This is a genomic window from Nonomuraea sp. NPDC059023, assembly GCF_042740095.1.
Lineage (GTDB): Bacteria > Actinomycetota > Actinomycetes > Streptosporangiales > Streptosporangiaceae > Nonomuraea.
In genome coordinates, this window is record NZ_JBHYIO010000053.1 from 1 (window position 1) to 55,644 (window position 55,644).

Annotated in this window: 50 protein-coding genes and 1 pseudogene (1 of these 51 only partly in view); 26 read left to right on the forward strand and 25 right to left on the reverse strand. The window is 72.2% G+C overall.

Translation table 11 applies throughout. From position 1 onward, the window contains the following. Window positions 1-71 precede the first annotated feature (71 nt). A complete protein-coding gene (locus ACFWYW_RS51845) occupies window positions 72-2,729 on the reverse strand; it encodes a DUF6493 family protein (RefSeq protein ID WP_379619867.1) in 2,658 nt (885 codons plus the stop codon). Window positions 2,730-2,832: 103 nt separating this feature from the next. Next, window positions 2,833-3,294: a pyridoxamine 5'-phosphate oxidase family protein gene (locus ACFWYW_RS51850; RefSeq protein ID WP_379619865.1), complete on the reverse strand. Its 462-nt coding sequence runs from the start codon at window positions 3,292-3,294 to the stop codon at window positions 2,833-2,835. 164 nt (window positions 3,295-3,458) lie between these two features. Between ACFWYW_RS51850 and ACFWYW_RS51855 the strand changes: the two genes are divergently transcribed. The 4 genes and pseudogenes from ACFWYW_RS51855 to ACFWYW_RS51870 all read left to right on the forward strand — a co-directional run bounded on the left by ACFWYW_RS51855 (window position 3,459) and on the right by ACFWYW_RS51870 (window position 7,582). Then, window positions 3,459-4,322 carry an alpha/beta fold hydrolase gene (locus ACFWYW_RS51855; RefSeq protein ID WP_379619863.1) on the forward strand — a complete coding sequence of 288 codons (864 nt, stop codon included), beginning with the start codon at window positions 3,459-3,461 and terminating at the stop codon, window positions 4,320-4,322. 368 nt (window positions 4,323-4,690) lie between these two features. After that, a pseudogene (locus tag ACFWYW_RS51860) lies at window positions 4,691-5,470 on the forward strand (dipeptidase). 47 nt (window positions 5,471-5,517) lie between these two features. After that, entirely contained in the window at window positions 5,518-6,372 is an 855-nt protein-coding gene (gene sigJ, locus ACFWYW_RS51865; RefSeq protein WP_379619861.1) for an RNA polymerase sigma factor SigJ, read from the forward strand. 67 nt (window positions 6,373-6,439) lie between these two features. Next, on the forward strand, window positions 6,440-7,582 hold the full coding sequence (locus tag ACFWYW_RS51870) for an NAD(P)/FAD-dependent oxidoreductase (protein WP_379619859.1): 1,143 nt from the start codon (window positions 6,440-6,442) through the stop codon (window positions 7,580-7,582). 36 nt (window positions 7,583-7,618) lie between these two features. Here the strand turns inward: ACFWYW_RS51870 and ACFWYW_RS51875 are convergent, their stop codons facing one another. Beyond that, window positions 7,619-8,023, reverse strand: a complete 405-nt coding sequence (locus ACFWYW_RS51875; RefSeq protein WP_379619857.1) for a hypothetical protein — start codon at window positions 8,021-8,023, stop codon at window positions 7,619-7,621. 270 nt (window positions 8,024-8,293) lie between these two features. On the opposite strand from ACFWYW_RS51875, the gene ACFWYW_RS51880 reads away from it, so the two are divergent. Continuing rightward, window positions 8,294-8,449, forward strand: coding sequence for a hypothetical protein (locus ACFWYW_RS51880; protein WP_379619855.1), 156 nt, complete (start codon window positions 8,294-8,296; stop codon window positions 8,447-8,449). A 90-nt stretch (window positions 8,450-8,539) separates the two neighbouring features. Then, window positions 8,540-10,114, forward strand: coding sequence for an ABC transporter substrate-binding protein (locus tag ACFWYW_RS51885; RefSeq protein WP_379619853.1), 1,575 nt, complete (start codon window positions 8,540-8,542; stop codon window positions 10,112-10,114). Here ACFWYW_RS51885 and ACFWYW_RS51890 read toward each other — a convergent pair. The 6 genes from ACFWYW_RS51890 to ACFWYW_RS51915 are packed head-to-tail and all read right to left on the reverse strand — an operon-like array spanning window position 10,098 to window position 16,882. Beyond that, window positions 10,098-10,904 carry an SDR family NAD(P)-dependent oxidoreductase gene (locus tag ACFWYW_RS51890; protein WP_379619851.1) on the reverse strand — a complete coding sequence of 269 codons (807 nt, stop codon included), beginning with the start codon at window positions 10,902-10,904 and terminating at the stop codon, window positions 10,098-10,100. The two genes, ACFWYW_RS51885 and ACFWYW_RS51890, sit on opposite strands and share 17 nt — an antisense overlap. A gap of 45 nt (window positions 10,905-10,949) precedes the next feature. After that, a complete protein-coding gene (locus ACFWYW_RS51895; protein WP_379619848.1) occupies window positions 10,950-12,479 on the reverse strand; it encodes an alkaline phosphatase D family protein in 1,530 nt (509 codons plus the stop codon). Window positions 12,480-12,487: 8 nt separating this feature from the next. Continuing rightward, a complete protein-coding gene (locus ACFWYW_RS51900; RefSeq protein WP_379619846.1) occupies window positions 12,488-13,804 on the reverse strand; it encodes an ABC transporter substrate-binding protein in 1,317 nt (438 codons plus the stop codon). 17 nt (window positions 13,805-13,821) lie between these two features. After that, on the reverse strand, window positions 13,822-14,628 hold the full coding sequence (locus ACFWYW_RS51905; RefSeq protein WP_379619844.1) for a carbohydrate ABC transporter permease: 807 nt from the start codon (window positions 14,626-14,628) through the stop codon (window positions 13,822-13,824). Window positions 14,629-14,636: 8 nt separating this feature from the next. Continuing rightward, on the reverse strand, window positions 14,637-15,572 hold the full coding sequence (locus tag ACFWYW_RS51910) for a carbohydrate ABC transporter permease (protein WP_379619842.1): 936 nt from the start codon (window positions 15,570-15,572) through the stop codon (window positions 14,637-14,639). After that, window positions 15,569-16,882, reverse strand: a complete 1,314-nt coding sequence (locus ACFWYW_RS51915) for a glycoside hydrolase family 36 protein (protein ID WP_379619840.1) — start codon at window positions 16,880-16,882, stop codon at window positions 15,569-15,571. The genes ACFWYW_RS51910 and ACFWYW_RS51915 overlap by 4 nt, the downstream gene beginning before the upstream one ends. A 162-nt stretch (window positions 16,883-17,044) precedes the next feature. Between ACFWYW_RS51915 and ACFWYW_RS51920 the strand changes: the two genes are divergently transcribed. Further along, window positions 17,045-18,247, forward strand: coding sequence for an ROK family protein (locus ACFWYW_RS51920; RefSeq protein WP_379619838.1), 1,203 nt, complete (start codon window positions 17,045-17,047; stop codon window positions 18,245-18,247). Here the strand turns inward: ACFWYW_RS51920 and ACFWYW_RS51925 are convergent. Continuing rightward, entirely contained in the window at window positions 18,187-19,011 is an 825-nt protein-coding gene (locus tag ACFWYW_RS51925; RefSeq protein WP_379619836.1) for a phytanoyl-CoA dioxygenase family protein, read from the reverse strand. The genes ACFWYW_RS51920 and ACFWYW_RS51925 overlap by 61 nt on opposite strands. A 25-nt stretch (window positions 19,012-19,036) precedes the next feature. On the opposite strand from ACFWYW_RS51925, the gene ACFWYW_RS51930 reads away from it, so the two are divergent. Both ACFWYW_RS51930 and ACFWYW_RS51935 read left to right on the forward strand, forming a co-directional pair. Continuing rightward, entirely contained in the window at window positions 19,037-19,915 is an 879-nt protein-coding gene (locus tag ACFWYW_RS51930; protein WP_379619834.1) for a helix-turn-helix domain-containing protein, read from the forward strand. A 9-nt stretch (window positions 19,916-19,924) separates the two neighbouring features. Next, the gene (locus ACFWYW_RS51935) at window positions 19,925-20,371 is read left to right on the forward strand and encodes a peroxiredoxin (protein ID WP_379619831.1); all 447 of its coding nucleotides are present in this window, start codon (window positions 19,925-19,927) and stop codon (window positions 20,369-20,371) included. Here the strand turns inward: ACFWYW_RS51935 and ACFWYW_RS51940 are convergent. The 3 genes from ACFWYW_RS51940 to ACFWYW_RS51950 form a co-directional block, all read right to left on the reverse strand. Then, window positions 20,360-20,995 carry a class I SAM-dependent methyltransferase gene (locus tag ACFWYW_RS51940; protein WP_379619829.1) on the reverse strand — a complete coding sequence of 212 codons (636 nt, stop codon included), beginning with the start codon at window positions 20,993-20,995 and terminating at the stop codon, window positions 20,360-20,362. The two genes, ACFWYW_RS51935 and ACFWYW_RS51940, sit on opposite strands and share 12 nt — an antisense overlap. Window positions 20,996-21,025: 30 nt before the next feature. After that, entirely contained in the window at window positions 21,026-22,657 is a 1,632-nt protein-coding gene (locus ACFWYW_RS51945) for a DUF885 family protein (RefSeq protein WP_379619827.1), read from the reverse strand. A 62-nt stretch (window positions 22,658-22,719) separates the two neighbouring features. Continuing rightward, window positions 22,720-24,225 carry a PucR family transcriptional regulator gene (locus ACFWYW_RS51950; RefSeq protein WP_379619825.1) on the reverse strand — a complete coding sequence of 502 codons (1,506 nt, stop codon included), beginning with the start codon at window positions 24,223-24,225 and terminating at the stop codon, window positions 22,720-22,722. Window positions 24,226-24,356: 131 nt separating this feature from the next. Between ACFWYW_RS51950 and ACFWYW_RS51955 the strand changes: the two genes are divergently transcribed. From ACFWYW_RS51955 to ACFWYW_RS51975, 5 genes are read left to right on the forward strand one after another with little or no spacing between them, the layout of a single operon-like run. Next, the gene (locus ACFWYW_RS51955; protein ID WP_379619823.1) at window positions 24,357-24,914 is read left to right on the forward strand and encodes a nitroreductase family protein; all 558 of its coding nucleotides are present in this window, start codon (window positions 24,357-24,359) and stop codon (window positions 24,912-24,914) included. Continuing rightward, the gene (locus ACFWYW_RS51960; RefSeq protein ID WP_379619821.1) at window positions 24,911-25,219 is read left to right on the forward strand and encodes a DUF6092 family protein; all 309 of its coding nucleotides are present in this window, start codon (window positions 24,911-24,913) and stop codon (window positions 25,217-25,219) included. Before ACFWYW_RS51955 ends, ACFWYW_RS51960 begins: the two co-directional genes overlap by 4 nt. 5 nt (window positions 25,220-25,224) lie before the next feature. Then, on the forward strand, window positions 25,225-25,707 hold the full coding sequence (locus tag ACFWYW_RS51965; RefSeq protein WP_379619819.1) for a RidA family protein: 483 nt from the start codon (window positions 25,225-25,227) through the stop codon (window positions 25,705-25,707). Window positions 25,708-25,726: 19 nt separating this feature from the next. Continuing rightward, window positions 25,727-26,800: a DUF917 domain-containing protein gene (locus ACFWYW_RS51970; RefSeq protein WP_379619817.1), complete on the forward strand. Its 1,074-nt coding sequence runs from the start codon at window positions 25,727-25,729 to the stop codon at window positions 26,798-26,800. Next, on the forward strand, window positions 26,797-28,341 hold the full coding sequence (locus ACFWYW_RS51975; protein WP_379619815.1) for a hydantoinase/oxoprolinase N-terminal domain-containing protein: 1,545 nt from the start codon (window positions 26,797-26,799) through the stop codon (window positions 28,339-28,341). Before ACFWYW_RS51970 ends, ACFWYW_RS51975 begins: the two co-directional genes overlap by 4 nt. A gap of 6 nt (window positions 28,342-28,347) precedes the next feature. Here ACFWYW_RS51975 and ACFWYW_RS51980 read toward each other — a convergent pair whose 3' ends face one another. From ACFWYW_RS51980 to ACFWYW_RS51990, 3 genes are all read right to left on the reverse strand, one after another. Beyond that, window positions 28,348-28,971 carry a maleylpyruvate isomerase family mycothiol-dependent enzyme gene (locus ACFWYW_RS51980; protein ID WP_379619814.1) on the reverse strand — a complete coding sequence of 208 codons (624 nt, stop codon included), beginning with the start codon at window positions 28,969-28,971 and terminating at the stop codon, window positions 28,348-28,350. Between the two features lie 75 nt (window positions 28,972-29,046). Then, the gene (locus ACFWYW_RS51985; RefSeq protein ID WP_379619812.1) at window positions 29,047-29,331 is read right to left on the reverse strand and encodes a hypothetical protein; all 285 of its coding nucleotides are present in this window, start codon (window positions 29,329-29,331) and stop codon (window positions 29,047-29,049) included. Between the two features lie 104 nt (window positions 29,332-29,435). Next, window positions 29,436-30,032: a TetR/AcrR family transcriptional regulator gene (locus tag ACFWYW_RS51990; RefSeq protein WP_379619810.1), complete on the reverse strand. Its 597-nt coding sequence runs from the start codon at window positions 30,030-30,032 to the stop codon at window positions 29,436-29,438. A 97-nt stretch (window positions 30,033-30,129) separates the two neighbouring features. On the opposite strand from ACFWYW_RS51990, the gene rph reads away from it, so the two are divergent. Further along, the gene (gene rph, locus ACFWYW_RS51995) at window positions 30,130-32,835 is read left to right on the forward strand and encodes a rifamycin-inactivating phosphotransferase (protein ID WP_379619808.1); all 2,706 of its coding nucleotides are present in this window, start codon (window positions 30,130-30,132) and stop codon (window positions 32,833-32,835) included. Here rph and ACFWYW_RS52000 read toward each other — a convergent pair. Next, entirely contained in the window at window positions 32,829-34,214 is a 1,386-nt protein-coding gene (locus ACFWYW_RS52000) for an FAD/NAD(P)-binding protein (RefSeq protein ID WP_379619806.1), read from the reverse strand. The genes rph and ACFWYW_RS52000 overlap by 7 nt on opposite strands. Before the next feature lie 89 nt (window positions 34,215-34,303). On the opposite strand from ACFWYW_RS52000, the gene ACFWYW_RS52005 reads away from it, so the two are divergent. After that, window positions 34,304-35,398, forward strand: coding sequence for a response regulator transcription factor (locus ACFWYW_RS52005; RefSeq protein ID WP_379641341.1), 1,095 nt, complete (start codon window positions 34,304-34,306; stop codon window positions 35,396-35,398). On the opposite strand, the gene ACFWYW_RS52010 is transcribed toward ACFWYW_RS52005, so the two are convergent. The 5 genes from ACFWYW_RS52010 to ACFWYW_RS52030 are packed head-to-tail and all read right to left on the reverse strand — an operon-like array spanning window position 35,355 to window position 39,953. Beyond that, a complete protein-coding gene (locus tag ACFWYW_RS52010) occupies window positions 35,355-36,425 on the reverse strand; it encodes a nitrilase-related carbon-nitrogen hydrolase (RefSeq protein WP_379627340.1) in 1,071 nt (356 codons plus the stop codon). The genes ACFWYW_RS52005 and ACFWYW_RS52010 overlap by 44 nt on opposite strands. Beyond that, a complete protein-coding gene (locus tag ACFWYW_RS52015) occupies window positions 36,422-37,444 on the reverse strand; it encodes an ABC transporter substrate-binding protein (protein ID WP_379641342.1) in 1,023 nt (340 codons plus the stop codon). Before ACFWYW_RS52015 ends, ACFWYW_RS52010 begins: the two co-directional genes overlap by 4 nt. Next, window positions 37,441-38,214 carry an ABC transporter permease gene (locus ACFWYW_RS52020; protein ID WP_379627336.1) on the reverse strand — a complete coding sequence of 258 codons (774 nt, stop codon included), beginning with the start codon at window positions 38,212-38,214 and terminating at the stop codon, window positions 37,441-37,443. The genes ACFWYW_RS52015 and ACFWYW_RS52020 overlap by 4 nt, the downstream gene beginning before the upstream one ends. Further along, complete coding sequence (locus tag ACFWYW_RS52025; RefSeq protein WP_379627333.1) at window positions 38,211-38,969, reverse strand: ABC transporter permease; 759 nt, start codon at window positions 38,967-38,969, stop codon at window positions 38,211-38,213. The genes ACFWYW_RS52020 and ACFWYW_RS52025 overlap by 4 nt, the downstream gene beginning before the upstream one ends. 42 nt (window positions 38,970-39,011) lie before the next feature. Beyond that, window positions 39,012-39,953 (reverse strand): helix-turn-helix transcriptional regulator, encoded by a 942-nt coding sequence (locus ACFWYW_RS52030; protein WP_379627331.1) that lies wholly within the window; start codon window positions 39,951-39,953, stop codon window positions 39,012-39,014. Between the two features lie 62 nt (window positions 39,954-40,015). Between ACFWYW_RS52030 and ACFWYW_RS52035 the strand changes: the two genes are divergently transcribed. Continuing rightward, window positions 40,016-41,107: a winged helix DNA-binding domain-containing protein gene (locus tag ACFWYW_RS52035; RefSeq protein ID WP_379627329.1), complete on the forward strand. Its 1,092-nt coding sequence runs from the start codon at window positions 40,016-40,018 to the stop codon at window positions 41,105-41,107. A gap of 75 nt (window positions 41,108-41,182) precedes the next feature. After that, entirely contained in the window at window positions 41,183-42,331 is a 1,149-nt protein-coding gene (locus tag ACFWYW_RS52040; RefSeq protein ID WP_379627327.1) for an AI-2E family transporter, read from the forward strand. 172 nt (window positions 42,332-42,503) lie between these two features. Here the strand turns inward: ACFWYW_RS52040 and ACFWYW_RS52045 are convergent, their stop codons facing one another. Beyond that, window positions 42,504-44,402, reverse strand: coding sequence for an ABC transporter ATP-binding protein (locus ACFWYW_RS52045; RefSeq protein ID WP_379627325.1), 1,899 nt, complete (start codon window positions 44,400-44,402; stop codon window positions 42,504-42,506). A 506-nt stretch (window positions 44,403-44,908) separates the two neighbouring features. Next, the gene (locus tag ACFWYW_RS52050; RefSeq protein ID WP_379627322.1) at window positions 44,909-47,146 is read right to left on the reverse strand and encodes a helix-turn-helix domain-containing protein; all 2,238 of its coding nucleotides are present in this window, start codon (window positions 47,144-47,146) and stop codon (window positions 44,909-44,911) included. A gap of 201 nt (window positions 47,147-47,347) precedes the next feature. On the opposite strand from ACFWYW_RS52050, the gene ACFWYW_RS52055 reads away from it, so the two are divergent. The 8 genes from ACFWYW_RS52055 to ACFWYW_RS52090 all read left to right on the forward strand — a co-directional run bounded on the left by ACFWYW_RS52055 (window position 47,348) and on the right by ACFWYW_RS52090 (window position 54,656). Beyond that, window positions 47,348-47,908, forward strand: coding sequence for a MauE/DoxX family redox-associated membrane protein (locus tag ACFWYW_RS52055; RefSeq protein WP_379627320.1), 561 nt, complete (start codon window positions 47,348-47,350; stop codon window positions 47,906-47,908). Further along, the gene (locus ACFWYW_RS52060; protein ID WP_379627318.1) at window positions 47,905-48,087 is read left to right on the forward strand and encodes a hypothetical protein; all 183 of its coding nucleotides are present in this window, start codon (window positions 47,905-47,907) and stop codon (window positions 48,085-48,087) included. The genes ACFWYW_RS52055 and ACFWYW_RS52060 overlap by 4 nt, the downstream gene beginning before the upstream one ends. Window positions 48,088-48,401: 314 nt before the next feature. After that, complete coding sequence (locus tag ACFWYW_RS52065) at window positions 48,402-50,201, forward strand: asparagine synthase-related protein (RefSeq protein ID WP_379627316.1); 1,800 nt, start codon at window positions 48,402-48,404, stop codon at window positions 50,199-50,201. After that, window positions 50,182-50,445 (forward strand): lasso peptide biosynthesis PqqD family chaperone, encoded by a 264-nt coding sequence (locus ACFWYW_RS52070; protein ID WP_379627314.1) that lies wholly within the window; start codon window positions 50,182-50,184, stop codon window positions 50,443-50,445. Before ACFWYW_RS52065 ends, ACFWYW_RS52070 begins: the two co-directional genes overlap by 20 nt. After that, window positions 50,442-50,873: a lasso peptide biosynthesis B2 protein gene (locus tag ACFWYW_RS52075; RefSeq protein ID WP_379627312.1), complete on the forward strand. Its 432-nt coding sequence runs from the start codon at window positions 50,442-50,444 to the stop codon at window positions 50,871-50,873. The genes ACFWYW_RS52070 and ACFWYW_RS52075 overlap by 4 nt, the downstream gene beginning before the upstream one ends. Further along, the gene (locus ACFWYW_RS52080) at window positions 50,870-52,066 is read left to right on the forward strand and encodes a cytochrome P450 (protein WP_379627309.1); all 1,197 of its coding nucleotides are present in this window, start codon (window positions 50,870-50,872) and stop codon (window positions 52,064-52,066) included. Before ACFWYW_RS52075 ends, ACFWYW_RS52080 begins: the two co-directional genes overlap by 4 nt. Then, window positions 52,066-53,778 carry an ABC transporter ATP-binding protein gene (locus ACFWYW_RS52085; RefSeq protein ID WP_379627307.1) on the forward strand — a complete coding sequence of 571 codons (1,713 nt, stop codon included), beginning with the start codon at window positions 52,066-52,068 and terminating at the stop codon, window positions 53,776-53,778. The genes ACFWYW_RS52080 and ACFWYW_RS52085 overlap by 1 nt, the downstream gene beginning before the upstream one ends. Continuing rightward, window positions 53,775-54,656 (forward strand): PQQ-binding-like beta-propeller repeat protein, encoded by an 882-nt coding sequence (locus ACFWYW_RS52090; RefSeq protein WP_379641344.1) that lies wholly within the window; start codon window positions 53,775-53,777, stop codon window positions 54,654-54,656. Before ACFWYW_RS52085 ends, ACFWYW_RS52090 begins: the two co-directional genes overlap by 4 nt. Window positions 54,657-55,301: 645 nt before the next feature. On the opposite strand, the gene ACFWYW_RS52095 is transcribed toward ACFWYW_RS52090, so the two are convergent. After that, window positions 55,302-55,644, reverse strand: the 3' end of a protein-coding gene (locus ACFWYW_RS52095) for a hypothetical protein (RefSeq protein WP_379627872.1). The gene runs 974 nt beyond the window's last position; only the last 343 of its 1,317 coding nucleotides appear in the window; the start codon falls outside the window, past its right edge; it ends in the stop codon at window positions 55,302-55,304.

Here is a 55,644-nt window from a genome sequence, read left to right on the forward strand (position 1 = left end):
TTTTTTTTATAAGCCACTGTTATCTGACCGGGGGGGGCGGGGGCCCGCTGGCCCGCGGCCCCCGGCACGGGTCACGCGGAGATGGTCTCGTGCAGGCGGCGGGCCTCGTACAGGACGAGGCTCGAGCCCTTGCGCGCGGCCATCTCGGCCAGTCCGGTGATCTCGGCCCGCGTGCCCGCGAGCGCGGCCGCCCGTACGCCGACGCCCAGCAGTTCGCCCAGCCCGGCGCGCGGTCGTTCGCCGGGGCCGGGCAGCAGCGGCGGGAGGGCCACGGCGAGCGTGTGCCACACCTCGGTGTGCGCGCCGGTCTCGGTCAGTTCGCCGAGCGAGCCGGTGATCCGCTTGAGCGGGACGAGCCGGTGCCGGAGCAGCTTCGCCAGAGCCCAGCCCAGGTCGCGGGCGGGGAGCTGCCCGCGGGCGGCCAGCGTGCGGGCCGCGCCGAGCGCCGCCGCGCGTCCCGTGTCGCGCCGGTGCCCGAGACCGGCGGCGATCGCGAGGGCGGTGGCCTGGCCCACCGGGCCTTCGCCATGGGCCAGGGTCGCCAGGGCGTCCATCCTGACGTCGTTGGCCTCGGAGAGAAGGGGCATGCAGCGCACGAGGGCGGTGGCCACGATCTCGCGGTGCGACGGCATGATCATCGGCCACCACGCGGCGTCGGGCGGGTAGGAGAGGTAGACGTGGCCGGGCTTGAGCAGCCACAACTCCGCCAGCCATCCGGGCAGGCGCGCGGGCGGTGTGATCGTGGGGCGTAGCCGGCCGGTCCAGGTGTGATCCTCGTGCAGTTGCCAGGTCACGGCGGGGTCCGGCCACCCGCCCGCACGCAGCCAGGTGGCGAGTGTCCGCCCCGCCTCCGTCGGCAGCCTCTCCGCTCGCGTCAGCGACTCGGGGCCGGTGTGGCGGGGCAGCCGCAGCAGCGCCTGCTCGAAGTCGGCGGGCAACGGCTCGCCGTTCCCGAGCGCCTCCATTCGCTCCACCAGGGTCGCGGCGGCGACGTGGCCGGTGGGTTCGGTCGGGGTGGCGAGCAGCGCGGGAACGCTCCGCCCGCGTTCGAAGAGCGCGATCACCTCCTCCAGGCGGCGGCGCAGGAGGATCTGGGGCGGCCAGGCGTGGTCGGCGTGGTAGCCGCCCGGCTCGGCCGCCGCCGCGCTCACCTTCCGGCTCCGCTCCGGATCGACCAGCGCCAGCGCGCATCGGGTCAGCAGCGTGTGCACCCCGCGGTGGTGAGTGAGGAAGTGGTCGAACACATCGGGGCCGGAGCCGGACACCACCGGCAGATGCCGCCACCACGCCGGCCGCAGCGCCGCCGCCAGCGCGTCGCGGTCACGGTGGGCCAGCTCGACCAGCCCGGCCAGCACCCGCTCGCACGCGTGCGGCTCCTCCGGCCGGGCGAGCTCCCGCAACGCCACGACCACCTCGCCCGGCGCGTCGATCGGCGGCGCGAGGGCGGGCAGCTCACTCTCGCGCGGGACGGCGGCGACGGGCGGCGACTCGCTCGTGCGCGGCTCGGAGGCGAGTCGTGGCTCGGGCTCCGCGCCGGGGCTCGTGCCATAGGCGGCGCTCACCTGCTCGCGCAGGGCGGGGGGCAGCAGGGCGGCGGCCGCGCGGATCGCCTCCCCGGCGTTATCGTCGGCGTGCGGGGCCAGCGTGAGCGCGAGCCGTACCGCGCGCTCACGCAGCGCTGGGGTGTTCACCTCGAACACCGGAGCCAGCGCCCGCACCGCGCAGCCGCCCCTCGGCGCGGGCGCGCGCGCCAGCCACCGCACGGCGGCCAGCACGAACTTCTTCTCCTGCCGGTACGCCAGCGCCCCCACGGCCTCGGCGAACAGGTCGTCGTCCAGCAGCCCCGCGTCCTCCGCCCGCCCGAGCTCCTCCAGCGCGAGCTGCGCCAGCGGCGGCGACGCCCGCGGCAGCAGGCGGACGAAGTCGACAACGGGCAGCTCGTCCGGCTCCGGTGCCAGCAACCGCCAGAGCCGGACGAACGGGGCGATCTCCTCGGCCGGCCCATCGGCCAGGAACCGTCCCGCGCAGCCGCCGACCAGCGCCGCACGCGCCACCTTGCCCTCGTCGGCCAGTACGGCCAGCTCGGCCAGAATGCTCAGCCCCGAGTTCCACCGCTCGTCCAGCGCCAGCGGACCGGCCACGCCCTGCGCCGTGAACAGGCGCGGCACCATGGAAACGAGCAGCGGATCGCCGTCGAGTCCGCCACGGTTCCAGCGCCGCCGCAGCACCAGCCGCCACACCCAGCCGGCCACGAAGGCGTCGCCGTCCGGCGGCTCGATGCCCGTGTCGGCCACCAGGGCGGCGGTCAGATCCCAGCCGGGCATTCCGTCGTCGTCCCGCCGTGACCTGCCGGTCTGCGGGCGCAGCCCGTCCGCCAGCCGTAAGGCCAGCTCACGACGCCACTCCACGCCACGGCCGCGTAGCACGGACATGATGCGGCGCGCGTCGCGCTCGGCGTTGACGGGGCGGCGCAGTTCCCTGCGGTTCAGCCAGGCGGCGACCTGCCGGGCGCCGGTGAAGCAGGCCGCGCCCGCCAGCCGGTACCCGGGCGCCAGGCCCTCGATCTCCCAGCGCGCCTCCACCCCGCCGCGCAGCTCCTCGGCCAGGTGGGCGGGCAGCTGCACGGCGACCGCGCGCCGCCCCAGGTCGTTCAGCCCGTCCAGGAACCTCGCCAGCTCCTCGTCCTCGCCCGCCTCGATGCGGTCGAGGACCTCCCGCCAGGGGTTCATGCGGGCGCCCCGTCCGCCGGCGCGTTGCGGGCCGTCACCGCGGCCCGTCCCAAACAAGCGATCATGGCCGGGACCATAACCGCCGTCCCCGACAATCCTCGCTCTACGGCACGTCGATCCAGGCGCCGTCGCGCATGATGTCGCGCTCGGCCAGCTCGTTCACCTCGCGCCAGGCCTGCACCTGGAGCGGGACGATGCGGTAGTAGGGGTAGGAGGCGCCCTGCTTGCGCGGGTCGAAACCGGCCTTGGCGGCGAACGCGTCGCCGACCTCGGCCGGCAGCTCGGCGGACGGGATCACCTCGCGGAGCTCGCCGTGGATCAGGACGACGTCGCGCGTGGTCCCGAGCGCCACCCTGACCCTGCCGGTGGCCTCCATGTACCTGGCCGTCGGGTTCGTCCTGGCCGTGGAGACGAGCATCGCCTCGCCGTCCCACAGGAACGACAGCGGCATCAGGTACGGCAGGCCGGCCGCATCGGCGGTCGCGAACCAGGCGTCGACGTCGCGGTCGAGCCGGTCCAGGGTGTCGCGGATGCGCCGGCCGGGGTCACGGGCTGGAGGATTCACAGAGGTCAGGGTAGCGCGGGCGCACGTGACCGCGTCCTGCGCGAGCCGGGCGCACGTACCCGCGCACTCCACGACCCGGGCACGTACGCGTGCCCTTCACGAGTTCGTCAGAGTGCCGGAGTAGGGTCCGATGAGTTACCGACGCGGAAGGGGTCTACATCGTCATGACCACGCACACGCTCACGACTCCCGAGGTCGACCTCGTCTACGACGTCCACGGCCCGCTGCCCACTGCCGACGGACGCCCGCCGCTGTTCCTGATCGGCCAGCCCATGGACGCCAGCGGCTTCAGCTCGCTGGCGGAGCACTCGGCCGAGCGCACGGTGATCACCTACGACCCGCGCGGGCTCGGCCGCAGCACCCGCAAGGACGGCCGGGACGACCACACGCCCACCACGCAGGCCGCCGACGTGCACGCCATCATCGAGGCCCTCGGCGCGGGCCCGGTCGACATGTTCGGCAGCAGCGGCGGCGCGGTGACCGCGCTCGCGCTCGTGGCCGCCTACCCCGGCGACGTCGTCACGCTGGTGGCGCACGAGCCGCCGCTCATCCCGGTGCTGCCCGACGCCGAGGCGGCCGAGCGCGCCAGGGCCGGCGTGCGCGAGGCGTACGAGAAGAACGGCTGGGGCGCCGGGATGGCGGCCTTCATGGTGATGACCGGGTGGAAGGGCGAGTTCACCGACGACTACTTCGCCCAGCCCGCGCCGGATCCGGCCGCGTTCGGGATGCCGGCCGGGGACGACGGCACGCGCGACGACCCGCTGCTGTCCGACCGGTCCTGGGCGGTCAGCAGCTACCGGCCCGACACCGGCGCGCTCACCGCGGCCCCTACGCGAATCGTGGTCGCCGTGGGGGAGGAGTCGGCGGACGTCTTCACCGGACGCACCGCGGTGGCGACGGCCGAACTGCTCGGCCAGGAGGTCACGGTCTTCCCCAGCCACCACGGCGGCTTCCTCGGCGGCGAGTTCGGCTACGCCGGGCAGCCGGAGGCCTTCGCCCGCAAGCTGCGCGAGGTCCTCAACGGCTGAGCGTCGAGCCGGTGGGGGCGATTGTCCGACACCTGCTGATATCGGCGCCCGAGGCCGGGCGCCTACAGTCGGCCGGTATGGAGGATCATCCCATGACGCCGCGGGTGAGCTACGGCACGTTCGACTTCGGCCTGACCGCCGAGCAGGAGGAGCGTGCCGCCCGCCTGCACCGCGACAGCATCATCTGCGACCTGCTGTACCAGGGGCCGTACTCGCCGGACGCCTGGACCCGGGAGATGATCGACGACATCGACGCCCGGGGCTCGGACGACCTGTGGCAGGCGTTCCGCTACATCGCCGGCCGCATCACCTCCGGCACGCTGCCCGGCTTCCGTGAGCTGGTCGGACAGTCGGGGATCATCAACAACATGGGCGGCTGCCTGCTGAAGGACAAGGAGTCGCTGCGGGACTACGGCGACTTCCTCGGCCGGCAGCTGGAGACGTTCCCGTGGATACGGCGGGTCATCGACCTGGCCCACGACATGGGCGTGCTGCACATCGCCGACTGCGCGTACAACGTGATGACCTACATCGGGACGGGGTGCACCGAGCGTTACGACGCCGGGCTGAGCCGGTTCGGCCTGGAGTTCGTGCGCCGCTGCAACGAGGTCGGCGTCATCGTCGACACCGCCCACTCCGGCAGGCAGACGACACTGGACGCCTGCGCGGCCTCGGCCGCACCGGTGATCGCCTCGCACACCTCGGCGGCGGCGCTCTTCCCGCACGATCGCGCCAAGAGCGATGAGTAGATCCGGGCGATCGCCGCCTCCGGCGGGGTGATCGGCGTGTACGTCGTGCCGTTCTTCCTCGCGCCGCCCGGCGACACCGGCGCCTCGATCGAGCTGGTGCTCGACCACATGGACTACGTGGCCGAGCTGGTGGGCTGGCAGCACGTGGCGATCGGCACGGACTGGCCGATGGCGCTTCCGCACCACGTCCAGCACCGCGCGTTCTCCGGCAAGCTGGAGGAGTTCGGCTTCCGTGAGGAGCACGCGATCGACGTGACGCAGACCCTGGCCGGGTTCCGCGACTACCGGGACATGGTCAACATCACGCGCGGGCTGGTCTCGCGCGGCTACGGGGACGAGCAGATCCGCGGCATCCTGGGCGAGAACTTCCTGCGGGTGTTCGAAGCGGTGAACGGCTGAGCCCTTGCCTAGAATCGGAGGCCGCTCACCGATTCGAGGAGGCCGGGATGGTGGAGGCGGACTGGCACGAGCATCGCCCCGCGATCTTTGGGGCGGCTTACCGGATCCTCGGCACCGTCGCCGAGGCCGAGGACGTGACGCAGGAGGTCTGGCTGCGCGCCGCCGCCGCGGACCTGTCCGAGGTGCGGGATCTGCGGGCCTGGCTGGTGACCGTGTCCGCCAGGACGTCGTACAACGTGTTGAAGTCGGCGCGGGTCCGGCGCGAGTCCTACGTGGGCCCCTGGCTGCCGGAACCGCTGCTCACCGGCCCCGACGCCGCCGCCCAGGTGCTGGTCGACGAGTCGGTGGGCACCGCGATGCTGGTGGTCATGGAGACGCTCACCCCCGCAGAACGGGTCGCGCTGGTGCTGCACGACGTCTTCGACTTCCCCTTCGACCAGGTCGCCGGCGTGCTCGGGAACACGGCCGCCGCCAGCCGTAAGCTCGCCTCCCGCGCCAGGGCGCGGGTCGCCGCGGCCGAGGAGCCGCCCCGGGCGTCCAAGGCCGAGGTCGAGCGGGTGCTCAAGGCGTTCAAGGCGGCCGCCGACGCGGGGGACATGGCCGGGCTCATCGAACTGCTGGACCCCGAGGCCGTCTACGTCGGCGACGGCGGCGGCAAGGTGACCGCGGCCCGCAGGCCGCTCCAGGGCGCCGAGCTCATCGCCATGCTGGCCGTGCGCACGATCGAGATCCTGCGCCCCGACGCGTACCGGATCATCGAGGTGAACGGCGGGCCGGCCATGGCCACCTACGTGGGCGGGAAACTGGTCTGGGTCGACACCGTGGAGGTCGCCGGCGGGCGGATCACGGCGTTCAGGAGACTGGCCAATCCCGAAAAACTCGCCCACCTCGGTCACATCTGAACCCGCCGTCTTGTCTCCCTGCCGAAACCCCCGTTCCCGGGGGTGAAAGCTGAGAGAGGACGGGACGATGGCTCACGTTGTGATCATCGGAGGTGGCTTCGCGGGCGTGTGGAGCGCGGCGGGAGCGGCGCTGGCCCGCGCGGACGCGGACCTGCGCATCACGCTCATCGCGCCGAACGAGCACCTGGTGCTGCGGCCGCGCCTGTACGAGCCGGAGCCGGACCTGGCCAAGGTGGAGCTGAGCAGGGTTCTCGGGCCGATCGGGGTCGAGCACGTGCGGGCCACGGTGCGCACGATCGACACCGGCCGCCGCGTCGTGGTGGCCGACGGCGTGGAGATCGGCTACGACCGCCTGGTGCTGGCGGCGGGCAGCAAGCTCGTGCGGCCCCGGGACCTACCGGGCGCGGAACGGCTCTTCGACATCGACACCCTGGACGGCGCCCGGCGGCTGACCGATCATCTGCGGGGGATCGAGGACTACTCGGTCGTGGTCGCCGGCGCCGGTTTCGTCGGGCTGGAGGCGGCGACCGCGCTGGCCGCGCGCGGCAGGGTGCTGCTGGTGGACCGGTCGGAGGTGGTCGGGCACCAGCTCGGCCCCGGCCCGCGCGCGCACATCGAGGCGGCGCTGGACGAACTGGGCGTGGAACGCCGGCTCGCGACCACGGTGACGGAGGTCGGCGACGGGTACGCGCTGCTGTCCGACGGGACCAAGGTCGCGGCGGACGCGGTGGTCTGGTCCGTCGGGCTGCGCGCCAGCGAGCTCACCCGGCAGGTCTCCGGCGAACTCGACCACCTCGGCCGGGTGCCGGTGGACCGCGAGCTGCGCGCGCTGCCCGAGGTGTTCGCCGCCGGTGACACGGCCGCGGCGCCGTTCGACGCCGGGCACACGGTCATGCAGGCCTGCCAGCACGCCGTCCCGCTCGGCAAGGTCGCCGGGTACAACGCGGCGGCCGACCTGCTCGGCCGGCCGCCGCGCGACTTCACGCCGGCTCCCTATGTGACGTGCCTGGACCTGGGCGGGGCCGGCGGGGTGTTCACCCGGGGCTGGGACCGCAAGGTGATGGCCTCGGGCGCCGCGGGCGCGGAGGTCAAGCGGCGGATCAACGAGTACATCCACCCGCCGGTCGACGACGCCGGGCTGATCCTCGCCGCCGCCGACCAGGTCTACGAGGCCCTCCCCTTCTTCCCCCGGGAGGAGGAGGCGGCCTGACCTTCCACCCCGGTGCGGCGGCCCGCCGCACCGGGGTTATGGGGTGCCCGAGCGGCAGGTGGGCGTGGTGTGGAACTGGACGGACGCGCCGGAACCGTCGGAGATCACGGCGCGGATGTCGTACCGGAACGTGGGCTGGCAGCCGATGCCCACGAAGGAGCGGTTGTCGAAGGACGGGATGGCGTTGCCGTTGACGAACCAGCGGATGGCGACCGGCGCGACCGCGCCGCTGAAGTGGACCTCGCAGAGGAAGCGCCGGGCGATGGCCTCGCAGCCGGCGCTGTCGAGGGTCAGGGCCATCGCGCTCGCCGACTGAGTCGTCGAGGCGGAAGCGGCGGAGGCGGCGGAGGCGGCGGAGGCGGCGGAGGTGAGCGCGCCCGGTGCCGTGAGCAGGCCGGCCGCCAGCAGGGCCGGTAGTGCGATTTTGTACGACTTACGCATTCCAATCTCCTTTTGGGTGATCGGTTCTCGTGTGGCGACGGGATGGCCCGTCCAACCCCTTGCTTCGCTGGGTCGGGGGTCGCGGATGAAGGGGCGGCCTCAGTGTAGAGATCCAGAGGGGCCGCCGGGTGGATTCCCGCTGCGCGTACGGGACGCCGGCCGTACGCGATCTGAACTGGATGACCAGAGCTTCCCCGAGCAGTCCGGCGCCAATGGACAGCGGCATGGGAGGGCCTCCCGTGGACCACCTACCTGGACGACGAGGAAGCGTTGAGCGGTGAGCTGATCGCGTGGCTGGTGCGGCACGCCCCCGCGCGGCTGCGGGCTTCCGGCGCGCCCGAGCATCTGTCGCACGTGGTGCGTCTGATCGGCCTGCCCTGGCAGGATCGTGCGCTGGACCCGTACTGGGCTGACCGGAAGTTCTGACCGGCGGCTCGGGTGTGTGGCACGAGGGGACGGCGGAGTTTCGTCGGGTGGCACGAAGATGCGGCGGCGGGCAGGTACCACTGTTCGTGCATGAAGAAAGCAGCGGTGCTCGCCGCCCTGGCTCTGGTCACGGCCGCGTGCGGTGGCGGGGGCACGCAGGCCCCCGCCGGTGGTCCGGTCGCGGGCGGCACGTTCACCTACGCCCTGTCCGCCGACCCCGGTGTGCTCGATCCGGCCACCGGCGTGCTCGGCGCCACGAACCTGGTGCTGTCGGTCGCCTACGACACCCTCGTCGCCAGCACCGACGACGGGACCATCGTGCCCGGTCTCGCGGAGAAGTGGGAGGTCAAGCCGGACTCGGTGACCTTCACCCTGCGCAAGGACGTCACCTGCTCCGACGGCTCCAAGCTCACCCCGGCCGACGTCGCGCAGAACGTCAACCACATCGCCGACCCGGCCACCAAGTCGCCCATCTACGGCGTCCTGCTGCCGGTCGGGATGAAGGCCGTGGCCGACGACGCCGCCGGGACGGTGACGCTGTCGACGCCCAAGCCGTTCTCCTTCATCCTGCAGAGCGCCGAGAGCCTGTTCATCGTCTGCGGCAAGGGTGTGAAGGACCGCGCGTCCATCGCCCGTGCCACCTCCGGTACGGGCCCGTACGTGCTGAAGTCGGCCGCGCCCGGCGACTCCTACACCTTCGAGGTCCGCAAGGACTACGCCTGGGGCCCGAACGGGGCCACGTCGAAGGGGCTGCCGGACAAGGTGGTGCTGAAGGTCGTGCCCAACGAGCAGACCGCGGCGAACCTGCTGCTGGCCGGAAGCATCAACGGGGCCACGTTCTACGGCGCCGACCGTACGCGCCTGGAGGCGGCGCCCGGCATCGGCAAGATGCTGCCGTCGGCCGGTCAGCACCAGTTCTTCTACCACCAGGGCGACGACCGGCCCACCAAGGACCCGGCCGTGCGCAAGGCGCTGACCCAGGCCGTCAACCTGAAGGAACTGGGCGGCATCGCCACCAGCGGCACCGGCAGGCCGGCCACCGGCATGGTCGCCGAGCCCAGGCCGTGCAAGGGCGACAGCGTGGCCGGTCACGTGCCCGCCTTCGACGTCGCCGCCTCCGCCGCGGGACTGGACGTCGCCGGATGGAAGGCGGGCCCCGACGGGATCCGGGTCAAGGACGGCAAGCGGCTGTCGCTGCGCTACCTCTACGTCACCACGAGGGGCGCGGGCATCCAGGCGGCCGCCGAGTACCTGGCCGCCACGTGGAAGAAGCTGGGCGTCGAGATCAAGCTCAACGGCGTCCTGGACACCAAGCTGGCCGAGTCGCTCAACGCCACCCAGGACTGGGACGTGGCCTGGTTGCCGATCGGCGTCACCCTGCCCTCGCAGCTCGTCGGCTTCCTGAGCGGGCCCGCGGCGCCCAAGGGGGCCAACTTCGCCCACCTGGCCAACGAGCGCTACACCAAGCTGGTGGAGGAGGCCACGCTGAAGCCGGGCGAGGAGGGTTGCAAGCTGTGGCTGGAGGCCGAGTCGGCGCTGTTCGAGAACGGCGACCTGGTTCCCGTCGCCGACACCACCGTGCTGGTGGCCACCAAGAACGCCACGTTCAGCCTGATCCTCGGGCTGTTCGACCCCACCTCGATCCGGCTCACCCAGGGCGGCTGAGGTGGAAGAAGCGGCCGTACAGCCGCTGGAACACCGGGTAGGGGAGTAGCGCGCGCAGCCACGGCAGCATGCGGGCCTGCGCCCCGACCCGGTAGACGGGGCGCATCCGGCGCGACTCGACGGCCCGGACGATGCCGCCGGCCACCGGCGCCGGTGACGGGCCGTCGAGCTGCAGCCGCCGGAAGCGTTCGATGACCCGGGTGCGTGCCGGTTCGTAGCCGGGGATCGGGTCGCTCTCGCGCATCGCGGCCGCCGCCCCGGTACGCACGCTGGTGGCCTCGACGCAGGCCACCCGCACCCCGAACGGCGCGACCTCGTAGCGCAGCGCCTCGGCGTAGTGGTTCAGGGCGGCCTTGCTGGCGGAGTAGATCGCGTGGAACGGGATGGCGGCGACGGCCGCGGTGGAGCTCATCAGCACCAGCCTGCCCGCGCGCCGCTCGCGCATGGCGGGCAGCACCGCGCGGACCAGGTGATGGGCGCCCAGCAGGTACGCCTCCAGCTGGGCCAGGGCCAGTTCGTCCGAGGTCTCCTCCACCGCCCCGGCGACGTAGAAGCCCACGCTGTACACCAGCGCGTCGAGCCGCCCGTGCCGGGCGAGGACGTGGTCGACACACGCGCGGACGGAGCCTTCGTCGCCGACCTCCAGGGCGAGCGGGCTCACGCCCGGGATGTCCACGCGGTCCGCCGCGCGGCTGGTGCCGTACACCTGATGACCGCGACGGGCCAGCGCCTGCGCGGTCTCCAGCCCGACGCCCGACGAGGCGCCCGCCACGAGGACCACAGAGATCATGGCCCCGACGCTAGGTGAGTGAGTACAAAAAATCAACCCACCTGGTCATGCCGGGTTCAGGGTGGGATTGCCGGGTTCGATGACGAAGGAGCCCGAGGTGTGGGCGGGGGCGTCAGGCCGGGTGACGTAGGGCAGAGAGCGGAAGTCGACCCGCATCTCGCTCGTGGTGACCTTGGCGCGCACGTAGCCGCGCCGGCCGTTGAAGAACTTGACGTGCGGGTTCTCCGCCAGGAGCTGCTTGGTGTTGGGGTACTCGTCCAGGCCGTCGCCCGCCGAGGTCACCGACGTGGTGACCAGCTCGACCGCCACCGGCCTGGACTCGCGCCTGATCTCGCCCGCCCAGTGGGAGTGCACGTCGCCGGTGAGCACGACGCCGTTGCGCCGGTTGTCCTCGATGGCGGCGGCCAGCCGGTCCCGCGAGGCGACGTAGCCGTCCCAGCCCTCGTTGGACCAGCCCTTGGCCTCGCCGTTCACCCAGTCCATCTCCATCATGAAGACCTGCTGGCCCAGCAGGTCCCAGGTGGCGCGGGAACGGCGCAGCTCGCCCTGCAGCCAGGCCTCCTGCCGGGGGCCGAGTATGGTGCGCTCCGGCGCGAACCGCTCCGCGCACTCCGGGCCGACGGTCCCGGACCGGCCGGTGCAGGCGTACAGGTCGCGGTACTGGCGGGTGTCGAGCAGGTGCAGGTTGGCCACCGCCCCCCAGCGGATGCTGCGGTACAGACGCAGCGCCGGGCCGTCGGGGCGCTGGGCGCGGCGCAGCGGCATGTTCTCGTAGTAGGCCTGGAAGGCCGCGGCCCGGCGCGGCAGGAACGGCGGCTCCGGCTGCTCGGGGACGTCGCCCGCCCAGCCGTTGTCCACCTCGTGGTCGTCCCAGACCACGGTCCAGGGCGCGATCGCGTGCGCCGCCCGCAGGTCGGGGTCGGCGCGGTGCTGCGCCAGCCGCAGGCGGTATCCGGCCAGGTCGAGGCACTCGCCGCCGGCCTGGTCGCGCACCGGGGCGCGGTAGTCGCCGTACTCGTAGAAGTAGTCGCCGAGGAAGGCGATGAGGTCGGGATGGTCCTCGGCCATGCGCTTGTAGGGGGTGAACCAGCCCGTCTGGTAGTCGGCGCAGGAGGTGAAGGAGAGGTTCAGCGCCCGGCTACGGGTGCCCGGGGCGGGCGCGGTGACCGTCCGGCCGGCCGGCGAGATCTCGGAGCCGGCCCGGAAGCGGTAGAAGTAGTCGGCGCCGGGGTCGAGCCCGTGTAACTCGACGTGGACGCTGTGCGCCGCCTCCGGGCGGGCCACCGCGGCTCCCGCGCGCACCACCCGCCGGAAGTTCTCGTCCTTGGCGACCTGCCACAACACCGGCACCGGCCGGTACGGCATGCCGCCCAGACCGTCGAGCGCGAGCGGATCCATGGCCAGGCGGGTCCACAGGACCACGCCGTCGGGCGCGGGCTCGCCCGAGGCGACGCCCAGCCGGAAGACATCGGATAAGGGGGCGCGCCGGGCCGCCGCGCGCACCGGGGAGTCCCCCAGTGCGGCGGTCAGGCCCACGCCGGCGCCCCCGGCGAACAACGATCGCCGGGTGATCATGGAGACTCCTACTTGATGGTCGCGTTGCCGTCCGTGACGGCCTGGTCGAGGCCCTGTTTCACCGGGAGCCGGCCCAGGTAGATCTCGTTGAAGATGGAGTTCAGCTTCTGCTCGAAGCCGGTCCAGCCGGTCACGATCGGCATGTTGAACGTCGTGCCCTTGGACTCCTCCAGGTACGGCGTGACGTCGATCTTCTTCGTGTTCTTCCAGAAGTCGACGTAACCCTGCGCCAGCGCGTCACCCTTGAGCGCGGGGAAGGCGAAGCCCTGGTCGGCCATCGACTTCTGCGCCTCCTCGGTGCCCAGGTAGGCGGCGAGCTTCTTGGCCTCCTCCAGGTGCTTCGACTTGGCGTACACCGCCTCGCCCAGGCCGTTGATGTTGGCCGAGCGGCCCTTGGGGCCCTCCGGCATCATCGCGACGCCGATCTCGAACGCCGCCTCGGGCGCCACGAACGGCAGCAGCGCGTTGTTGGCCGGGTACATGGCGACCTGGCCGCCCTTGAACATGTCGGCGGCCGTGCCGGTGGGCGGGTTCGTCTGGCTCGCGGGCGGCGAGACCTGGTGCTTGTTCACCAGGTCCACGCCGAACTGCACCGCCTGCACCGAGGCGTCGTCGTTGAAGGTGTACTTGCCGAACGGCTTGTCGATGAGCTTGCCGCCGTTGGACTCGATCCAGTTCATCCACTGGGTCTGCGAGTGGTTGGCCGAGGCGAAGCCGTACACCTTGGTCTTGGCCGCGTTGAAGCCGCTCTCGCCGGGGTGCTTGCCGGCCTCGTCCACCGTCAGCTTCCTGGCCAGCTCCAGCAGCGTGCCGGAGCCGTCGGGGGCCCAGGTGAGCTTGTCCGGCATCTCCACGCCGGCCTTCTTGAACAGGTCCTTGTTGTACAGGACGCCGGGCATGCCCCAGTCCTTGGGCACGCCGTACAGCTTGCCCTCATAGGTGTTGGAGGCGACGACGTTGGGGTGGTACTTCGCGGTGTCCAGCCCGAGCGAGCCGAGGTCGGCGAGCACGCCCTTGGTGGCGAACTCGGGGAAGTAGGTGACCTGCATCCAGAACACGTCCGGGCCGCTGCCCGCGACCGCGTCGGCGGTGAGCTTGGTCCAGTAGTCGTCCCAGGGCAGGACCTCGATCTTGACCTTGATGTTCGGGTTGGCCTTCTCGAAGGCGGCCATGACCTTGTCGTAGCCGACCTTCTGCTGCTCGTCCCAGATGCGGTAGGTGAGCGTCACCGGTCCGCCGGCGTCGGAGGATCCTCCGGAGCCGCAGGCGGCGATCGGGAGCAGGGTCAGCGCCGCCAGGGCGAGGCGGAGACGGGGGGATTTCATGGGGGGGGGTACGCCTTTCACTTCAGCCCGGTCAACACGACCGACCGGACGATGTAACGCTGGAAGAAGATGAAGATCACGACCATGGGGACCAGCGCGATCAGCCCGCCGGACATGATCGCCGTGTAGTCGACCCCGATGCCCACCTTGAGCGCCGCCAGGGCGACGGTGATGACCTTGGTCTCGTCGCCGCTGGTGATGATCAGCGGCCACATGAAGCTGTTCCACGAGGAGATCACGGTGATGATCGCCAGCGTGCCCAGCGCGGGCTTGCACAGCGGCAGCAGTACCCGCAGCAGGATCGTCAGAGGCCCCGCGCCGTCGATGCGCGCGGCCTCCTCCAGCCCCGCGGGCAGGCCGCGGAAGAACTGCCGCATGAGGAAGATCCCGTACGGCGTGCCGAGGATGTACGGCACCAGCAGCCCGCCCCAGGTGTTGATGAGGTCGAGCTGACGCATGATGAGGAACAGCGGGATGACCGTCACCGCGACCGGCACCATCATGGTCGCGACGAACATCCAGAACAGCACCTCCCTGCCGCGGAAGCGGAGCCTGGCGAACGCGTAGGCGGCGAACGTGGTGAACACCAGTTGCCCGGCCGTCAGCGCGAGCGTCATGAGCAGCGTGTTCAGGATGAAGGAGGGGAAGTCGCCGCCCAGCAGCTTCTCCAGGTTGGCCGTCGTCATCGGGTCGCCGGGCAGCCACGGCGCGGTGGTGTGGAGCTGGGCGCGCTCCTTGAAGGCGGTCAGCACGACCAGCAGATAGGGGAAGACGGAGACGAACGCGCCGATGACGAGGACGGCGTAGAGGAGGAATCGCTTCACGGTCTGCCTCAGCTCAGGTCGTAGGTGGTGCGCTTGCTGAAGAACCGGATCTGCGCCGTCGTCACCAGCAGAATGATCAGGAAGAGCAGGATCGACAGCGTGGCCGCGTAGCCGAAGTCGAACTCCCTGAACGCGGTGTGGAAGATCTTGTAGTTGAAGACCGTCGTGGACTCGCTGGGCCCGCCCGCCGTCATCGAGTAGATCGTGTCGAAGGCCTGGAAGGCGCCGATCATGTTGGTCACCATGACGAAGAACATCGTGGGGTTGAGCAGCGGCAGCGTCACCCGGAAGAAGCGCTGGCGCGGCGTGGCCCCGTCGACGGAGGACGCGTCGTGCAGTTCCTGCGGGATCCCCTGCAGCCCGGCGAGGAAGAACAGCATGTTGTAGCCGGTGTTCTGCCAGACGCTCACCAGGGCGACCGCCGGCAGCGCCAGCGACGTCTCCGACAGCCAGGCGGGCCCGGTGACGCCGAACACCTCCAGGAACCGGTTGATCGCGCCGTCCCTCGGGTCGAAGATCCAGCTCCAGACCAGGCCGAGCACCATCGGGGTCGCGATCCAGGGGATCACGAACAGCGCGCGGAAGAACTTGACCCCCTTGAGCTTCTGGTTCACCAGCATCGCCAGCGCCAGCGCGAGCACCGTCTGCAGCGGGATGCACAGCAGGACGTACAGGACGGTGACGCCGAGCGAGCTCCAGACCGTGCCGTCGGCCGCCATCGCGACGTAGTTGTCCAGGCCGACGAAGACCGGATCCGACAGCAGTTCCCAGTCGAACAGGCTGAGGCCGAAGACGATGAGGACGGGCAGCAGGAGGAAGGCGACGACGCCGAACAGGCTCGGCGCGACGAACACGTAGGGGTGCAGGGAGTGCCAGCGGCGGCGGGCCTTCCCGCGGCGGCGCCGGCCGGTCGCCGCCGACAGGGGCCGCGCGTCGGCCGTCACGACGGATCCGTCCTGGTCGGGACCAGCAGGCGTCTGGTCGTCTCCAGCCCCCACGCGTCGAGGGCGGCGATCGGGTCGCTGGAGCCGCGCAGCCCGCCGGTGGCGGCGATGTGGGCGGCCCAGTCCTCGCGGGCCTCCATCTCGGGCCTGGCGAGGATGCAGTCGGGGTCGTTGACCCACCAGCGGGCGTGCAGGAACTCCCTGGCCGCCCCGGCCAGGCGGGCGCCGAGCTGCGACGGCTGGCTGATGTCGCCGGACCTCGGCAGCAGCGTGGGGGCGATGTCGGGGCTGACCCGCATGATGTCGACCAGGCCGAGGCTGGGCAGCATCGGGGCGCCGCAGCCGTGGATGGTGGCGCCGGGCCCCGCGCCCTCGCGGATCAGCTCCAGGCCCCTGCGGTAGGCGGCGATCGGGTCCACGTCCTGGTGGCGGCGGCCGGGGAGCGCGCCGGCGTAGATGTAGTCGAGCTTGAAGTGGGTCAGGCCGATCGCGGCCAGCCGCTCGAAGACGTGGACCAGGTGGGCGGCGGCGTCGGGGTGGGTGACGTCGAGGACGGCGAGGTCCTGGTCCCACATGTGCCCGGCCGACACCCCGGGGACCAGCCAGTCGGGGTGCTCGCGGAAGATCCGGCTGCGGTGGCCGGCCAGGAAGGGGGCGACCCAGATCCCGGCCCGCTTGCCGGCGTCGGTGATCGCGCCGACCGCGCGCTCCAGCGAGCCGAACTCCGGTCGTAAGTCCAGCCAGTCGCCGATCCCGGCCTCGTAGCCGTCGTCGATGAGGAACATGTCGGCGTCCACGCGGTGCCGGCGGGCCAGCTCCAGGTTCTCCAGGACGTCGGCCTCGGTGACCTTGTCCCAGTAGCCGTACCAGGTGCACCACATGGGCGGCACCGCGGGGAACGACTCGGGGGCGTGCCCGGTGGCGATCGTGCCTGCCCAGTCGCGCAGCGCCTGGGCCAAGGGCTTTGCGGTACGGCTGTGCCGTACCGGGCCGTCGGCGGAGACGACCAGCCGGTCGTGCTCGCGCCGGGCCCGGATCGAGGGCACCTGCAGAGGGCCGGGCGCGGACCACAACTCGACGGGACCACCGTCGCCGGGGTCGATCGCGAGCAGGCCCTCGCCCTGGAACACGCCGGCGGGCGCGGGCGTCTCGGGGCGGTAGCAGAGGGTCTGGATCGTGGGGTCGGCCGCACGGGGCGGCCGGTCGTCCAGGCGGTAGGCGCCTGTCGGGCTCCACGACTGCCAGCCGTGTTCGAAGACCAGCGCGTTCCGGGGGTCGCAGCTGACCTCGCCGACGTCTGCGAACGGCATCAGGCTTGTTTCCTCTCGCTACTTACGAAGGAGTGCTTCATTACTAGCACCGTGGCAATCAGCCGGTCAATGCCGATTTCGTAGCGAAAACCAGGGAAAACGAGCCGAAGTGCGCACTGGCATACTGCTCACATAACCAGGAAAGCTCCATTAGGGAGGACGATGACGAACCTTCGCGGCGGTGACCTGTCCCGGCTGAGACAGCTCAACTCGCTGTCGGCCCTGCGCGAGCTGCGCGGGGCCGGGCCGCTCACGCTCTCGGCCCTGGCCGAGCGGACCGGCCTGTCCAGACCCTCCACCAAAGACGTCGTCGACGAGCTCATCGAACTCGGCTGGGTCGTCGAGGTCGCGCCGACCGCGGGCAGCATGGGCCGCCCCGCCCGGCGCTACCGCTTCCGCGCCGACAGCGGCTACCTGGTGGGCATCGACATAGGCGCGCACAACGTCCGCGCCGCGCTGGCCGACCTCGACGGCGAGGTCCTGGCCGAGACCCGGCAGCCCGTCCTGCCCGAAGCCCCGCTCGCCGACCGGCTGGCCGCCATAGAGCGCGCGGTGGACGGCTGCCTCGCGCTGAGCGGCAAACGCATGACCGACCTCTGGACCGTGGCCGTCGGCACCAACGGCGTCGTCACCCCCGAGGGCCGCGTCGTCTTCTCCGCCGCCATCCCCGCCTGGCGCGGCCTGGACCTGGCGGCCGAGCTGCGCCGCATGTTCCCGTGCGAGGTGCTGATAGAGAACGACAGCAGGCTGGCCGTACTCGCCGAGTCCAAGCGCGGGGCCGCGCGCGGTGCCGGCGACGTCGTCTTCCTGCACATCGGGCGGCGCATGGGATCGGCCCTGATCATCGACGGCAAACTCCACCGGGGCTACGGCGCCGCCGCCGGCGAGATCGCCATGCTGCCCGAGGCGCGCTGGTACGACGCCCCGGAACACCTGCACGCCTGCCCCGCCGTACCCGCCGACGTGCCGCCCGAGGACGCGGCGGGACACACGCTCGCGGCCGCAAGGGACGGCGACCCCGTCGCCCTGGACTGCGTCGGACGCTTCGTCGACGACCTGGCCGTCGGCACCGCCGCCATGGTGCTGCTGCTCGACCCGGAGGTCGTCGTGCTCGGCGGCGGCTTCTCCCGCTCGGCCGACGTCCTGCTGCCGCCGCTGCGCGAGCGCCTCGAACGCGTGTGCATGCGCATGCCCGAGGTCCGCGCCTCGACGCTGGGGGAGGAGTGCGTGGTCTTCGGCGCCATCGAGTACGCCGTCGCCCACCACGACCGCCACCTGTTCTCCGACGACGTGGACCCCGGCGCTCAGCGGTCGCCGGGCTCGGCCGGGCAGGGGTCGCCGACGTGGACGCGCGGCACCGGGTAGAGCACGCTGCGCCGCCGCTCCGGCAACTCCTTCAGCCAGGCGTCGTCGTAGGCGTAGCCGTAGCGGCTGCCGGCCCAGACGGGCCCGTAGCGGTAGATGAGGACGCGGCGCTCACCCGGGTTCGTCCGGGTGGAGCCGCCGTGCATCAGCCCGTCGACGAAGAGCAGCGCGTCGCCCTTGTTGAGGTAGGCCGGGATCGCGCCGGGCAGGGTGTCCATCCGGTCGCCGCGAGCGTAGTCGCCGGCCAGCGGATGCCTGAAGTTCGACTTGTGCGAGCCGGGCACCACCATCGTCGCGCCGTCGCCCGGCCCGATGTCGGTGAGCGCGAGGATGATGTTGACCTGGCCGCAGCGGAAGACGCCGTGGTCGTAGCGGTAGCCGCAGCGCAGCGCCGTACGGTAGCCGCCGGAGTGCACGGGATGGTGCCCGCCCGACTCCCTGATCGAGGCGATCGTCTCGTCGATGAAGACGCCGGGGATGTAGCTGTCCTCCTCGCCCGCGTAGTGCTTGACCAGCTCGAACCAGCTCGGATGGTCGATCAGCTCCTCGAACGGCCGCCCCGCCGCCACCGCCTGGTGCAGCTCGAACCCGGTCTCCGGGGTGTAGTCGCGCCGCTGGCCGCCCCGGTACCACTCGCCGCGGGCCAGATCGCGCGGGAAGGCGTCGAACTCGGCGTTGAGCCGCGCCAGCAGGTCCTGATCGACCGCGTTCTCCAGGATCAGGTAGCCGTTGAGGTCGAACATGAAGTCGTCGAGCTCGGACATGGTGCCTACCTCCGCATCAAGGGGTGTGGTCTCCACCCTCCTGCGCCGCACCCCCGCCGGGCATCCACACGGCATCGGCAAGGAGTCGCGTATTCTCAAGGTCGTGCCCCTCGCCCAGGTGATCGGCCTGCGGGCCTTCCACGTGACCTCGGGACCGATGCCGCGTTCCCACATCCACCCCGAGCTGGAGTTCAACCTCGTCCTGTCCGGCACCGCCCGCTACACCACCGCGGCGGGCGCGGTGGACCTGCCGCGCGGCAGGCTCGCCGTCTTCTGGGGCGGCTACCCGCACCGGCTGGTGTCCGAGCGCGACGTCGACTTCCTCTGGGTGACCGTCCCGCTGAGCGCCGTCATCGGCCAGCCCGCCCTGCAGAGCGCCCTCGACCGCCTCCTGCAGGGCCATTTCCTGTACGGCACCGCCCGCGAATCCGCCCACGACCGCTTCCTCATGCGCCGCTGGGAGGAGGAGCTGCGCCTCGGCCGCCGCCCGGTGGCCGGCGAAGCCGAGATCTGCCTGCTGGAGCTCCACGCCAGGCTCGCCCGCCTGGCGACCGGCAGGCGAGCGGCCACCGGCGCCGTGGAGGCCCGCTCGGCCGAACGCATGCTCGCCGTCATCGCCCGCGGCTACACCGGCGACCTCACCGTGGAGGAGATCGCGCAGGCGGCCGGAGTCCACCCCACCTACGCGGCCCTGGCCTTCAAGCAGGCGCTCGGCATGCCCGTCTGGCAGTACGTCACCCAGCTCCGCCTCGCCCACGCCCGCCGCCTGCTGTCCGGCACCGACTGGGGCGTGGACCGGATCGCGCACGCCAGCGGCTTCCAGACCCGCTCCAGCTTCTACCGCGCCTTCCGCCAGGCCCACGACCAGACCCCCACCGAGTACCGGTCGGCCGGCGGGACGTAAGGTCGTCGCATGAGAACGGGCGACCTCGTCGAGGACTTCGAGCTTCCCGACGAGACGGGCCGGCCGCGCCGGCTGTCGGACCTGCTGGCGGACGGTCCCGTGGTGCTTTTCTTCTTCCCCGCGGCGATGACCGCGGGCTGCACGCGCGAGGCGTGCCATTTCCGCGACCTGGCGGCCGAGTTCGCGCAGGTGTCGGCGCGGCCGGTCGGCGTGAGCACCGACGAGGTGGCGCGGCAGCGGGAGTTCACCGACACGCACCGGCTCGGCTACCCGCTCCTGTCCGACCCGGACGGGACGGTCACCGGCAGGTTCGGCGTCCGGCGGGGGCTGGCCCTGGCGCCCACCAGACGCCAGACCTTCGTGATCGGCACCGACTTCCGCGTGCTGGCGGTGATCAAGTCGGAGATCCGCATGTCCGTCCACGCCGACAAGGCCCTGGAAGCGCTAAGAGCCTGAACGGGTGGCGGACAGGTAGATCCGCCTGGTGGGGATCTCGTCCTCGTACGCCTCGCGGACGGTGACGTCGTCCACGAGGAAACCGGCCGCCTCGGCCGCGGCACGCAGCTCGGGCGCGGTGTACTCGGCCCAGTAGACCCGCAGCTCGCCGCCGAGCGGATCGGCGATGACGCCGTCGCCGTACCCCTCCTTGGCGACGACGAGGAGCTGACCGCCCGGACGGATCGCCGCGGCCCACGCGCCGAGTGCGCTCGGCAGTTCGCGCTTGGGCTGGTCGTGCAGGGAGTAGTACGACACCAGGCCGTCGAGCGCCGGCGGGACGGCTCGCTGGTCCATCACCTCGAACCGGCATCCGGGCTGCTCGCCTCCGGCCAGCTCCACGCAACGCGGCGACAGATCGATGCCGAAGGCGTCCAGACCGTGCGCGGCCAGCAGCGCGGTCACGTGACCGCAGGGCCCGCAGCCCGCGTCGCACACCCTGCCCCCGTCGCCGACCCGCTGGGCGAACGCGTCCAGGACCTCCAGGTCGAAGGGCTTGCCCGCCAGCTCGTGGCGGAACAGGCGCAGATAGTGGTCGGCGCGCGCGTCCCAGACCCGCACGACGTCCGAAGGGCCCCAATTCATGGCGACATCCGTCCCGGCCCTGAGGCCCCGCTACCCTTGCTTCGCCAGCCGATCGGCCTCCTCGATATGGTCGGTGAGGCCGAGCGTCTCCCACCGCTGGAGCGACAGCGGCACGTTGCCCTCCAGCCAGAGCCGGTCGTGGAAGGCGCCGAGATCGAACGCCGCGCCCCGGCCGCGGCGGGTGACGGCCAGCAGGTCGAGCACCTGCAGCTTGCCGATCTGATAGCTCAGCCCCTGCCCGGGGTTGCCCGCGAAGAACACGGCCTCCTCCCACGCCGTGGCCCTGTCCATCGGCACCGCGTCGGCCAGGACGTCCGCGGCCTGGTCCAGCGTGAGATCTCCGAGCGCCAGCGCGACGTCCACCTCCACCCGCAGCGCCCGCAGCCGCATGGCGTTGGCCACGAACACGGCGCTGTGCGGGGAGCCGTCGAACAGCCCCGCCTGCAGCATGAGCTCCTCGTGGTAGAAGGCGATGCCCTCGTTGGGCGCCGAGTCGTAGTAGCGGCGGCGTACCGGATCGGGGTGGTGCCACGACAGCGCCAGTTGCTGGGCGTGGACGCCCTCGTGGGCGAGCTGGACGCGCGGATCGCGGGCGGCGGCCAGCTCGAAGTACGGCAGGTCCGGCCTGGGCGGCTCGACGTATCTGATCGCGTCGGCGCCGGGACGCGACTCGACGCCGATCTCGTGCGGTACGCCGAGCCACGACAGCGGCGCCAGGTAGGCGGGCATCTCGGCGAAGAGGTAGCGGCGCAGGGTGGCGGGCTGGCTCAGCAGGCCCGAGTCCGTGTAGAAGGCCCGCAACGCCAGCTCGTCCGCCGCCTCCGTCTCGGCCAGGGCGGCGGTGCCGGCGGGCAGGGCGGGGTCGGGGACCTCGCGGTGACGGTGCTGGAGCGCGGCCTCCAGCGCCTCGGCCCGGTCCCATTCCTGGCGCCCCATGGCCCGCACCTGCCGCGCGCCGTACGGCAGGAGCGCGACCTCGTGCAGGAAGAAGGCCAGCGCGCCGGGCCCGACGGCGGTGCGGTCGTGGAAGGCGGGCAGGTGCTCGCGCAGCCAGGCGGCGAAGTCGTCGAGCGCGCGCACGGCCGCCCGCGTCGTCTCGCTCAGCCGCGCGTCGTCCGGCAGGAGCGGTGCGAGGGCGGACATCGCGGTGCTCAGGGACGGGCCCGCGTTCTCCAGCAGCGTCAGCGCCGATCGGGCGAACGGCGCCGCGGCGTGGCCCGCCAGGTTCTCCCGGCCCTGGGCCAGCACCGAGGGGACGGCGTCCAGCGCGGCGATGATCGAGGCGGCCCGCGTCACGGTGAACGGCGGCGCCGGCAGGAGCTGGTTGTAGACGGCCACCAACGCCTGGTCCAGGTAGAAGCAGGGGTTGCGCTGCCAGGCCCGCAGGACGTCCAGCTCCCATCTCACCCGGGCCAGCGCCGACCCCAGCAGCCGGGCGTCGACCCCGACCGCGACGGGCGCCCCGTCGAGGTCGAGCGCGCGCAGTTCCGCGTCGAAGGAACGCCACGTGTCCCGCCGGGCCGCCACGGCCGCCGCCGACCAGTCCGGCACCCAGCCGGGAGGACGCTCGACCCTCGTGATGTCGTCGCCGGAGTCGGGAGCGGCCGCGACCCGCCACCCCCAGAAACGTTCCGCCAGATCCCCGAGCTTCTCCGCCGTCATCTCATACCGACCTTCTGTTCGTCCGGCCCCCGGACCCCGAGGCTATCGGGCTCGCGAACCCTTTATTCCAGGCTCGCTCTGGCGGCCACGCGGCAGGCCAGTTGCAGCAGGAGGCGGTGGTCGGCGTTGTCGCCGTCCATGTCGAGCAGGTCGAGCAGCCTCTTGACCCGGTTGGCGACGGTGTTGCGGTGCACGCCGAGCGCCGCCGCCGCGTCGCGGGGTGAGCCCGGGTGGTCGAGGAAGGCCTGGAGCGTGCGGATGGCCTCGTCCTTGCGCCGCGGGCCGAGCTCGTCGAGCGGGGCCAGCAGGCGGTCGACGACGACGCGCGAGCTGTTCATGGCGTACCACTGCAGCAGCACGCGCCGGAACCCGAGGTCGCGGAAGGCGAGCGGACGGTCCTGGTGGCGGGCGGTACGCGCGGCCGCCCCGCCGGCGCGGGCCTCGGTCGCGGAGGTCTGCAGGCCTTCGAGCCCCTGGTAGGAGCCGCCGACGCCGCAGTACAGGCGCAGGCCGGCGAACTGCTCCTTGAGCCTGGCGAGGACGGCGCTCGCGGTGCGGGCGAGCGCCTTCGGCTGGGTGGCGGCGGGTTCGGACCGGTCGGTCCGCACCAGCGTGAGCGCGCTGCCGGCGTCGGCGCGCTGCCAGTCCGCGCCGTCGTTCAAGGCGGCCTGCAGCGCCAGGCGGCGGGCCTCGACCGTGAGTTCGTGGCGCGCCGCCTCGCCGCCGGTGAGGCTGTCGAGGTTGTCCAGCTCGATGTGGATCACGGTGTGCCAGCCGTCGACGACGAAGCCCGCCCGCCGCGCTCTGGCCAGCAGCGGCCCGGCGTCCTCGGGCGCGCTCAGCAGCAGCTCCGCCAGCAGTGCCGCCCGCGACGCGGCCGGTCCTTCCGAGGTACGGCGGGCCTGCTCGATCGTGTGCCCGGCCAGCGAGGCGGCCCGGTGCAGCACGAGCTGGACGACCGCGTCGGAGGCGTCCCCGGCCGGCGCGCACCGCAGCCGCGCCCGCACCGCCCCGGCGACCGTCACCGGCGCCCCCTCGCCGTCGGGGCGCTGCTCGACGGTGACGGGCAGGCCGAGTTCGCGCCCGGCCAGCGCGGCCAGTTCGCCGATCGGGTCCGGCCCGGGTTCGGCGCGGTCCAGGGCGGTCAGCGCGGCGGCCGCCCGGGAGATCGTGCGCATCGGCCCGAGGGTGAGCTCCTGCTCGATCGCGATCACGAGCCGCGCCAGGTCCGTGCCCCGCTCCACCGACAGCAGCGTGAGCTCGCGCCGCTCGGCCAGCCTGCTGACGGTCAGCGGCAGCGGCCGGTCGGGGGGCAGCCCGACCAGGGCGAGCGCGGCCACGTTCGCGCCGGCGGCGAAGCGCACCGCGACGTCCAGCAGGTCGGGGTTGATCTCGTCGGAGACCCTGCCGGTGCAGACCCCGGCCTGGCCGTGGAGGGCGGGCGGGAGTGCGCGCATGTCCTCGATGAGCGTGACCTGCGCGATGTCGCGGGAGTGCCCGGCGTCGCAGAGCACCGTGACGGCCCGGCCGATGTCGGGCCTGAGCAGGAGTTCGCGGACCACCGTCATCAGCCGCACGGTAGTCCCCGATGTGCGATGTGCACAAGATGCGTATTTGAGATGTGCTATCGCACATATCCCTTTTGTCCGGCCCGGCTTAGGGTCAGGCACAACCTTCCCGAACCCCCCAGGGAGCGCACATGATCGATGCCAAGCCACTCGACGTCGCCGACGGCATGCGGCGCCGCCGTATGCACCGGATCTTCGAGGACCGCCCGGTGCCCGCCGAGGTCCTGGGCCGGATGGCCTGGGCGGCGGCCCGCGCCCAGCAGGCCCGCTCAGGCGTACGCCACGTGGTCGTCGCCGACGATCCGGCGCTGCTGGCCACCGCGCGGCAGGTGCTGCCGGGGTTCCTGAACAACGCCCCGGCCATGCTCGCCCTGTGCACCGACCTCGACCAGGCCGGCACGAACGGCGGCCCGCGCATGGTCGAGCACGTCAGCCGCCTGGACTCCGGCGCGGCCTGCGCGCACCTCGCGCTCATGGCGCAGACGCTGGACCTGGGCATCTGCACCGTCACCAGCTGGGCGGACGAGGCGGTCCGCGCCCTGTTCGGGCTGCCCGCGCACATCCGCCCCGACGTGACGGTCGCCGTCGGCTACGTCACCAAGGAGACGGCCTCGCCCGCGGTGCGCGGATTCAGCTCGGGGCTGCATCACAACGCCTTCGGCGCCGCGTTCGAGGACGGCGCGCGATGACCGCGGCCGGCGAGGAACTGGACCGCGCCCTCTACGAGACCGTCACGGTGCTGGTCTGCAGCGCGCCGCTCGCCCTGGACGAGACCAGGCTGCTGTCGGCGTTCCGCATGCTCGACGCGGCCGACCGGCTCATGGGGATCATGGCCGATCACGACGACGACTTCCTGCGGCGGGCGCGGGCCGACTTCGCCGCCCACCGCATGCTGGCCATGACGGACCAGGCCGCCTTCACCGGCTGGATGTCGCGGTACGTGGCCGAGTTCGCCGAGCAGGCGCTGCGCCGTACCCGCGCGCAGGGGGTGTGAGCGGGATGGGCGTCGAGGAACGCATCAGGGAACTCGGCCTCGTCCTGCCCGCGCCGCTCATCCCGCCGGACGGGCTGCGGCTGCCCTTCCCGTCGGTGCGGGTGCGGGGGAACCGGGCCTATCTGTCCGGGCACGGGCCGCTGCTGCCCGACTGGTCGGTGGACGGCCCGGCCGGGCGGGTCGGTGCCGAGGTGAGCGTCGAGGAGGGCTACGCGGCGGCCAGGACGACCGGGCTGCACATGGTCACCAGCCTGCGCGCGGCCCTCGGCGACCTGGACAGGGTGACGGCCTGGCTGCGGGTGTTCGGCATGGTCAACGCGGCACCGGGCTTCACCCGCATGCCCGCGGTGATCAACGGCTTCTCCGACCTGGTTCACCAGCTGTGGCCGGAGGAGAGCGCGTCGCACGCGCGCTCGGCCGTGGGAGTCGCTTCGCTCCCGTTCGGCATTCCCGTGGAGATCGAAGCCGAAGTGGAGATCGACGGATGAACCATCAGGAGGTGGGTTCGTGAACAGCATCACGCTCGACGACGTCGAGGACCTCGCGCTCGGCGCGGTCGTCCTGGGCACCGGCGGAGGCGGTGACCCCTACATCGCGAAGATCATGCTGCGCGAGGCCATCGCCAAGCACGGCCCCATCGAGATCGTCAACGCCGCTGACCTCGACCCGGACGGCCTGCTCCTGCCGATTTGCATGGTCGGGGCGCCCACGGTGGTCGTGGAGAAGTTCCCGAACGGCAACGAGGCCGGCCGGGTCCTCAGAGCCCTGGAAAGCCACCTCGGCCGCACGGGCGTGGCGGTGTTACCGCTGGAGAACGGCGGCCTGAACTCGTTGTTCCCGCTCGTGGTCGCCGCCGAGCTGGGGCTGCCCTGCGTGGACGCCGACGCGATCAGGCGCGCGTTCCCGCAGATCGAGATGAGCCTGTTCACCCTCGCCGGGCTCTCCTCCACGCCCATGACCATGGCCGACTCCATGGGCAACTACGTGTTCTTCGACTCCGTCGACAACGCCACCGGCGAGAAGCTGGCCCGCTCGTGCGTGGCGCAGATGGGGATGCTCGCGGTGGTCAGCGCCTATGCCGTCACCGCCGGCGAGTGCGCGCGGTTCGGTGCGAACGGCTCGCTGACCTACTGCCTGGAGATCGGGCGCAGGATCCGGGCGATCCAGGAGGGCAGGGCGGGGGCGTACGCGGAGTTCCTGCGGTTCTGCGAGGCCGAGATCCTGTTCACCGGCAAGGTGGCCGACATCGAACGCCGCACCACCGGCGGCTGGGCCCGCGGCACGATCACGCTGACCCACCTCGACGACCCCGGCCGCGCCATGCGCGTGGAAGTGCAGAACGAGAATCTGATCGCCTTCGAGGACGGCGAGCCGAAGGCCATGGTCCCCGACCTCATCACGCTGCTCGACACCGAGACCGGCACCGCCATGACCACCGAGGCGGTCGCCTACGGCCAGCGGCTGCACGTGATCGCGATGCCGGCGCTGCCGCAGTGGCACACGCCGGAGGGGCTCGCGCTGGCCGGGCCGCGCGCGTTCGGCTACGACCTCGACTTCGTGCCCATCGGAGGGACCCGATGACGACCATCCGCATCGGCATCGACGTCGGCGGCACCAACACCGACGTCGTCGCCATCGACCCCGCCGGGCAGGTCGTGACGTGGCACAAGACCCCGACGACCGCGACGCTCTTCGACGGCATCGGGATTGGCCTTTCCGCCGTGCTCGCCCGGGTACGGCCCGCCGACGTCAGCCACGTGATGCTCGGCACCACCCACCCGGTCAACGCGCTCATCGCCAGAAACAACCTGGCCAGGGTCGGCGTGCTGCGCATCGGCGCCCCGGCCACGATGTCGATCTCGCCGCTGGCGGACTGGCCGCGGGACCTGGCCGAGCTGGTGTGCGCGTACAGCGCGGTCGTGCGCGGGGGCCACGAGTTCGACGGCAGCCCGATGGGCCCCCTCGACGAGGACGCCGTGCGCGCCTTCGCCAAGGCCTGCGGCACCACCGTCGACGCCATCGCGCTGACCGGCGTGCACTCCCCGGCCAACCCCGAGCACGAGATCCGCGCCGGGCAGATCCTCGCCGAAGAACTCGGCCAGAACTTCCCCGTCACCCTGGGACACCAGATCGGCGGCCTCGGCCTGCTCGAACGCGAGAACTCCGCGACACTCAACGCGGCGCTGCGCTTCGTCGGCGCGGAGGTGGTGACCGGCCTCGAACAGGCGCTGTCCGCGCACCGCCTGCGGGCGGAGATCTACATGACGCAGAACGACGGCACGCTGCTGAGCGCGGCGGAGGCGGCACGCCGGCCGGTCATGACGATCGGGTCCGGCCCGACGAACTCCATGCGCGGCGCCGCCCACCTGTCCGGGCTGGCCGACGCGATCATCATGGACGTCGGCGGCACCTCCACCGACGTCGGCATGCTCGTCAACGGCTTCCCGCGCGAGTCGGCCCTCCCGGTCGAGATCGGCGGCGTACGGACGAACTACCGCATGCCCGACCTCATCTCCGTCGGCCTCGGCGGCGGAACGGTGGTCTACGCGGACCTGGACCTGCGGATCGGGCCGGACAGCGTCGCGCACCGGCTGACCGAACGCGCCCGCGTCTTCGGCGGCGACACGCTCACCCTCACCGACGTGTCGGTCCTGGCCGGACGCCTGACGGCGGGCGAGCCGGGCCGCGCCGCCGACGTGTCCCGCCCGCTCGTCGACCAGGCCCTGTCCTGGGTGGACGAGCGGATCGGCAGGCTGGCCGACCGCATCAAGGTGGCCCGCTCCGACCTGCCGCTGGTCGCCGTCGGCGGCGGCGCGCACCTGATCCCGGACGAGATCCCGGGCGTCAGCGTCGTGCACCGCCACGAGTACGCGGCGGTCGCCAACGCCATCGGCGCCGCCATCGCCGAGGCGTCCGGGACGCTGGACCGGACCTACCAGTTCTCCGACGGCGGCCGCGAGGCCTGCCTCGAAGCCGCGAGGCGCGCCGCCGTCGACGCCGCGGTACGCGCCGGAGCCGACCCCGCCGGCACGCGCATCACCGCCATCACCGAGATCCCCATCTCCTACCTGCCCGGCGACAGCGTCCGCGTCCAGGTGAAGGCGACCGGCCCGCTGACCTGACCGTGGTCATGAGCCGGCGAAACGGGCGGCCGCGGCTCCGGACAGCCGCCCGGCGGGCAGTTTCCTGCCGGTGACGGCCAGCAGGATGTCCTGGGCCTGGCCGCTGACCAGGTCGCCCGTGCCGGCGCTCCAGTCGAGGTCGTCGGCGGCGAAGCGGACCCCGTCGAGGTCGGCGCCGAAGAACGTGACGCTCTTGGCCGTCAGGTCGGCGGGCATCGCCGGCAGGAGGCGATCCGGCGGGACCTTCCTGTCCAGCCCGAGCGGGAGCGTGATGTCGAGCCCGTGGATCACGTCATGGCGCAGCGCCTCCGCGGGCCCGCCGCCCGGCGGGGTCCAGGGGTGCCCGGCGTTGTCGCTCAGGGCCGCCACGAGTCGCCCGGTGTCCATGGCCGCGGCGTCGCGCCTGGCCAGACGGTCGCAGGCCCGGTGGAAGTCGCCGCGGGCACGCAGGATGGACAGGACGACTCGTGGCGTGGAATACCTGAAGGCCATCGACAGGTGGGCGGCGACCTCGCGTACTCGCCAGCCCGCGCACAGCGAGGGCGTCTGCCACTGCTCGGGGGTCAGCCCGGCAAGGAGGGCGGCCAGGTCGCGGCGCTCGGCGGCGATGGCCGCCTGGATGTCGGTCATGGTTCTGCCTTTCTCCGATGCGTGCTCACGCCTCATGACGCGTGAGCACCCGGAGAATCGACAGCCCCTCAGCGGTCAGATGGGATCGCACACCGGGACGGTCTCGTAGTCTTCCCCCGCCACCGGGCGGATGTCCTGCCAGTGCACCCAGCGCACGTGGCCGCTGTGCCGTACGCCCTCGTGGGTGTCGAGCGTCTGCGGCCGCCACAGCAGATAGCCCCAGCGCTCGCCGTCGCGGTCGTCGCCCCAGGCGAGCAGGTAGCGCGCCTCGCCGCTGTCGGCCACCGGAAACATCGCCTCCGCGTACTCCACGATCGGCGGACGCCACAGATCGGGCAAACCCTTCGGTTTCAGCTCCATGCGATCATTATATAGGAACAGGTGTTCGACATGGGGCGGATTGGACCGAGTTCTCGGACTCTCGCCGGGCGCCGGTCGATGTCGCCGGCCAGGCATTCGGCGGCCTAGGCCGGTCGGTAGCCCACCTGGCGGAGCAGTGCGAGGAAGTAGGCCTTGACGGCCTCGGGGGGCTGGGTGTCGGGGTAGGCGCCGAGGTGGTGGAGTATCGCTCCGTTGAGCATCTCCAGGACGACCTGGACGTCCCGCTCGGGCGGCAGCCGCCCGAGTTCGCGGGTGCGCAGCAGCGCCGCGTGCTCGGCCGCCGCGCGCCGCCCGCCGTGTGAGTTCCGGTACGCCAGCAGCAGTTCGGGGTAGTCGTCCACCGCGCCATAGAGCCGGCGCAGCATGCGGCGGTTGCGGGGCTCGCTCAGGTAGCGCGCCCAGTCGTCGAGCATGTGCTCGGTGTCCGGCCACTCCAGCGCCTCGGGATCGTGGTCCTGGTGCGCGGACTCGATGGCCTGGATCAGCAGCGTCGTCTTGTCGGGGAATCTGCGGTAGACGGTGGCCCGCGTCACCCCGGCGCGCTGGGCGACCCGCTCGATGCTGGTGTCGGCGGCGCCGCGCTCGATCAGCAGGTCGAGGGCGGCCGCGAGCACGTCCGCGTCCACCTTCTGGCTGCGGGGCCGCCCGGGGGAGCGCGAGGTGTGCGCGGTGTCGGTCATGTCCAGGTACCTCCTCGGGCGGGAGCATAGTGCCTAGTTACAATACAGAGCTGTACTGTATCGTAACCGGCTATCCCGAGAGAGACAGGAAACGGTCATGAGTGCTTACGTGCTCGGCTTCCACGACATCGACAAGACCCGGATCGGCCTGGCCGGAGGCAAGGGCGCCAACCTCGGCGAGCTGTCGTCCGTCCCCGGGGTCCGCGTGCCGGACGGCTTCTGCGTCACCACCGACGCCTACCTGGACGTCGTGGAGCGCGAGCCGTCGATCGGCGCGCTGATCGACGCGCTGTCCGGGCTGCGCGCCGACGACCGCGAGGGCCTCGCCGCCGCGTGCGCCCGCCTGCGCGCCGCCATCGAGCACCTGCCCGTCCCCGAGCGGATCCGGTACGACATCGTCGCCCGCCTCGGCCGGATGGGTGGCGAGAACGTGCCCTGCGCGGTGCGTTCCAGCGCCACGGCCGAGGACCTGCCGTCCAGTTCCTTCGCCGGCCAGCAGGACACCTACCTGAACGTGCGCGGCGCCGACGCGGTGATCGACGCCGTCCGGCGGTGCTGGGCGTCGCTGTTCACCGACCGCGCGAGCGCGTACCGCGTCAGGAACGGCTTCGACCACCGGGCGGTCCGCCTGGCGGTGGTCGTCCAGGAGATGGTCTTCCCCGAGGCGGCGGGCATCATGTTCACCGCCGACCCGGTCTCCGCCAACCGCGCGGTCGTCTCGATCGACGCCGGGTTCGGGCTGGGGGAGGCGTTCGTCTCCGGGCTGGTCAACGCCGACAACTACCGGGTCAGATCCGGCCGGATCATCGACACGAAGATCGCCGTGCAGACGAAGGAACTGCGTGCCCGGCCCGACGGCGGCACAGAGGAACGCCCGGTCGAACCCGCCAGGCAGCACGCGCAGACGCTCGACGACGCGCGGATCCTGCGGCTCGAAGCCCTGGGGCGGACGATCGAGGCGCACTTCGGCGCGCCCCAGGACATCGAGTGGGCGCTGCGCGACGGCGAGTTCCACATCCTGCAGAGCCGGCCGATCACCACGCTCTACCCCGTGCCGCCCGCCGCCGACGGCAAGAACCACGTCTACATCTCCTACGGGCACCGGCAGATGATGACCGACGCCTTCGCGCCGCTGGGGCTGTCGTTCTTCGCGCTGCTGCACGACAAGCTGGGCCGTACGGCGGGTGTCGTGGCCGGCAACCGCTTCTACAAGGACGTCTCAGCCGAGCTCACCTCGTTCTGGGCCAGGCCCGCGACGCTCAAGAGCCTGGACCAGGTCGACGTGCTGATGGCCGACGCCCTGCGCGCCGTGCTGAAGCGCAAGGACTTCGCCGCCTCGCTGGCGCGCGGCAGGACCTCCATGCTGGACTTCGGCGCGGGCGGCCCGCTGCCGATCGTCCGGCAGTACCTCAAGCTGGCCCGCGAGGACGATCCCGGCGTCGTGCCCGCGCTCATCGCGCACACCGAGGAGACGGTGGAGCGGCTGCGGCGCGAGATCGACGGGGCGTCGGGCGAGGACCTGTTCGCCCGCATCGAAGCCGACCACGAGGTGCTGGCCGAGCTCACGTTCGACCCGCGCAGCGTGGCGGCGGCCTTCCTCGGCATCCAGTCGGTGAACTGGGTCAACAAGCACATGAAGGCCTGGCTGGGCGTCTCCAACGCCGCCGACGCCGTCGCCCAGTCCGCCGACCACAACGTGGTGGCCGCCATGGGACTGGACCTGCTGGACGTCGCCGACGTGGTGCGCGGGCACCCGGACATCGTGCGCTACCTGGAGACGGCCGGGCGCGAGACGTTCTTCGACGGGCTGGCCGCCTTCGCGGGCGGCTCCGCCGTACAGGCCGCGATCAAGGACTATCTGCGCAGGTACGGCATGCACTGCGCGGGCGACATCGACCTCACCAGGACCCGCTGGAGCGAGGATCCGACGCTGCTCGTCCCGCTCCTGCTCAGCGGCGTCAGGAACTTCCCGCCCGGCGAGCGCCGCCGCAAGGCGGAGCGGGGCCGCGCCGAGGCGGAACGCGCCATGACCGACCTGCTCGACCGCCTGCGGAAGCTGCCCGGCGGCGCGCGCAAGGCGAGGAAGGCGGCCAGGAAGATGAGCCTGATCCGGCACTTCATCGGCTACCGCGAATACTCCAAGCACTCGCTGCTGCTGCGCTACGAGATCTACAAGCGGGCGCTCATGGACGAGGCGGCCAAGCTGGTCGCGCGCGGGGTCATCAGGGCGCCCGAGGACGTGTACTACCTGTCCATCGAGGAGTTCAGGGACGCCGTCCGCACCGGCGGCCTCGACCCGGCCCTCATCGAGCGGCGGCGGGAAGAGCACGAGACGTTCGGGAAGCTCACGCCGCCGAGGGTGATCACCTCCGAGGGCGAGGTGATCAGCGGCGAGTACGACGCGGGCGGCCTGCCGGACGGGGCGCTGGCGGGCATCGCCGTGTCGTCGGGCGTCGTCGAGGGCCGGGCGCGGGTCATCCTGAACATCGCCGAGGCCGACGTGCGCGAGGGGGACATCCTCGTCACGGTGTTCACCGACCCGAGCTGGTCCCCGCTGTTCGTCTCGGTCAAGGGCGTCGTCATGGAGGTCGGCGGGGTGATGACGCACGGCGCGGTGGTGGCCCGCGAGTACGGGCTGCCCGCGGTCGCCGGCGTCGAGGGGGCCACCAGCCGGATCAAGGACGGGCAGCTCATCCGGGTGAACGGCGCCGAGGGCTACGTCGAGATCCTCCCTGACCCATCGGCAGATGTCGCGGACGGCGTCGCCGACCCGCGCAGGATCGGCCGGGCCGCCGGCTACTGACCGATCAGGGCCTGGGCGGTGGCGGCGGCCTGGGCGGCGACCGCCGGGATGCTCGACGTCACGAACGTCCCGCCCGCCGCCAGATCGCCGACGACGTGCAGCGGAGTGCCGGCCGGCGTTTCCAGCCCGCCCCCGGGGCCCCTGGCCGCCAGGCCCTCGGCCAGCAGCGAGGCGACCAGGGACGCGGCCGCCTCGGGCACCGCGTGCGGCGGCGGGTTGACCGCGTTGACCACGATGTCGGCATGCCGGTCGGCGCCGGTGGTCGTGATGTGGAAGCCCGGGTGCGACGGCACGATCGCGCGGGGGCCGCGGGCGAGCGTGAGCTGCCCGGCCGCCAGCAAGCGGTCGAGCCGGACGGCGTTCACCGGCACCATCGGCGAGCTGACGCTGACGGCCGTGCGGTGGTGCGCACCGGTCAGCCGGTCGCGGTCCTCCAGAACGCTCCAGGCCAGCGGGCCGAGCGTGTGCGCCGCCTGCTGCACGATCCGGCGGCCCAGCTCCGGGGCGTCGATCGCGGCGAGCTGGCGGCGCAGCCGTACGACCGGATCGTCGAGCGGGGTGGCGAGCAGGTCGGCGGCGAAGGCGTCGAAGTCCTCGCCCAGCTCGTCCAGCTCCGCGCGCACCAGCCGGGCCACGTCGCCGGTCGTGCGGACCTCACGCAGACGGTCCGCCGTCAGGTGCCGCGGCTCGTGGCGGACCGGCCGCTGCCACACGTGGGGCAGGACGCCGCTGCGCGACATCAGGGTGATCGGGCCCGCGTGGCCCGCCGACGCGAGCGCGACCACCACGTCGACCGCGGTCAGCCCGCTGCCGATCACCGCGACCGCGCCGTCGCGCGGCACCTCCCGCACGGTGCGGGCGAGCGGGTAGGGATCGGGGACGTAGCCGGGCGTGCCCGCCAGGCCGAAGAGATCGTGCGGAGTCCCGCTGCCGACGCACAACACCATCCGGTCCACCGCCCGCTCGTGGCCGCCGGACGTGCGCACCACCAGATCCGCGCCACGCCGCGAGACGCCGGTTACCCGGTCGCGGCGGACGTCCACCGGCAGCCGCGCCGCCGCCGCGGTGGCGACCTCGTGCAGGTACTCGCCGTACAGGGCGCGCGGTACCAGCGGCGCGCCGAGCCGCTCGTCCAGGTGCGCCGCCGCCCGCTCGCCGAGCCAGCGCGCGTAGTGCCCCTGGTCGCCGTGGCGGATCGACATGATCACGGGCGGCGCGTTCACCCGCACGGCGTCGAGGTCGGGCCCGTACGCCCGCCCGCTCCACAGCCGCGCCGACGGCTCGAACACGGTGACGGAGGCGGGCCGCGCGTCCAGCCGGGCGAGGGAGTCGAGCAGGGCGACCGCGGCGGCCCCGCCTCCGACGATGGCGATTCTCATGGGGGAGATGCTGGCCGCCGCCCCGCCCCCGGGCCCATCCCTCATCTGGGGGATGCGCACCTCCGCCCGTGAACGGGCAGGGTGGGGGCGTGGGTTCTCCTTCCGCGGTACGGCGGCGCCGTACCGACATGCTGGCTCGCGCGGAACGGGCGGAACACGCCGACGAGCTGTTCGCCGTCACCTCGGCGCGGCTACGGCGGGTCGTGGCCTTCGACGCCGCGGTGTGGTCGGCGACCGACCCCGAGACCGGGCTGGTCACCGCCCCGATGCGGGTGGAGAACCTCGGCGGCGGCGAGCACTGCGCGGCCTACTGGGAGAGCGAGATCCTGGAGGAGAGCCCCTTCGCCTTCCGCGACCTGGCCCGCGCCGAGGTGGCCGTGGCCAGCCGGCGGCACGGGAGCAGCCGCCCCTGGCAGGCGCAGAACGAGGAACTGCGCGCGGTCCTGCGCGCCGGCCGGCGGACGTGGGGCGTGGTGAGCCTGTTCCGCGACAGGGGGCGGGCGCCGTTCGGGCCGGAGGAGCTGGAGTTCGTGGCGGGCCTGTCGGCGCCGCTGGCCGCGCGGCTGCGCTCCTTCGCCCGGCCCGCGGACGTACGGCCGGCGCCGGACGCGCCCGGACCTGGGCTGGTGCTGTTCGACGCGTCGGGCCGGGCCACGTCGGTCAACGAGGAGGCCCGCCACTACCTGGCCAGGCTCCCCGCCGGCCCGTCGGCGAGCAGCGAGCTGGGCGTGCGCCTGCCCATCTGGATCGTCACCGCCGCCCTGCAGGCCCGCGCCTGCGTGCCCGGTCAGTCCGCCCGCGTGCGCATCCGCACCGCCGACGGGCACTGGCTGGTGTGCCACGCCTCCGCCATGAGCGGCCCCGGCGGTGGGGCGGGCCCGATCGTCCTGGTCATCGAGCCCGCCGCCGCCTCCGACATGGCGGTCATCGTGGCCGAGGCGTACGAGCTGTCGCCCCGCGAGCTGGAGATCACCCAGCTCATCGCGCTCGGCCTGACCACCGGGGAGATCGCCGGCCGTCTGTTCATCTCCCCGCACACGGTCCGCGACCACGTCAAGGCGGTCTTCGGCAAGGTCCGGGTGTCCAGCAGGGGCGAGCTGGTGGCGCGCCTGTTCGCCGAGAACTTCTGGCCGCGCCGGGTCAGGACTTCTCCGGACGTACCCAGATATCGCGATCGTGCATGAGCTCGATCTGCCGGAGGATGACCTCGGAGCGGAACTCCGCGTGGGTGTACGGCTTGCGCGTCAGGTACATGTTCTTGGGATAGATGGGCTGATCGTAGATGACCCGGTACTGCTCGGTCTTCAGGTCCTTGATCCAGTTGTCCCACTGGGCGGTGGACCGGAAGTGGCGCAGGGCGCCGATGTCGATCATGCCCGCGACCCAGGACGAGCCGCCGCTGTAGTCGTGCCGGCCGGCCACCTGCCCCTTGTAGTCGACGATCATCGACTGGCCGCCGAAGGTGTCGATCGGGTGCTCGGAGTCGGCGTCGAGGTAGTAGGTGCCGAGGTTGCAGGCGATGAGGTAGGCGTTGTTGTCGAGGGCTCTGGCACGGTTCTGGACCTCGTAGATGCCGTTGCCGGCGTGCGGGTGGGGATAGGGGCCGCGGTAGATGATCTCGGCGCCGTTCATGGCCAGGCCGCGGGCGTTCTCCGGGTAGGAGCCCTCGTTGGCCATGAGGATGCCGATGCGGCCGATCTCGGTGTCGGCGACCGGGTAGAAGCTGTCGAGCGTCTCGCCGTAGAGCTCCACCCAGCGGTCCCACACGTCGTGGGGCGTCACCGAGTGCTCCACGGGCAGCAGCGGCACCGTCTTGTAGTGCCTGAGCACGATGTCGCCCCGCGGGTCGATGACGAAGCCGAGGTTGAAGAACAGGCCGGGGAACTCCGGGTGGCGGGCCTTGGCCTGGGCGATGAGGTAGGCGTCCCACTGGACGGCCAGCTCCGCCAGCCGGGCGGTCTCCGGGCCGGGCACGTCGATGGCGCAGTTGGCGGCGAAGTCCTCGTGGTCGAGGTCAAGGACCTCGTCGTTGAAGCCCTGGAGCGCGCCTTCCGGGATCGCGATCAGCCGTACCGGGAGGTCCAGGCTGGACAGCCAGGAGGCGGCCTTGATCAGGTGGCCGATGTGGTCGATGTTGTGGTTGATGTCCTCGCGGTCGCGGATGCCGCGCATGGTGGGCACGAGTCCCACCGCCTGGTAGGGAGCGATCATGAGGCACCTCCGGCCAGCATCGGTGTGACGTCGAACTTCTGCTTCAGGTAACCGAACTCGAGCATCAGGTCCGCCACCCGCTGAAGTCGCGCGGCGTCGACGGAGGTGGAGTAGCCGCCGAGCTTCATCTCGCCCGCCGTGGCACGGTCGATCTTCGTGTACTTCTCCAGGGCGGGGGCGATCTCGGCGGGGCTGGCGACGGCCAGGTCGGCGGCCTTGCGTACGGCCCGCTGGAAGCCAGCCACGGCCTTCGGGTTGGCCCGCGCGAAAACCTCCGTGGTGAGGTAGCCGGAGATCGGGAAGTCGGCGGTGGGCCCGGTGAAGATGTCGCTCAGCACGACCGCCCCCTTCCTGGCCGCCGCCTGGTGGAACGGCTCGGGCAGGAAGGCCACGTCCACCTGGTCGCCCTCCAGCGCCGCGACCATCTCGGGGAAGGGCCGCTCGACGAACCTGACGTCGGCCGGGGTCAGCCCGGCGGGCTTCAGCAGGGCGCTCACGGACAGCGTGGCCACGTTGTTCAGGGTGTTGACGCCGATCGTCGCCCCCTTGAGCCCGGCGACCGTGGTGATCGGCGATCCCTTCTTCGTCATGAGGACGAAGTTGCCGGGCTTGGCCACGTAGGCATCGCCAATGATCTTGGTCTTCACCACACCGCCGGCGGAGGCGGCCAGGGCGGAGACGTACTTGCTGTGCAGGACGTCGAGCTTGCCGGAGACCAGGTCGGGCAGCGCCGCCGCGCCGCCCGAGATCACCTCGACCTCGACCGTGAGTCCCTCGGCGGCGAAGTAGCCCTTGTCGATGGCGAGTTGCACGGGCGCCACCTCGGGAAGGGCCAGCATGCCGATCGTGATATCGGTCTTTTCCCGGCCATTTTCCTGCCCGGCCGAATTACCGCCGCACGCGGCGATCACCAACGTGGCGGCACAAAAGAGAGAAAAGCGGCGAAACTCTAACATAAGAGCTCCAAGGGCCGATATAACCGTGATCTTGAGACTACCCGTGAATGGCTCCCCTGTCATGACCGGTTATCTTGCGCGATGTCATGCCAGGTGAGGATGCGGCGTTCCAGATAAAGAAAGCCTTGATTGAGCAAATAGCCCAGCACGCCCAGCAGGACGATGGCGCCCCAGACGCCCGGCAGGTCGAAGGCCCGCTGGGCGGCGCGGAGCTGGAAGCCGATGCCCTCGGTGCTGAAGAACTCCGCGATGACCATGAGGATCAGGGCCAGGGAGAGGCTGAGCCGCAGCCCGGCGAAGATCTTCGGCGCTGCTGCCGGGAGGATCACCCTGCACAGGCGCTGCCCGCGCGAGAGGCCGAAGACCCGCGCCGTGTCCAGATGCAGCGGATCCACGTGGCGCGCTCCGTCGGCCGCGTTGAACAGCACCGGCCACACGATCCCGAACGTGATCACCGCGATCTGCATGCGGGTCCCCGTCGAGAACAACGCCAGCATCATCGGCAGCAGCGCGGGCGGCGGCAGCGCCCGCCCGAACTGGATGGCCGGATCGAGCAGCCGGTAGAGCAGTGGCGACCGGCCCAGGGCCACGCCCAGCGCGACACCGGCCACGCCCGACACGGCCCAGCCCGCGAGCAGCCGGCCGAGGCTGGGCGGGAAGGTGGCCAGAGCGGTGTCGTTCAGCCAGAGCCGGGCGGGGGAGCCGGTGAACCACAACTCGCGCATGTGCGTCACGATCACCGACGGCGGCGGGAAGAAGGGGTGGGCCATGGCCCGCGTGGCCAGCTCCCAGATCAGCAGGACGGCGGGCACCACCACGACCCGCGCGATCACCGGGCCGCCCGCCAGCGGAAGAGGCGGCGTTCCGCCCAGGCGAACGCGCCGTTCGTGACGACGCCCAGCACTCCGGCCCACACGGTGGCGGCCACCGTCAGCGTGAGCCCGTCGGGGCTGCTTCCGGCCAGGATGATGAACGCGCCGATCCCGCTCGACCCGCCGGCCAGCAGTTCGGTGCTGATGGCCAGGATGAGCGCGATCGTCGCGGCCACGCGGATCCCGGTCGCGATGAACGGCGCCGTGCTCGGCAGCGAGACCCGCAGCAACACCGCGACCCGGCCGAACCCGAAGGCCCGCAGCGTCTCCTTGGCCAGGGGATCGACCTCCTTGAGGCCGTACATCGTGTTGATCAGCACGGGCCAGACGGAGGCGTACACGATCATCGCGATCTTCATGTCGAGCCGCTCGCTGAAGACGAACGCGGCCAGCGGGATGAGCGCCACCGACGGGATGGGCCGCAGGAACTCGATCACCGGCCGCAGCGCCGCCTCTATCGGCGGCACGCTGCCGAGCAGGAGCCCCGCCGGTACGGCCACCGCGACGGTGAGCAGCAGCCCCAGCGCCCAGCCCGCGAAAGTGGCGCCGACATCCAGCAGGAACGCGGGATCCATGGCGAGTTGCACGGCGGTGACCAGCACGGTGGAGGCCAGCGGGAATTGCGCGGTGGAGACGATTCCCAGCCTGCCCGCCGCCTCCGCCAGAACGAACAGACCGGCCATGCCGATGAGCCCGCAGACTAAGGCGTTTTCCAAGAGAGTGTCGCGCTCAGCGGAAATACCGGCCTCCCGGGGTCTTTATCCTGATGCTTTCGCATATCGGCGAGCGAGGTGGGCGAAGGCGTCTTTGAGCGCGGGTGGCCCGACGACCTCGATGTCGGCGTCGAAGCGGCCGATGGTGGCTGCCAGGCCGGGCCAGGACCACGAGCCGAGGATGAGCCGGCAGCGGTCCGGGCCGAGTTCCTCCACGACACCGTCGCGGGCGTAGGGGGAGACGTCGGCGGCGGGCAGGCCGAGGATCACCTCGCCGCGGCACGGCCACTCGCCCGATGCGCCGGCGCCCTTGAACCTCTCCGCCACGAACGCCGCCACGTCCCCCAGGTCGCGCGGGGTGAAGCGGGGACCCGACGGGGGCCGCGGGGTGACGCGGTCGGCGCGGAAGGTGCGCCAGTCGCCGCGGTCGAGATCCCAGGCGACCAGGTACCAGCGCCCGCCCCAGGTCAGCAGGTGGTGGGGCTCCACCCGGCGCGGCGTGTCGGCGCCCGCGTAGCCGAAGCGCAGCACCTCGCGGGCGTGCACGGCGGCGCCGAGCACGGTGAGCACACCGCTGTCGGCCGGGAAATGCCGGCGGGCCGGCTCGACCGCGGTGATCTGGAGGGTGTCGATGCGGCGGCGCAGCCGGGCGGGCATGACCTGCCGGACGGTGTTCAGCGCCCGCGCCGCGGCCTCCTCGATGCCGGCGCCGCTGGTGGCCGCGCTCTGCAGGGCGATGGCCAGCGCCACGGCCTGCTCGTCGTCGAACAGCAGCGGCGGCAGGTCGGTGCCGGCGTCGAGCCGGTAGCCGCCGTCCGGGCCCTTCACCGCCACGATGGGGTAGCCGAGCTCGCGCAGCCGGTCCACGTCCCTGCGCACGGTGCGCGGGCTGATCTCCAGCCGCTCGGCCAGCAGGGCGCCGGGCCAGTCGCGGCGTACCTGGAGCAGGGACAGCAGCGACAGCAGCCGTGCCGACGTCTTGAGCATGACCTCTATGTTGCCCCGAGAAGAGGACACAAACTGACCGCTTCTTCTGCGATCTTTGGAGGATGACCGTTCTCGGCACCCGGGCGCTCAACCGCGCCACCCTCGCCCGTCAGATGCTGCTCGACCGCGCCGACCTGCCGGCCCTGGACGCCGTCGCGCACCTGTGCGGGCTGCAGGCGCAGGAGCCACAGGAACCGTTCGTGGGACTCTGGTCGCGGTTGCGGGCGTTCGATCCGGCCGAGCTGTCCGATCTGCTGGTACGGCGGAGCGTGGTCCGTACCCACCTGATGCGCAGAACCGTTCACCTGCTCACCGCCGACGACGTCCTGGCCTGGCGCCCCCGCCACGACGCCATGCTGCGGCAGCGCGTCCTCGGAACCTACCGCCGCGAGCTCGCCGGAGTGGACCTGGGCGAACTCGCCGCGGCCGGCCTGGACGTCATGGCCGACGGCGAGCCACGTTCGATGGCGGAGATCGCCCGCGCGGTGGCCGATCGGTGGCCGGAGCCGGGGACGCGGGCCCTGGGCGAGATGCTGGTGGCCGCGCTCATCCCGATGGTGCAGATGCCGCCGCGCGGGGTGTGGCGGACCAAGGGCGGGGTGCGCAACGCGCTGCTTTCGTCCTGGCTGGGCCGCGACGTCGTGCCCGCGCCCGCGAACGGCTCCGACCCGGCCGGCGCGGCGCTGGTCCGGCGGTATCTGGCCGCCTACGGCCCCGCCGCCACGGCCGACGTGCGCGCCTGGAGCGGCCTGGCCGGACTGCCCGCGGCGGTGGCGTCGATCCGCGCGGAACTGCTCACCTTCCGCGACGAGCGCGGCCGGGAACTCCTGGACCTCCCCGGCGCCCCGCGCCCCGACCCGGACACGCCCGCCCCGGTACGGTTCCTGCCCGCCTTCGACAACGCGCTCCTCGGGTACGACGACCGCACGCGGATCGTCGACGACGCCCACCGCGGCCTGTCGGTCGCGGGCACCCGCGTCGTCCTGGCCGACGGCCGGGTGGCCGCGACCTGGACCGTCGAGTCCGGCGCCGTGACCGTCACCCCGTTGCGCGCCTTCTCCCGCGCCGAGCGCGCGCAGGTGACCGAGCAGGGACAGTCCCTGGCGTCGTTCCTGTCCGACGGCGAAACCGATCAGGTGCGGATCTCTCCCTGAGCCGGCGGGGCGCGGCCGGGACGGTAGGAGGCGGCCGGTGAGGGCAGATGTCGTCCCTCACGTCCAGGAGCCGCCATGACCGACGACCGCCCCGCGCCCGATCCGTCCCGGAACCCGGCCCCCGCCACCCGGAGCGACCCCGGCCCCCACGGTCCCGCCGAGCCGGTCGGGGTGATGCCGTTCGGCAAGCCGGGACGGCCGTTCGGCAGCAGCCCGTTCACCTTCGGCTTCACCGCCGCGCTCGGCGTGCTGACCGCCTGGCTGCTGGTCCAGGCCCTGACCGCGGCCGCCTCGATGATCATCCTGATCGTCGTCTCGCTGTTCCTGGCCGTCGGCCTGGACCCCGCCGTACGGTGGCTGCAACAGCGCCGCCTGCCGCGCTGGGCCGCGATCTCGGTGGTGTTCGCCGGCGTGATCGCCTTCTTCGCCGGGTTCGGCCTCGCGGTCGTCCCGGCGCTGTCGCAGCAGGCCGGCCAGTTCATCGACCAGGTCCCCGCCTACGTCGAGCAACTGCAGAACAACCCCCAGATCCGCGACCTCGACCAGCGCTACGGCCTGCTGGAACGCCTGCAGACCTACCTGACCAGCGGCGATCTCGGCAGGCAGGTGTTCGGCGGGCTGCTGGGCGTGGCCGGGGTCCTGGTCAGCGCGGTGTTCTCGGCGCTGACGGTGCTCATCCTCACCCTGTACTTCCTGGCCTCGTTGCGCTCGGTCACCCGCACCGGCTACCGGCTCGTCCCCAGGAGCCGCCGCGCCCGCGTGCGACTGCTCGGCGACGAGATACTCAACCGGGTCGGCGGCTACGTGGCCGGGAACCTGATCATCTCGTTCATCGCCGGTGTGAGCAGTTTCTTCTTCCTGTCGATCGCGGGCGTGCCATACGCGCTGCCGCTCTCGCTCATCGTCGCCATCACCGACCTCATCCCGCTGATCGGGGCCGGCATCGGCGCGTCGGTGGCCACGCTGGTGGCGTTGTTCGTCTCGGTGCCGGTGGCGATCGCCACGCTGGTGTTCTTCATCGTCTACCAGCAGATCGAGAACTACCTGATCGCGCCGAGGGTGATGAAGTCCTCCGTCGACGTGCCGGCCGCCACCACGATCGTCGCCGCGCTCATCGGCGGCGCCCTGCTCGGCGTCGTGGGCGCGCTGCTGGCTATCCCGGTCGCCGCCGCCGTCCAGCTGATCGTCGGCGAGGTGGTCCTCCCGCGACAGGAACACCACTGAGCGGCTCACCGGCTCCTGACCGCACCGGCACATCGGGTACGCGCCGGAGCGGCGGGATGCCGGAGAAGGCGCTCTGCGTGTTGCCGGCGGCGCGCCCGGGTTCGGGACGGCCGGTTTCGGGGCGGCCGGGTCCGGGACGGCCGGTGTGGTGGCCGTCCCGGAACCGGGCGTCTCAGCGGCCCAGGCGCGAATACGCGGGCGGCATGTGCTTGAGCCGGATCCGGTTGGAACGCCGGACCGGTTCGAGCACGATCATCGCCGCGTCCGGCGGCACGTGCCGCAGGTCGTGCGTGATCAGGATGGTCGTGCGGCCTTCCATCAGCCGCCGCATCGGCTCCTGCACGCGCGCCGCCGTCGCGGCGTCCAGGCCGGTCATCGGCTCGTCCAGGACGAGGACCGGCGCGTTGCGCAGCAGGGCGCGCGCGATCGCGATGCGCTGGAGCTGCCCGCCCGAGAGCAGCCGCCCGCGCTGCCCGAGCGGAGTGTCGTACTTGTCCGGCAGCCGGTTGATGAAGTCGTGCGCGTCGGCCAGCTTGGCGGCGGCCACGATCTCCTCGAAACTCGCCCCAGGCTTGCCGTAGGCGATGTTGTCGCGGGCCGTACCGGAGAAGAGCAGGTTCTCCTGCTGCAGGATCGTGATGTGGTCGCGCAGCGAGGTGCTGGAGATGTCGCGGATGTCCGTGCCGTCCAGCAGGATCCGGCCGCTGGTGGGCTCGTAGAAGCGCAGCAGCAGTTTGGCCAGCGTCGACTTGCCCGCGCCGCTGGGGCCGGTGCAGACGATGGTCTGGCCGGGTTCGACGGTGAAGGACAGATCGGCCAGCGTCGGCCTGGTCCGGTTCGGGTAGGTGAAGCCCACCTGCTCGAACGTGATCCGGCCGGGCACGGGACCGATCAGCGGCCTGGCCGCCGGGTTGTCGGCGACGCCGGGACGGGCCTTGAGCACCTCCATCACGCGGTCGGAGCCGGCCGCGGCCTCGGAGACGGTGAGCGCCAGTTCGCCCAGGTTCTGGACGGCGGGGTAGAGGAAGGCGAGGTACGCCGCGAACGCCAGCAGTCCACCGATCGTCAGGCGGCCGGCCGAGATCTCCCACGCGCCGAAGCCCAGGATGACGATCATGCAGATGGTCTCGAGCACCTGTACGGCGGGGCCGTACAGGCCGGACAGCCAGGCCTGTGACATGTTGGCCCGCAGCCAGGTCTCGCCCTGTCGGTGCAGGTGGCCCGCCTCGGCCTCCTGGCGGTTGTGGGCCTGCACCAGGGTCTGGTTGGACAGGCTCTCCTCGATGACGCTGTTCATCATGCCGTTGCTCTGCCGCTCGCGGGCGGCCGCGCCCCTGAACTTGGCCGCGAACAGCTTGGAGATGATGACGAACCCGGGAATGAGCGCGAAGGTGATCAGCGCGAGGTCCCAGCGGACGATGAACGCCGCGGTCGCGAACACGATCACGCTGATGACCGTCGTGAACGCCTTGACCAGGCCGGAGCCGACCAGCGTCTCGATGGCCTCGATGTCGTCGGTGAGCCGGGCCATCAGGTCGCCCAGGCGCCGGTTGTTGAAGAAGTCGGGGGTGAGCGTCTGCACGTGCGCGAACACCCGGTCGCGCAGGTTCAGCAGGAAGCGCTCGGCGGCCAGCGCCGTGATGTAGGCGCCGCCGAAGGCGGCCAGGCCGGCGACCACCGCCAGGCCGAGCCAGGTGAGCGCCGGGGTCCAGAACGCCCCCAGATCCTGCCGGGCGAGCACCTCGTCGGTGATGACGGCGAACAGTCCGATGGCCGCCACCTCGCACAGCGCCGCCACGATGGCGAGCACGCCGCCGATGACGAACAGCCTGCGGACGCCGCGGGTGTCGGGCCAGAACTCGGCGAAGGTCTTGCGGATCATGACGGCGGGCGCGAGCTCCGGCCCGTGCGTGCCCGATCGCGCCCCCGGCCGGGCGGAAAGGGAGAGCCGACGGGAAACCCGCCGGCTCTTCCCAGTGGTGGTTACCACCACCACCTCCGCCGCCCGCAACCGCAGCGGCGGCGACGACGGCAGCGTCTGCGGCCGCCCCACCATCCGCCGCCGCCCCATCCCCAGTCATCCCAGTGACGCGTAGGGAAACCGACAGGAGTCATGATCCCCCTCCTTTGTGCGTGCACTCGCATGCGAGTGCTGCCTGTGCTGACAAATAGGACGCTAACACCCGAATCCCGCCATATCGGCCTTTAGGGGAGTATTTGGGAAGGGTTTGACGCGGCGCCCGAGAGGCCGCGCTCGATAATCGGCCGCGCGGTCCCGGAAAAACGTCAATCATGCCTGTTCAGCGCGGTGTCGGAGGTCCGTGCCCGCCGGGCGGGAAGCGGCCGGGGCCGGCGCTTCAAGCCGTTTCGCGGCACCCACGTTAAAGCGCAAATAAATAGAGGGGCCGATCTCTAACGAAAACGGCAATCTTTCCTATGTGAGCTTTCGCCGGAGTGCGGCTCACCTGCTAGTTTTTCGGTGTCGAGCGTTTCGTTTAGTCGGCAGGTCTGCTGGGCAGTGACGCGGTCCGCCGGGGCCGGCATGTGCCCGCCGGGACCTCGTGATCTTTCCTCCCTTTACTGTTGCCGGGTGCGCGCCGCCCTCAAGCCCGCGCTGGCCTCCGTCTGGCCCCAGCGGTCGCCGCTCTGCCTGCTCAGCGTCAGGGCCCTGGTGAAGTGCCTGCGGGCCATCCCGGCATCGCCGACCTCGAGCCACGTGGCTCCCAGGGCGGTGCGTACCGTGCTCTCGCTCAGCCGGTCGCCCACCAGCCTGCTCAGCTCCAGCGCCCGTACGAGGTGGCGGCAGGCAAGACCCGCCTCGCCCGCCTCCAGGTGCGCCAGCGCCACCCCGGTGCGGGCCTGGATCTCCCCCCACGGATCGGCCGCGCTCCTGCTCAGGGACAAGGCCTCCAGCAGGTACGGCATCGCCCGCTCCGCCCGCCCCATCCTGCGCAGGCTGTCGCCGAGACCGCTGAGCCCGCGGTTGCCCCCGACCGGGTCGTTCACCTCCCGGTAGAGCATGACGGCCAGCAGGAAGTGGTCGGCGGCCACGGCGTACTCGCCCGCGCGGTGGTGGATGTAGCCGAGATGGGTCAGCGTCTTGGCCTGCCCGACCGGGTCGCCGTTCCAGCAGTCCAGCACCAGGGCCTGGTGGTGCAGCGCGATGGCGCCCTCCCGGTCGTCCGACAGCCAGTACGCGACGCCGAGGTTCTTGAGCGTCTCGGCCTCGCCCTCGCGGTCGCCCAGCCGCTGCACGGCGCTCAGGGCCAGCCGGTGGGTGTGGATCCAGTCACGCGGGTCGCCGCGCAGCAGGAAGAAGTGCCACAGCGAGCGGGCCAGCTGCCAGGTGTGGACGAGCAGGCCCCCGGCGGCGGCGCTCTCGATGGCGGCGATCAGGTTGGGCAGCTCGCGTTCGAGCCAGCAGATCGCCTCCCGGCGGTCGGCCAGGCGCAGGGCGGGGGCGGCGACCGGGCCGGAGATCGGGTTGGGCCGCCTGCTGGGCTCGATCAGCTCGGCGGCGTGGTCGGCGACGCGCAGGTAGTGCTCGACGATCCGGGCCAGCGCGGCCTGCCGCTGTTCCTGCCGCTCCCGCTCGGCCAGCACCGCCCGCGCGTAGTCGCGTACCAGGTCGTGGAAGCGGTAGCGGTCGGCCGACGGGCGCTGCAGCAGGTGCGCCTGGATGAGCTGCTCCAGCAGCGGCTCCGCGGCCTCGATCGGCTGGCCGGTCAGCGCGGCGGCGCCCGCGAGGTCCACGTCCACGCCGGGGATCAGGCCGAGCAGGCGGAACATCCGGCGGGCCGGTCCGCCGAGCTTGCCGTAGGAGGTGGCGAAGGCGGCGATGACGCTGCGGCTGCCTGCCTGCAGCTCGGCCAGGCGCCGGTGCTCCTGGCGCAGCTTCTCGTTGAGGTGGCCGGGGGTCCACGACAGGCGGTGGCGTAACCGGGCGGTGACGATCCTGATGGCGAGGGGGAGGTAGCCGCACAGCCGTACCGTCTCCTCGGCGTCACCGAGGTCGGCGGGCGGGCCGGCGTCGGCGATCTTCATGAACATGGCCAGGGCGTCCTCGGCGCTGAGCTCGCCCAGCGTGATCGTGCCCGTGCCGTCCAGGTCCACCAGCCGGGCCCGGCTGGTGATCATCATCAGGGACGGCGTGGCCCCGGGTAACAGCGGCATCACCTGCTCGGCGTCGACGGCGTTGTCCAGGACGATCAGCATGCGCCGCCTGGCCAGCGCCGAACGCCACAGGGAGGCCCGCCGCCCGGCTTCGGCGGGAATGCCCTCCTCCGGCACCCCGGCGGCGCTCAGCAGCGCCTTCAGCGCGTCGGAGGCCGGCATCGGCGCGACGCCGGCGGTGTGCCCGTGCAGGTCGAGGAAGATCCGGCCGTCCGGATACCCCTCCTTGAGCTGGTGCGCCGCGTGCAGGACGAGCGTCGTCTTGCCCACGCCCGCCATCCCGTCGACCGTCCAGACACCGCTGGGCGTGCCACCGGCCTTGAGCAGCGCGCCCAGCTCCTCCGCCCGCCCGGTGAAGTCGGCGATGTCGCGCGGCAGATCGTCGTGCGGCAACTCATCGGGCGAGGCCGCGGCGCCGGGCCTGGCCTGCGGTACGTCCCGCGCCAGCCGCCACACCCCGCGCAGGATCTCCGCCTCCCGCCGGTCGGCCCCCAGAGCGGCGGCCAGCCGCTCGACCAGCGCGGCGTCCTGCGGCAGCTGCTTGCCGGTGCAGAACCGGTGGACCGTCGAATGGCTCAGCTCCAGCCGCCGGCCCAGCGCCTGATAACTGCGGCCGGAGCGCTTTTTCCACGACTGCAGCATGAGCGCGAATTGTTGCCGTGCCTCAGAATCCGGCATCCGTCCCCCCGGTCATGACGGCCTCCGTCATTTCCCACCATGCCATCCTGCGGATGACCGCGCGGCGGGACGAACCATGGCAAATGCCCAGCTCATCCCGCCCGGATTTCTCATCGCATCTCATTTCCCTGGTGAGACGGGCAAGACCGACGCAATGTCGGACCCGTGAGCGTCATAACGAGTTCGTGGGAATCGCTCGGCGCGCCGGCGGTGCTGGCGGTGCGGATCGTCCTGGCCCTGCTGTTCGGCGTCGCGGGGGCGGGCAAGGTGATCCGTCCGGGCTCGGCCGCCCGCGCGGCGGTGCAGTTCCGGGTGATGCGCAAGGAGAGCACCGTCTTCGCCGTCGGGCTCGGCGCGGTGGAGGTGCTCACGGCGTTGGCGCTACTGGGGCCGCCACCGCTGACCGTCGCGGGATGCGCGATGGCGGGAGCGCTGTCACTGTCCTTCATCGCGATCTCGGTGCCGGCGCTGGCGCGCGGGGACCGCTTCGCCTGCGGATGCCTGTTCGGGCAGGCGCACCTGTCCTGGGTGACGCCGGTGCGCGCGGCGGCGATGGCGGCGGGCGCGCTGGTCGCGCTGGTGGTGTATCTGACCGGGGCGCCCGCCGTGCACGCGGGGGCGGTGGCGGACGCGCTCGGCCTGACGGTCCTGGTGATCGGCCTGCCCGCGGCCTTCGGGACCTACCTCACCGTCCAGTCCGCGCACAGGGAGAGGAGGCGGGCATGACCACGATCCTCGTCTACGGGGCGCTGGTGTGGCTGCTGGTGCTGACGTTGCTGCTGGCCCGCATGCTCCGGTTGATGACCGGGATCGAGGCGCTCTCGCCCCACGGTCCCGCCCAGGTCCGGGATCCGGAGCCGGAACCCGCCCGGATCGAAAGCCGAGCAGGAAAGGAGGTGAGCTGAATGCGTGTCTACGAACGCCCGGAAATCACGCTGGAAGGCGGATTCACGACCCTGACGAACGCCGGCTGCGGCTGTGTCTGGGAATGGCTTACCGACCGTCTCGACTGGTAGCGGAAACCTGGAGGTGAATGACATGCGCGTCTACGAACGCCCGGAGATCACGTTCGCCGGCGACTTCCACACCCTGACCAACGGGGGCTGCGGCGGCCCGCACTGGGAGTGGATCTACCCGAACTACTGCCGTTAACCGCCCATGAGGTACGGCAGGCGGCCACCGCACCGCCTGCCGTACCGCGAAGGATGGGAGAGCGACCTTGCCCGCGACAGAAGACCCATGGTTCACCGTCCTGCCCGACCGGGAGGAGAGCACGGACGTGGCGCGGCGGATCCACGACACCCGCGGCGGCGCGCACGAGGTGAGCCACCCCTCAGGACGGCCGTGGCTCATCGGGCGCTGGCCGCCCGGCACGCTCACGGTCGGCAGGAGCGCGGGCGCGGCGATCGCGGCCTTCGGCGAGCACGCGAAGGAGCACCTGGCCGGTGGCGCGCCCGGCCTGACGGCTCCCGGCAGCGCGTACGTGATGGTGTCGGAGGGCGGCCGGGTCCGGGTGCGGGGGACGGCCTCCGGGCTGCGCAGGGTGTACACCTGCCGGGTCGGCGGGACGCCGGTCGCGGGGAACCGGGCGCTCGTGCTGGCGGGACTGACCGGGGCCGCGCCGAACCCGGCCAGGCTCGCCACCCGGCTGCTGTTCGCCCACCCGCCGTGGCCGCTGAACTGGCTGCCGGTGTGGGACGGGATCGACGCCGTGCCGCCCGGTCACGACGTCGTCCTCGACGAGCGCGGCGCTCTCGCACAGGCGCGCTGGTGGCGCTTCCCCGAGCCGATGGAGCGCGAGGAGGCGGTCGCGGCGCTCAGAACCGCGCTGAGCGAGGCGGTCGCCCTGCGCGCGGGGCCCGGCCGCACGGTGGTCGCGCACCTGAGCGGCATGGACTCCTCGTCGGTCTGCTCCCTGGCCGCCCGCACCGGTGCCGACGTCGTGGCCCTGACCGCCGCCCAGCCCGACCCCATGGACGAGGACGTGCTGTGGGCAGGGCGCACCGCCGCCGCGCTGGCCGCCGCCGGACACCCGGTGCGGCACGAGATCATCTCCGCGCAGGAGTGCCCGCTGGTCTACGACGACATGCTCGGCGCGCACGAGCGCTTCGACGCGCCGTTCCTGCTGCTGCACCACCGCAGCCGGCTCACGCACATCCTGCGGCGCGGCCAGGCGTACGCGCCCGGCGTCCACCTGACCGGGCTGGGCGGTGACGAGGCCGCCACGATGATGCCCACCTGGCTGCCCACGCTGATCAGGCAGGCGCCGCTCACCGGGACGCGCCACCTGCTGACGGCCGCGGCCAAGAACCGCTGGCCGCTGCGGCGGACGCTGCGGCACCTGGTGAGCGGCAGGGCGTACGACGCGTGGATGCGGGCCGCCGCCGACCGGCTCGGGCGCGACGGGCAGGGCGTGGACGGGCCCGCGCTGGGGTGGGACCTGCCGCCGACGATGCCCGCGTGGGCGACGCCGTACGCGGTCGAGCTGGCTGCCGGTGAGCTGCGCGCGGCGGCCGCGCGCCACCTGCCGCTGGCGGAGGGCCGCGGCGCCCACCACAACCTCGCCGCGATCCACGGCGGCTGCCAGATGGTCGGCGACTTCCAGCAGATCGCCGCCGCCCAGGGCATCACCCTGTCCGCGCCCTTCTTCGACGACCGGGTCATCGAGGCGGCGCTGGCGGCCAGGCCCCGGGACCGCCACGACCCGGCCAGGTACAAGCCGGTGCTGGCCGACGCCATGCGCGGCATCGTGCCCGAGGTGACGCTGGGCCGTACCACGAAATCGGAGACCTCCGCCGGCGCGGTCATGGGCAGCAGGAAGCACCGCGACCAGATCATGGCACTCGCCGAGGACAGCCTCCTGGGCGAGCTCGGCCTCATCGACCCGGACCTCTTCCGCGCCACCTGCCGTGGGCCGATCGACGTGCTGACCCAGCACCGCCGCATCGAGCCCACGCTGGCGTGCGAGATGTGGCTGCGCACCGTGAAGGAGGATGAGCGTGTACGCGCTGGCGCCTGACATCTCCGCCGTCGACACCGACTACGGCATGGCCCTGCTCCACCAGGTACGCGGCCAGTACTGGAGCCTCAACCCCACCGGAGCGATCGTGCTGCGCTCCGCGCTGGAGTCCGGCGACCCCGGGCACGCCGTCGACCGGCTCGTGGCGGCCTTCGACGTGGACGGCGGCGAAGCCGCCCGGGACGTCGCCCACCTCATGGACAGCCTCGTGACCATGGGCATCCTCGTACGGAGGCCGGCATGAGCGTCGACCCCACGATGGCGCTCGCGCCGCGGGCGTACCCGCCGCTGGAGCGCTGGCGCGCCCGTCTGGCGGTGCTGGCCGCGAAGGCGCTGGCCAGACGCTCGCCGAGCACCATCGTCAAGGTGCTGGGCCGGGTCAGCGCGGGCGCCCGCCCGGCCACCTACGCCGAGGCCGGCCGGGCCCGCGAGGTGGTCACCCGCACCAGCAGGGCGTGCGCGAGCCCGAAGGGCTGCCTGCCCCGCTCGATCGCGACCGCGCTGCTGTGCCGGTCCCGGGGGAGCTGGCCGACCTGGTGCGCGGGCGTGCGGGTGCTGCCGCCGTTCGGCGCGCACGCCTGGGTCGTGGCCGAGGGGCGGCCCGTCGACGAGCCCGCCCCGCCGGGCTACCACCGCGTCCTGCTGCAGGTGCCTCGGGAGGCCACCCCATGAGCGAGCTGCCGGAGATCCCGATGCCACGTGGCTGCCCCTACCACCCGCCGCCGGGGTACGACCGCCTGCGCGAGCACGGCCCGCTGGCCCGCGCCGCCCTGCGCGACGGCACCCCGGTCTGGGTGGTGACCGGCCACGCGCAGGCCCGTTCGCTGCTGGCCGATCCGCGGTTGTCGTCGGACGCGCTGCACCCGGCCCACCCGCACCTGGCGCGGGAGAAGGGCGCGCCGTCGCCAGATCCGGAACGCAAGAAGCGGGCGCTGAGCTTCGTGGAGATGGACGACCCGCTCCACGCCGAGCACCGGCGGATGGTCATCCCCCACTTCAGCCTGCGCCGGGTGCGCGAGCTGCGCCCGCACCTGCGCTCGCTGGCCGACGGGCTGATCACGGCGATGGCCGGCGCGGGGCCGCCCGCCGACCTGGTGAGCGCGCTGGCCGCGCCGTTGCCCGCGCTGACGCTCTGCGCGGTGCTCGGCGTGCCGCGGGAGGACCAGGCCGTCTTCACCGAGCATCTGCGCTGGCCCACACTCCTCGACCCGGCCGCGGGCCCGCCGTTCCGGGTGGTCTACGACCTGCTCGCCCGGCTCCTGCGCGACAAGGCGGCCCGGCCGGGCGACGACGTGCTCTCCACCCTGGCCCGCCGGGTCACCGGCGGTGAGCTGAGCCGGCGGCAGGCCGAGGAGATGGCCGCCATGCTGGTCATCGCCGGGCACGAGACCACCGCCAACACACTCGCGCTGAGCGTGCTCACGCTGCTGAGCAGGCCGGGCGGGCTGAAGGCGCTCACCGCCGCCACGATGCCCCGGGCCGTCGACGAACTCCTGCGCCACACGAGCGTCGCCGACCCGCTGCCGAGGGTCGCGACCGCCGGCATCCCGCTCGGGGACCGGCTGATCGGGGACGGCGACGGCGTCATCGTGCTGCTGGCCGCCGCCAACCGCGACGCCGCGGCCGTCCCCGCCCCTGACGACCTCGACCTGGACCGCCGCGACGCCCGCCACCTGACCTTCGGCCACGGCCCGCACCAGTGCCTGGGCAACAACCTGGCCAGAGCCGAGCTGGAGACCGCGCTGAGCGCCCTGCTCGCCCGCCTGCCCACGCTCCGGCTCGCCGAGCCCGCCGGGAGCCTGCCGGTGAAACCCGCGCTGTCCCTGCAGGGCGTGACCCGCCTGCCCGTCACCTGGGGGCCGTGATGGCCTGGCGGACCCTCCTGGCCCAGGTACGCCCGCACCGGGGCCGGATCCTCGCCGGAGGCCTGCTCGGCCTGGCCGGCGGCGCCGCCGGCCTGATCCAGCCGGTGGCCGCCAAGATGGTCACCGAGGACCTCCTGGCCGGAACCCCGGTGCTCGGCACGCTCGCCGTGCTCACCTCGCTGCTCGTCGCCGGCGCCGTGTTGTCGGCCTGCGGCCGCTACGTGCTGGAGGTCGCCGGCGAGAACGTCGTGCGCGCCGCCCGCGACCGGCTGACCGAGCGCGTCTTCCGCCTGCGCCTGGCCGACTTCGACCGGCTCGAACCCGGTGACCTCATGTCCAGGCTCACCGCCGACATCACCCTGCTGCGCTCGGCGACCACCAACGCCGTCGTCACCGGAGCCACCGGCCTGGTACTCGGCGCCGGCGCGCTCGCGCTCATGGCCACGACCGACCTGGTGCTGCTGGGCGCCACCGCCGCGGTCCTGGCGCTCACGCTGGCCGCGATGGCGCTGGTCATGCCGCGCGTCTCGGCCGCCGCCCAGCGCACGCAGGCCGCCGTCGGGCTGCTCGGCGCGATCGTGGAGCGCGTGCTCGGCGCCTACCGGACGGTCAAGGCCAGCGGCGGCGAGCGCCGCGAGAGCGCGCGGGCCGCGCGGGCATCCGGTACGGCGTGGCGGCACGCGATCACCGCCGCCCGCTGGCAGTCGGCGACCGGCGTGGCCGGAACTTTGTCGACCCAGGTCACCTTCCTCGTCGTGCTCGGCCTGGGCGGCCTGCGGGTGAGCCAGGGCACGCTGACCCTGCCCTCGATGATCATGTTCCTGTTCTGCCTGATGTACCTGTCGGGCCCGATCGGCCAGATCCTGTCGGCGTTCACACAGGTGCAGGTGGGGCTGGCCGCGGTCCGCCGCCTCCAGGAGGTCGACCGGCTGCCCGCCGAACCCCTGGAGGCTCCCGGTGACCCGGGCGGCGACGGGGCGTCGGTGCGCTTCCGCGGCGTGCGCTTCGGCTATGGCGGCGGCGCCGTACTGGAGAACGTGGACATCAGCGTCGCGCCCGGGACCATGACCGCCGTCGTGGGCCCCTCGGGAGCGGGCAAGAGCACGCTGTTCGGCCTGCTGGAACGCTTCTACGACGCCGAGGACGGCGTCGTCGAGGTGGCCGGGCGCGACGTGCGGGACTGGCCGCTGGCCGAGCTGCGGGCGGCCATCGGCTACGTCGAGCAGGACGCGCCCATCCTCGCCGGGACGCTGCGCGACAACCTGCGCTACGCCGCGCCCGAGGCCACCGACGAGCAGATCCACGAGGTGCTGGCAAGGGCCAGGCTCACGCCCCTGCTCGACCAGCTCCCCCAGGGACTCGACACGCCGGTCGGCCACCGGGGCGCCACCCTGTCCGGCGGGCAGCGCCAGCGCGTCGCGGTCGCCCGCGCCCTGCTGCGCCGTCCCCGGCTGCTGCTGCTCGACGAGATCACCTCCCAGCTCGACGCCGCCTCCGAGCTGGCCCTGCGGCAGGCGGTCGAGGAGATCGCCGCCACCACCACCGTCATCGTGATCGCCCACCGGCTGTCCACCGTGGTCAACGCGGACACCATCATCGTCCTGGAGGAGGGCAGAGTGCGCGCGGCGGGAACCCATCGGGAACTGCTCATGGCCGACGACCTCTACCGCGACCTCGCCGCCGGCCAGCTCCTGCCCGCGGCGAGCTCATGAACGACCGGATCTACGTGGCCAGCCCCGACACCTCGTCCGTGGCCGTCCTCGACGCCGTCACCCTCGAACACCTGGCGAGCGCCGGCGCGGGGGCGCGGCCGTACGCGCCGGCGCTGTCGGGTGAGCGCCTGTACGTCACCGACTTCGGCGGAGGCAGCGTCACCGTCATCAGTACCGCCACCCTGGCCGTCGTGGGCCGCATCCCCGTCGGCGACCACCCCGGCGGCATCGTCATCGACCCCGCCGGCCGCCACGCCTACGTCACCAACTACCAGAGCAGCGACGTCTCGGTGATCGACCTGCGGCGCGGCGCCGTGACCGCCACCATCGCCGTCGGCCGCAACGCCGCCGCCCCCGCGCTGGCGGGCGAGCGCCTGTACGTGACCAACTTCGAGAGCCACGACCTGTCGGTGATCGACACGGCGGCGGGCAAGGTGATCGCCACCGTCCCCGTCGGCCGGCACCCCAACGGCGTAGCCGTGACCCGCGACGGCGCCCACGTCTACGTCACCACCACCGGCGCCAACCTGCCCGGTCAGGACAACCACGTGCTGGTCCTGGACGCGGCCACCCTGGAGGAGGTCGCCACCGTCGGCGTCGAGTCCGGCCCCTACGGCATCGCCGCCTCACCGGTCCACGACCGGGTCTACGTCACCCACTACTACAGCAGGAGCGTCCTCGGCATCGACACCCTGACCAGGCGGATCGTCTCCCGGGCCGAGGTCGGCGAGAGCCCCGAGGCCCTCACCCTGTCCCCGCGGGGAAGCCGCCTGTACGTCTGCGGCACCCGCGCCCACCAGGTCGCGGCCATCGACACCGCCACCGGCCGGATCGTCGCCACCGCCCCGGTACGCCGCCCCGCCGGCGTGGCCGCCTAACTGCGCGGCATCCGGGCCTGGGTCGTTGCGCTAGGGAACTCGCACATGTCCTCGATCTTGAGGACGGGCACCGTGCCCGCGGGCGGGTGCCACGCGGAGGTGGCGCGCAGGTAAGCGTTGCCGACCCCACGATGCTGGTGACGGTCACCAGCCCGGAGTCGCCGCACATGTCCCTTTGAGCCCGGCGAGTAGGCCGGTGCGCCAGACGAATCCGGCACGCTCGACAGGCAGGTTCGCCCATGTGCGAAAAGCGTGATCGGCCATCGCCCACGAGCCCGCCTGGCCACCGGGAGGTGATCGCCGATGTTGCAGAATAGGCGCTCCAAATACCGTGGACCATTGCGGGTCGATCTCGGCGAGGACCCTCGGGCCTCACCATCGGGCATGGCTCGCACGGGATTGTGTACGCGGGGAGGGACTGGGCCAGAAAGCCGGCAACCTCAAGATGGCCGGCAGGCGTCCAGGGGTGTACATCAATATGCGAATGCTATGGAGCGCTCGGTTGGCCATTTCGATGATGCATCCGCCCCGGGGCTCGATGGGCAGATGCCGGGCCGGTGGCAATTGACCCGGGGCGAACGAGCATCGTGTCCTCCACCGACGGCGTCGTGGGTGACAGCAGGTTTGCGTACCGGCTGCGGACGCCTAAGGCCGGCGTCCGGAGACGATGTACTCGCGGATTCCTGCACTGTGGTTGTCGCTCGAGAAACGGCCGCTTGCGGGATCTCGGCCTGGAGGCAGGATGCGGCGTCCAGCCTGTTCGCGTGCGGTGGAGCGTACATCGGCGAACCCGGCCTCCAGCAGGAGCTGCTCGAACCCTGCTGCTAGATCGAAGACTCTCCCGGCGCGAACGGAGTTGGCCACTGAATAGGCGACCACTCCGCCCGGCGCGACGACTCGCATCGCATCCTTCAGGTGTGTTCTGAGGTCTTCCACGTATGTCCTGAGTGCTCGCCCCAGCGTCGTCCTTTCGGCACCGAAGTCTGAC

What these genes read in the sequence shown, in the direction of transcription:
- ACFWYW_RS51845 (WP_379619867.1), bottom strand. Translation starts at nt 2,729, where the DNA reads ATGAACCCCTGGCGGGAGGTCCTCGACCGCATCGAGGCGGGCGAGGAC.
- ACFWYW_RS51855 (WP_379619863.1), top strand. Translation starts at nt 3,459, where the DNA reads ATGACCACGCACACGCTCACGACTCCCGAGGTCGACCTCGTCTACGAC.
- sigJ (WP_379619861.1), top strand. Translation starts at nt 5,518, where the DNA reads ATGGTGGAGGCGGACTGGCACGAGCATCGCCCCGCGATCTTTGGGGCG.
- ACFWYW_RS51870 (WP_379619859.1), top strand. Translation starts at nt 6,440, where the DNA reads ATGGCTCACGTTGTGATCATCGGAGGTGGCTTCGCGGGCGTGTGGAGC.
- ACFWYW_RS51875 (WP_379619857.1), bottom strand. Translation starts at nt 8,023, where the DNA reads ATGCGTAAGTCGTACAAAATCGCACTACCGGCCCTGCTGGCGGCCGGC.
- ACFWYW_RS51885 (WP_379619853.1), top strand. Translation starts at nt 8,540, where the DNA reads ATGAAGAAAGCAGCGGTGCTCGCCGCCCTGGCTCTGGTCACGGCCGCG.
- ACFWYW_RS51890 (WP_379619851.1), bottom strand. Translation starts at nt 10,904, where the DNA reads ATGATCTCTGTGGTCCTCGTGGCGGGCGCCTCGTCGGGCGTCGGGCTG.
- ACFWYW_RS51895 (WP_379619848.1), bottom strand. Translation starts at nt 12,479, where the DNA reads ATGATCACCCGGCGATCGTTGTTCGCCGGGGGCGCCGGCGTGGGCCTG.
- ACFWYW_RS51900 (WP_379619846.1), bottom strand. Translation starts at nt 13,804, where the DNA reads ATGAAATCCCCCCGTCTCCGCCTCGCCCTGGCGGCGCTGACCCTGCTC.
- ACFWYW_RS51915 (WP_379619840.1), bottom strand. Translation starts at nt 16,882, where the DNA reads ATGCCGTTCGCAGACGTCGGCGAGGTCAGCTGCGACCCCCGGAACGCG.
- ACFWYW_RS51920 (WP_379619838.1), top strand. Translation starts at nt 17,045, where the DNA reads ATGACGAACCTTCGCGGCGGTGACCTGTCCCGGCTGAGACAGCTCAAC.
- ACFWYW_RS51925 (WP_379619836.1), bottom strand. Translation starts at nt 19,011, where the DNA reads ATGTCCGAGCTCGACGACTTCATGTTCGACCTCAACGGCTACCTGATC.
- ACFWYW_RS51935 (WP_379619831.1), top strand. Translation starts at nt 19,925, where the DNA reads ATGAGAACGGGCGACCTCGTCGAGGACTTCGAGCTTCCCGACGAGACG.
- ACFWYW_RS51940 (WP_379619829.1), bottom strand. Translation starts at nt 20,995, where the DNA reads ATGAATTGGGGCCCTTCGGACGTCGTGCGGGTCTGGGACGCGCGCGCC.
- ACFWYW_RS51945 (WP_379619827.1), bottom strand. Translation starts at nt 22,657, where the DNA reads ATGACGGCGGAGAAGCTCGGGGATCTGGCGGAACGTTTCTGGGGGTGG.
- ACFWYW_RS51950 (WP_379619825.1), bottom strand. Translation starts at nt 24,225, where the DNA reads ATGACGGTGGTCCGCGAACTCCTGCTCAGGCCCGACATCGGCCGGGCC.
- ACFWYW_RS51955 (WP_379619823.1), top strand. Translation starts at nt 24,357, where the DNA reads ATGATCGATGCCAAGCCACTCGACGTCGCCGACGGCATGCGGCGCCGC.
- ACFWYW_RS51960 (WP_379619821.1), top strand. Translation starts at nt 24,911, where the DNA reads ATGACCGCGGCCGGCGAGGAACTGGACCGCGCCCTCTACGAGACCGTC.
- ACFWYW_RS51965 (WP_379619819.1), top strand. Translation starts at nt 25,225, where the DNA reads ATGGGCGTCGAGGAACGCATCAGGGAACTCGGCCTCGTCCTGCCCGCG.
- ACFWYW_RS51975 (WP_379619815.1), top strand. Translation starts at nt 26,797, where the DNA reads ATGACGACCATCCGCATCGGCATCGACGTCGGCGGCACCAACACCGAC.
- ACFWYW_RS51980 (WP_379619814.1), bottom strand. Translation starts at nt 28,971, where the DNA reads ATGACCGACATCCAGGCGGCCATCGCCGCCGAGCGCCGCGACCTGGCC.
- ACFWYW_RS51985 (WP_379619812.1), bottom strand. Translation starts at nt 29,331, where the DNA reads ATGGAGCTGAAACCGAAGGGTTTGCCCGATCTGTGGCGTCCGCCGATC.
- ACFWYW_RS51990 (WP_379619810.1), bottom strand. Translation starts at nt 30,032, where the DNA reads ATGACCGACACCGCGCACACCTCGCGCTCCCCCGGGCGGCCCCGCAGC.
- rph (WP_379619808.1), top strand. Translation starts at nt 30,130, where the DNA reads ATGAGTGCTTACGTGCTCGGCTTCCACGACATCGACAAGACCCGGATC.
- ACFWYW_RS52000 (WP_379619806.1), bottom strand. Translation starts at nt 34,214, where the DNA reads ATGAGAATCGCCATCGTCGGAGGCGGGGCCGCCGCGGTCGCCCTGCTC.
- ACFWYW_RS52010 (WP_379627340.1), bottom strand. Translation starts at nt 36,425, where the DNA reads ATGATCGCTCCCTACCAGGCGGTGGGACTCGTGCCCACCATGCGCGGC.
- ACFWYW_RS52015 (WP_379641342.1), bottom strand. Translation starts at nt 37,444, where the DNA reads ATGACAGGGGAGCCATTCACGGGTAGTCTCAAGATCACGGTTATATCG.
- ACFWYW_RS52030 (WP_379627331.1), bottom strand. Translation starts at nt 39,953, where the DNA reads ATGCTCAAGACGTCGGCACGGCTGCTGTCGCTGCTGTCCCTGCTCCAG.
- ACFWYW_RS52035 (WP_379627329.1), top strand. Translation starts at nt 40,016, where the DNA reads ATGACCGTTCTCGGCACCCGGGCGCTCAACCGCGCCACCCTCGCCCGT.
- ACFWYW_RS52040 (WP_379627327.1), top strand. Translation starts at nt 41,183, where the DNA reads ATGACCGACGACCGCCCCGCGCCCGATCCGTCCCGGAACCCGGCCCCC.
- ACFWYW_RS52045 (WP_379627325.1), bottom strand. Translation starts at nt 44,402, where the DNA reads ATGGGGCGGCGGCGGATGGTGGGGCGGCCGCAGACGCTGCCGTCGTCG.
- ACFWYW_RS52050 (WP_379627322.1), bottom strand. Translation starts at nt 47,146, where the DNA reads ATGCTGCAGTCGTGGAAAAAGCGCTCCGGCCGCAGTTATCAGGCGCTG.
- ACFWYW_RS52060 (WP_379627318.1), top strand. Translation starts at nt 47,905, where the DNA reads ATGACCACGATCCTCGTCTACGGGGCGCTGGTGTGGCTGCTGGTGCTG.
- ACFWYW_RS52075 (WP_379627312.1), top strand. Translation starts at nt 50,442, where the DNA reads ATGAGCGTCGACCCCACGATGGCGCTCGCGCCGCGGGCGTACCCGCCG.
- ACFWYW_RS52080 (WP_379627309.1), top strand. Translation starts at nt 50,870, where the DNA reads ATGAGCGAGCTGCCGGAGATCCCGATGCCACGTGGCTGCCCCTACCAC.
- ACFWYW_RS52085 (WP_379627307.1), top strand. Translation starts at nt 52,066, where the DNA reads ATGGCCTGGCGGACCCTCCTGGCCCAGGTACGCCCGCACCGGGGCCGG.
- ACFWYW_RS52090 (WP_379641344.1), top strand. Translation starts at nt 53,775, where the DNA reads ATGAACGACCGGATCTACGTGGCCAGCCCCGACACCTCGTCCGTGGCC.